This is a genomic window from Nocardiopsis synnemataformans (assembly GCF_965343085.1).
Lineage (GTDB): Bacteria > Actinomycetota > Actinomycetes > Streptosporangiales > Streptosporangiaceae > Nocardiopsis > Nocardiopsis alborubida.
In genome coordinates, this window is sequence record NZ_CBDRFA010000071.1 from 1 (window position 1) to 43365 (window position 43365).

The 43365-nt window shown below is 73.7% G+C and carries 36 protein-coding genes, 1 other RNA gene and 1 pseudogene; 16 read left to right on the plus strand and 22 right to left on the minus strand.

Annotated features, from left to right (window positions below):
* Positions 1-103: 103 nt before the first annotated feature.
* Positions 104-3388 carry an AfsR/SARP family transcriptional regulator gene (locus tag ACSIH6_RS30530; RefSeq protein ID WP_435111796.1) on the minus strand — a complete coding sequence of 1095 codons (3285 nt, stop codon included), beginning with the start codon at positions 3386-3388 and terminating at the stop codon, positions 104-106.
* Positions 3389-3710: 322 nt separating this feature from the next.
* On the opposite strand from ACSIH6_RS30530, the gene ACSIH6_RS30535 reads away from it, so the two are divergent.
* The 3 genes from ACSIH6_RS30535 to ACSIH6_RS30545 all read left to right on the plus strand — a co-directional run bounded on the left by ACSIH6_RS30535 (position 3711) and on the right by ACSIH6_RS30545 (position 9720).
* The gene (locus ACSIH6_RS30535; protein ID WP_435111797.1) at positions 3711-4367 is read left to right on the plus strand and encodes a YbhB/YbcL family Raf kinase inhibitor-like protein; all 657 of its coding nucleotides are present in this window, start codon (positions 3711-3713) and stop codon (positions 4365-4367) included.
* Positions 4368-4719: 352 nt separating this feature from the next.
* Positions 4720-7017 carry a hypothetical protein gene (locus ACSIH6_RS30540; RefSeq protein ID WP_435111798.1) on the plus strand — a complete coding sequence of 766 codons (2298 nt, stop codon included), beginning with the start codon at positions 4720-4722 and terminating at the stop codon, positions 7015-7017.
* 339 nt (positions 7018-7356) lie between these two features.
* Entirely contained in the window at positions 7357-9720 is a 2364-nt protein-coding gene (locus ACSIH6_RS30545; RefSeq protein WP_435111799.1) for a SulP family inorganic anion transporter, read from the plus strand.
* On the opposite strand, the gene ACSIH6_RS30550 is transcribed toward ACSIH6_RS30545, so the two are convergent.
* The 6 genes from ACSIH6_RS30550 to ACSIH6_RS30575 all read right to left on the minus strand — a co-directional run bounded on the left by ACSIH6_RS30550 (position 9669) and on the right by ACSIH6_RS30575 (position 14060).
* A complete protein-coding gene (locus ACSIH6_RS30550; protein WP_017567933.1) occupies positions 9669-9818 on the minus strand; it encodes a hypothetical protein in 150 nt (49 codons plus the stop codon). The two genes, ACSIH6_RS30545 and ACSIH6_RS30550, sit on opposite strands and share 52 nt — an antisense overlap.
* A 409-nt stretch (positions 9819-10227) precedes the next feature.
* Positions 10228-10613, minus strand: an RNA gene (gene rnpB, locus ACSIH6_RS30555) — RNase P RNA component class A.
* Between the two features lie 52 nt (positions 10614-10665).
* The gene (locus ACSIH6_RS30560) at positions 10666-11307 is read right to left on the minus strand and encodes a histidine phosphatase family protein (protein ID WP_435111800.1); all 642 of its coding nucleotides are present in this window, start codon (positions 11305-11307) and stop codon (positions 10666-10668) included.
* Entirely contained in the window at positions 11304-12065 is a 762-nt protein-coding gene (locus tag ACSIH6_RS30565) for a zinc ribbon domain-containing protein (RefSeq protein WP_435111801.1), read from the minus strand. Before ACSIH6_RS30565 ends, ACSIH6_RS30560 begins: the two co-directional genes overlap by 4 nt.
* Before the next feature lie 98 nt (positions 12066-12163).
* Entirely contained in the window at positions 12164-13027 is an 864-nt protein-coding gene (locus ACSIH6_RS30570; RefSeq protein ID WP_435111802.1) for a Nif3-like dinuclear metal center hexameric protein, read from the minus strand.
* A 70-nt stretch (positions 13028-13097) separates the two neighbouring features.
* Positions 13098-14060, minus strand: coding sequence for a helix-turn-helix transcriptional regulator (locus ACSIH6_RS30575; RefSeq protein WP_435111803.1), 963 nt, complete (start codon positions 14058-14060; stop codon positions 13098-13100).
* A 62-nt stretch (positions 14061-14122) separates the two neighbouring features.
* On the opposite strand from ACSIH6_RS30575, the gene ACSIH6_RS30580 reads away from it, so the two are divergent.
* Positions 14123-15535, plus strand: coding sequence for an FAD-binding oxidoreductase (locus ACSIH6_RS30580; RefSeq protein ID WP_435111804.1), 1413 nt, complete (start codon positions 14123-14125; stop codon positions 15533-15535).
* 230 nt (positions 15536-15765) lie between these two features.
* A complete protein-coding gene (locus ACSIH6_RS30585; protein WP_435111805.1) occupies positions 15766-16629 on the plus strand; it encodes a deoxyribonuclease IV in 864 nt (287 codons plus the stop codon).
* A gap of 15 nt (positions 16630-16644) precedes the next feature.
* On the opposite strand, the gene ACSIH6_RS30590 is transcribed toward ACSIH6_RS30585, so the two are convergent.
* Entirely contained in the window at positions 16645-17304 is a 660-nt protein-coding gene (locus ACSIH6_RS30590) for a helix-turn-helix domain-containing protein (protein WP_435111806.1), read from the minus strand.
* A gap of 95 nt (positions 17305-17399) precedes the next feature.
* Positions 17400-18707: an MFS transporter gene (locus ACSIH6_RS30595; RefSeq protein WP_435111807.1), complete on the minus strand. Its 1308-nt coding sequence runs from the start codon at positions 18705-18707 to the stop codon at positions 17400-17402.
* A gap of 228 nt (positions 18708-18935) precedes the next feature.
* Here ACSIH6_RS30595 and ACSIH6_RS30600 point away from each other — a divergent pair, with 228 nt between their 5' ends.
* Together ACSIH6_RS30600 and ACSIH6_RS30605 are read left to right on the plus strand one after the other, a co-directional pair.
* Positions 18936-19286: a hypothetical protein gene (locus tag ACSIH6_RS30600; RefSeq protein WP_017567946.1), complete on the plus strand. Its 351-nt coding sequence runs from the start codon at positions 18936-18938 to the stop codon at positions 19284-19286.
* Between the two features lie 413 nt (positions 19287-19699).
* Entirely contained in the window at positions 19700-22108 is a 2409-nt protein-coding gene (locus ACSIH6_RS30605; RefSeq protein ID WP_435111808.1) for a Tex family protein, read from the plus strand.
* 74 nt (positions 22109-22182) lie between these two features.
* On the opposite strand, the gene ACSIH6_RS30610 is transcribed toward ACSIH6_RS30605, so the two are convergent.
* The 3 genes from ACSIH6_RS30610 to ACSIH6_RS30620 form a co-directional block, all read right to left on the minus strand.
* Positions 22183-24213 carry a CocE/NonD family hydrolase gene (locus ACSIH6_RS30610; RefSeq protein WP_435111809.1) on the minus strand — a complete coding sequence of 677 codons (2031 nt, stop codon included), beginning with the start codon at positions 24211-24213 and terminating at the stop codon, positions 22183-22185.
* Positions 24213-25514 (minus strand): ATP-grasp domain-containing protein, encoded by a 1302-nt coding sequence (locus tag ACSIH6_RS30615; RefSeq protein WP_435111810.1) that lies wholly within the window; start codon positions 25512-25514, stop codon positions 24213-24215. Before ACSIH6_RS30615 ends, ACSIH6_RS30610 begins: the two co-directional genes overlap by 1 nt.
* A 199-nt stretch (positions 25515-25713) precedes the next feature.
* Positions 25714-27219 carry a carboxylesterase/lipase family protein gene (locus ACSIH6_RS30620; protein ID WP_435111811.1) on the minus strand — a complete coding sequence of 502 codons (1506 nt, stop codon included), beginning with the start codon at positions 27217-27219 and terminating at the stop codon, positions 25714-25716.
* 199 nt (positions 27220-27418) lie between these two features.
* Between ACSIH6_RS30620 and ACSIH6_RS30625 the strand changes: the two genes are divergently transcribed.
* Entirely contained in the window at positions 27419-28399 is a 981-nt protein-coding gene (locus ACSIH6_RS30625; RefSeq protein ID WP_435111812.1) for a quinone oxidoreductase family protein, read from the plus strand.
* Positions 28400-28539: 140 nt separating this feature from the next.
* Here the strand turns inward: ACSIH6_RS30625 and ACSIH6_RS30630 are convergent, their stop codons facing one another.
* A complete protein-coding gene (locus ACSIH6_RS30630; RefSeq protein WP_435111813.1) occupies positions 28540-28833 on the minus strand; it encodes a GNAT family N-acetyltransferase in 294 nt (97 codons plus the stop codon).
* 150 nt (positions 28834-28983) lie between these two features.
* Between ACSIH6_RS30630 and ACSIH6_RS30635 the strand changes: the two genes are divergently transcribed.
* From ACSIH6_RS30635 to ACSIH6_RS30650, 4 genes are read left to right on the plus strand one after another with little or no spacing between them, the layout of a single operon-like run.
* Positions 28984-29739, plus strand: a complete 756-nt coding sequence (locus ACSIH6_RS30635) for an SDR family oxidoreductase (protein ID WP_435111814.1) — start codon at positions 28984-28986, stop codon at positions 29737-29739.
* Position 29740: 1 nt separating this feature from the next.
* On the plus strand, positions 29741-30517 hold the full coding sequence (locus ACSIH6_RS30640) for an SDR family oxidoreductase (RefSeq protein ID WP_435111815.1): 777 nt from the start codon (positions 29741-29743) through the stop codon (positions 30515-30517).
* Positions 30514-31539 carry a phosphotransferase family protein gene (locus tag ACSIH6_RS30645; protein ID WP_435111816.1) on the plus strand — a complete coding sequence of 342 codons (1026 nt, stop codon included), beginning with the start codon at positions 30514-30516 and terminating at the stop codon, positions 31537-31539. The genes ACSIH6_RS30640 and ACSIH6_RS30645 overlap by 4 nt, the downstream gene beginning before the upstream one ends.
* Before the next feature lies 1 nt (position 31540).
* On the plus strand, positions 31541-32755 hold the full coding sequence (locus tag ACSIH6_RS30650; protein WP_435111817.1) for an acyl-CoA dehydrogenase family protein: 1215 nt from the start codon (positions 31541-31543) through the stop codon (positions 32753-32755).
* A 91-nt stretch (positions 32756-32846) separates the two neighbouring features.
* On the opposite strand, the gene ACSIH6_RS30655 is transcribed toward ACSIH6_RS30650, so the two are convergent.
* The 4 genes and pseudogenes from ACSIH6_RS30655 to ACSIH6_RS30670 all read right to left on the minus strand — a co-directional run bounded on the left by ACSIH6_RS30655 (position 32847) and on the right by ACSIH6_RS30670 (position 34797).
* A complete protein-coding gene (locus tag ACSIH6_RS30655) occupies positions 32847-33461 on the minus strand; it encodes a TetR/AcrR family transcriptional regulator (protein ID WP_435111818.1) in 615 nt (204 codons plus the stop codon).
* A 98-nt stretch (positions 33462-33559) separates the two neighbouring features.
* Positions 33560-33901, minus strand: a complete 342-nt coding sequence (locus ACSIH6_RS30660) for a glyoxalase/bleomycin resistance/dioxygenase family protein (RefSeq protein ID WP_435111828.1) — start codon at positions 33899-33901, stop codon at positions 33560-33562.
* 165 nt (positions 33902-34066) lie between these two features.
* Positions 34067-34315, minus strand: a pseudogene (locus ACSIH6_RS30665) (HD domain-containing protein); the annotation flags it as partial.
* A 65-nt stretch (positions 34316-34380) separates the two neighbouring features.
* Positions 34381-34797: a VOC family protein gene (locus ACSIH6_RS30670; RefSeq protein ID WP_435111819.1), complete on the minus strand. Its 417-nt coding sequence runs from the start codon at positions 34795-34797 to the stop codon at positions 34381-34383.
* Positions 34798-34880: 83 nt separating this feature from the next.
* Here ACSIH6_RS30670 and ACSIH6_RS30675 point away from each other — a divergent pair, with 83 nt between their 5' ends.
* Both ACSIH6_RS30675 and ACSIH6_RS30680 read left to right on the plus strand, forming a co-directional pair.
* Positions 34881-35477 (plus strand): TetR/AcrR family transcriptional regulator, encoded by a 597-nt coding sequence (locus ACSIH6_RS30675; protein WP_435111820.1) that lies wholly within the window; start codon positions 34881-34883, stop codon positions 35475-35477.
* 103 nt (positions 35478-35580) lie between these two features.
* Positions 35581-36072 carry a GbsR/MarR family transcriptional regulator gene (locus ACSIH6_RS30680; RefSeq protein WP_435111821.1) on the plus strand — a complete coding sequence of 164 codons (492 nt, stop codon included), beginning with the start codon at positions 35581-35583 and terminating at the stop codon, positions 36070-36072.
* A gap of 53 nt (positions 36073-36125) precedes the next feature.
* Here the strand turns inward: ACSIH6_RS30680 and ACSIH6_RS30685 are convergent, their stop codons facing one another.
* The 4 genes from ACSIH6_RS30685 to ACSIH6_RS30700 all read right to left on the minus strand — a co-directional run bounded on the left by ACSIH6_RS30685 (position 36126) and on the right by ACSIH6_RS30700 (position 40093).
* The gene (locus ACSIH6_RS30685; protein WP_435111822.1) at positions 36126-36929 is read right to left on the minus strand and encodes an ABC transporter ATP-binding protein; all 804 of its coding nucleotides are present in this window, start codon (positions 36927-36929) and stop codon (positions 36126-36128) included.
* Entirely contained in the window at positions 36926-37942 is a 1017-nt protein-coding gene (locus tag ACSIH6_RS30690) for a FecCD family ABC transporter permease (protein ID WP_435111829.1), read from the minus strand. The genes ACSIH6_RS30685 and ACSIH6_RS30690 overlap by 4 nt, the downstream gene beginning before the upstream one ends.
* An 86-nt stretch (positions 37943-38028) precedes the next feature.
* Positions 38029-39054, minus strand: a complete 1026-nt coding sequence (locus ACSIH6_RS30695) for a FecCD family ABC transporter permease (protein ID WP_435111823.1) — start codon at positions 39052-39054, stop codon at positions 38029-38031.
* A 7-nt stretch (positions 39055-39061) separates the two neighbouring features.
* On the minus strand, positions 39062-40093 hold the full coding sequence (locus tag ACSIH6_RS30700) for an iron-siderophore ABC transporter substrate-binding protein (protein ID WP_435111824.1): 1032 nt from the start codon (positions 40091-40093) through the stop codon (positions 39062-39064).
* Between the two features lie 291 nt (positions 40094-40384).
* Between ACSIH6_RS30700 and ACSIH6_RS30705 the strand changes: the two genes are divergently transcribed.
* Both ACSIH6_RS30705 and ACSIH6_RS30710 read left to right on the plus strand, forming a co-directional pair.
* Positions 40385-40609 carry a hypothetical protein gene (locus ACSIH6_RS30705; RefSeq protein WP_435111825.1) on the plus strand — a complete coding sequence of 75 codons (225 nt, stop codon included), beginning with the start codon at positions 40385-40387 and terminating at the stop codon, positions 40607-40609.
* Between the two features lie 555 nt (positions 40610-41164).
* Positions 41165-41971, plus strand: coding sequence for a cyclase family protein (locus ACSIH6_RS30710; RefSeq protein ID WP_435111826.1), 807 nt, complete (start codon positions 41165-41167; stop codon positions 41969-41971).
* A gap of 26 nt (positions 41972-41997) precedes the next feature.
* On the opposite strand, the gene ACSIH6_RS30715 is transcribed toward ACSIH6_RS30710, so the two are convergent.
* Positions 41998-43218, minus strand: a complete 1221-nt coding sequence (locus ACSIH6_RS30715) for a PP2C family protein-serine/threonine phosphatase (protein ID WP_435111827.1) — start codon at positions 43216-43218, stop codon at positions 41998-42000.
* Between the last annotated feature and the right edge of the window lie 147 nt (positions 43219-43365).

Consider the following 43365-nt stretch of genomic DNA (forward strand, 5'->3'; position numbering starts at 1 on the left):
CCCCCCCCCCCCCCCCCCCCCCCCCCCCCCCCCCCCCCCCCCCCCCCCCCCCCCGCCGTTCGGGAACGCCTCCCCGGGCGGCTCCGGACACGGCGGGCAGGGATCAGGGGCGCTCCGCGCCGCCGGGCGCGTCCGCGGCCAGCCACGCGTCCACGAGCCCGTGGATCAGGTCGGCGCGGGTGTCCCGGACCCCGGCGACGACGAGGGCGTACTCCCGCCCGCCCAGCTCCCGGCGCGCGCTCTCGCGGGCCCGCACCACGAGGGGCGTTGCGGTGTCGGCCATGCCGCGCAGCGCCTCGGCGCAGGCCAGCAGCCAGGCGCCGCGCCGCGGTTCCCGCCCGACGACCATCACCGCGAGGGTGTCCAGGACCTCCGCGCACACCGGGCCCAGGCCGTGGTCGGCCAGCCGCCACGCACGCCGGGCGTGCTCCCAGGCCTCCCCGGTGTCACCGGCCTTCCAGGCGACGGTGGTGTACAGGGTCCGCCAGCCCGCCTCCACGTAGACGGGGGAGAACCCGCCCAGGCCCTTGAGGTCCTCACCCGCCCTGTCCAGGACCTCGCGGGCCGCGTCCGGCTCCCCCGCGTCCCGCAGCCACTGGCCCTCGGCCAGGCGCAGCAGCACCATGTGCTCCTTCTCCACGGGCCGCTCGGAGCCGAGGAGCTCCCACAGGTCCTCGCGCGCGGCCTCCAGGTCGCCGAGGTCGGTGAGGACCTGGGCCCGGCGGACGCGGAACACCCAGGCCAGCGCTTCCAGCCCCGAGTCCTCGGCCCTGCGCACGCCGAGGGAGAGCAGGTCACGGCAGCGGTCGAGGTCCTCGAACCGGTACACGTCCACGACCTGGACGAGCGCCTGGCACTCGCCCCAGGTGTCGCCGCACGCGCGGAACTGCTCCAGAGCGGCGTTCGCGCGCTCCGTGGACCGTCCGACGCGCCCGTTGACCGCGTCGAACAGGGACAGCAGCAGTCCCACGAGGGCCCGCATCCACGGGTCGGGCTGGTCGGCCGCGGCGGCGAGGCGTTCGTGGGCGGCGCCGGTGGTTCCCTCCAGCAGCGCCCTGTACACCAGGCCGTAGACGAGCATGTGGTGCTCCTCGGCCCGCTGCCCGGCCTGTTCCAGGACGGCCTCGGCCTCGCGTATACGCTCCAGCACCGCCTCGTGGTCGATGGTCGTGTCGGCCCGCTGGAACAGGCAGCTGGCGTAGGCGGCGGCGCGTCCCTCGGGCACCCGGTCGCCGACCATGTCCAGGACGTCCACGGCCCACTGGTGGAGCTGGCGCCAGGAGCCGCACAGGGTCCAGTACCACTGGGTGCACTCGACCAGGTCCAGGGCCAGTCCGGCGTCGCGCCGCTCGACGGCCCAGCGTACGGCGGCGCCGCAGTTGTCGGCCTCGGCTGCCAGGCGGGCGAGCAGCTCCCCCTGGCGCGGGCCGCGCAGCAGCGGGTCGGCCCAGCGCCACAGGTCGCGGACGTGGCGGGCGTGGGCGTCACGGACGCGCTCCTCCTCCCCGCTGCGCGCCAGGCGTTCGACGGCGTAGGCGCGCACGGTCTCCAGCTGCCGGTAGCGGGGCGGGGTGTCGTCCCGGTCGGGGCTGTCGGCGACCACCAGGGACTTGTCGACCAGGGCGAACAGGACGGTCCACGCGTCGTGGCCGCCGATCTCCCCCTCGGTGCCGGGGTCGGCGCAGACCCGTTCGACGGCCTCCAGGGTGGCTCCCCCGGCGAAGATCGACAGGCGGCGCAGCAGGCGGCGCTCGGGTTCGTCGAGGAGGTCCCAGCTCCAGTCGACGACGGCGCGCAGGGTGCGGTGGCGCGGTAGCGCGGACCGGGCGCCCCCGGTGAGGAGCCGGAAGCGGTCGCGGAGCCGGTCGGCGAGCTGGGCGGTGCTCATGGAGCGCAGGCGCGCGGCGGCCAGCTCCAGGGCCAGCGGCAGGCCGTCCAGCTCCCGGACGACGCGGACGACGTGGGCGACGTTGTCGGGGGTGACGCGAAAGCCCGGGCTCGCGGCGGCGGCGCGTTCGGCGAACAGGATGACCGAGGAGCAGGCGGCGGCCCGGTCCGCGTTGGCGCCCTCGGGCGGCAGGTCCAGGGAGGGGACGGGCAGGAGCTGTTCGCCGGGCACGCCCAGGGGTTCGCGGGAGGTGGCCAGGATCCGCAGGCCGGGGCACCGGGCCAGCAGCGTCGCCACGGTGGGGGCGACCTCCTCGACGACGTGCTCGCAGTTGTCCAGGACGAGGAGGACGGGGCGGTCGCCGACGAAGGAGACCACCCGTTCCAGGAGCGGAACGAGCGCGGCGGGGGCCGTGGGAGCGGCGGAGCGCGCCTGGAGCACGGCGTGCTCGCGCAACTCCAGCGCGGAGGCCAGGGCCTGGGGGATGTCCACCGCCGTCCTGGAGGCGAGTTCGACGAACCAGCCGCCGCGGGAGAGCAGGGAGGGCGCCCGCACGGCCAGCGCGGAGGCGCTCTCGATCGCCAGGCGGGTCTTGCCCGCGCCGCCGGGGCCCAGCAGGGTGACCAGGCGCTCGCGGGTGAGCAGGTCGACGGCGGTGTCCACCTCGGTGTCGCGCGGCACGAAGCTGGTCAGGGTGGCGGGCAGGCGCAGGGGTGGGGGCGGAGCCGGGGGCGGGGCGGAGGGCTCGGCGGAGCGGGGCGCGTCGAGTTCGCCGCGCAGCAGCCTCAGGTGCAGGTCGCGCAGTTGGGGTGAGGGGTCCAGGCCCAGTTCGTCGGCCAGGTGGGAGCGGAAGCGCTCGTAGGCGGCCAGGGCGTCGGCGGTGCGGCCGGTGGCGGCCAGCGCGCGCACCAGGAGCGCGAGGGGACCCTCGCGGTGCGGTTCGCGTCGGCACAGGGCCTCCGCCTCGGGCAGGACCTCGGTGTACAGCCCCAGGTCGGCCAGGGCCCTCAGGCGGTCCTCCAGGGCCGCGCGGCGGGTCTCGGCCAGGCGCAGCGCGGTGTCCTCGGCCAGGCCGTGCGCGGTCAGGTCCGACAGGGCCGGTCCGCGCCATAAGGCGAGGGCCTCACCCAGGTCGCGGGCGGCGTCGGCGGCCCTCCCCCCGGCGAGCCCGGCCCGCCCCCGCCTGACCAGGGACTCGAACTCGGCCAGGTCCACCTGGCCGGGCTCGACCGCCAGCCGGTAGCCCGAGGCGTCCCCGTCGATGCGCGCGCCCTCCCCCAGCACGCGGCGCAGGCGGGAGACCAGGGCCTGGAGGGCGTTGCCCGCCGACGCGGGCGGACTCCCCGCCCAGACGGCGTCGGTGAGCTCGTCGTTGGCGATCCGCTGGCCGGGCCGGAGCAGGAGGAGGGTGAGCAGCGTGCGCAGGCGCGCGCCGCCGATGGCGACGGGCCGCCCGGACGCGTCGTGGACCGTCAGGGGCCCGAGGATGGAGAATCGCACCGACCCATGATCACCGATCGCACGGACGAACGCTCTCCGTTACGGCACCGCCCGCGTCCCGTTCTCGCCGGGCTGAAACCGGCGGGGCGCGGACGGGGGCGCGGGGGCGCGGTCGCGGGTGTCCGCGGCCCGTGGGGGACCGCACGGGCGTGGACGGGAGACCGAACGCCCGCCTGACCGCAGTAAGGTTCGCTGGGGAACGTGTCGTCGGCGCCCGCCCGCGGAGCCGCCCGTTCCCCGCCGGTCCGGCGCCGGGTCTCCTCAGCGCCGCGCCCGCGTCACCGAGATGCTCGCCTCCACGGCCCGAAAAGCAGGAGTCCCATTGTTCCCGGCCCTCCCCTTCCCCCGGACCACCGGTGCACCGCGTACGGCCCGCCCGTCCCCCGGTACGCGCGCGGGCGCGGTGGCGGCCGGGGCCGTCGTGGCCCTGACCACGGGCTGCGGGATCCTCTCCCCCGCGCAGAACGGCGACATGCCCGACGACATCAACGTCACCAGCCCGCTGATGCAGGAGGGCGAACCGCTTCCCGCGGCCTACTCCTGCGAGGGCGCGGCCGAGACCACCGCGGAGGATGAGGGCGACACGGGCGGCTCCGAGGACCCCGAGGAGGCCCAGCAGGCGTACTCGCCGCCGCTGAGCTGGTCGGGGCTTCCCGACGAGGCCGGGTCGATCGCGCTGGTGATGGACGACCCGCAGGTGGCGCAGGTGTTCTGGGTGGTCTACGACCTGGACCCGGAACTGGTCGAGCTGCGCCAGAACACCGTGCCGGCCGACGCCAAGCAGGGCCAGAACAGCATCGGCGGGTCCGCCTACGACCCGCCCTGCCCCGAGCCCGACGAGGCCTACGAGTACCGGTTCACCGTGTACGCCCTCCAGAGCCCGCTGGACCTGCCCGAGGGCGCGACGCTGAGCGCCTCCCTGGAGGCGATCGCGGAGCAGGCCGTCGCCCGCGGTTCGCTGGTCACACGCAGCGAGTGACATAGTTCACCGCGGGCGTTCCCTCCGGATCGGCCCCGGATGACCCGACGGATCCGGGGTCACGGTGATTCCTGGAGGAAGCTCCCGTCGCCCTCTGCACACGGAGCACGACAGCGCATACAGTGGGTCTGTGCCCCCGCCCCATTTCAGATGACCGATACTCGTCCACTCGCCGCGCGGCGCCCTGACCCGAAACCGCACCGGACCGCCTGCGTCCCCCCGCAAGCGCAGGTCGAACCCACCGGATCACCGCGGTCCCCGGAGGTCACCGCCTCCCCTCGACCGGCCTTCTCCTGGCCGGTCACCGGTGCGACCCGGGCGCGGCCGACCTCCCCAAGGTAGTGCGTACACCATGACCGTCACCGTCATCATCATCATCGCCGTCATCGTCGTGCTCGCCGTGCTCGTGCTCCTGCTGCTGGGCATGCGCGCGCTGAGCTCCGGCTCCCGCGAGGACGACTACGACGACGAGTACGAGAACGAGGACGCCGAGGGCGACGACCGCGACGAGGAGCGGCCGCGCGGCCGCGGCCGGGAGCGGGCCCGCGACCGGAGCCGGGGCCGCGACTCCGACCAGGACGAGGACGAGGACGACGGGGAACCTGAGCCGCGCGGACGCGGCCGCCGGTCCCGCCAGGGCGGCGGCGCCAGGGCGGAGCGGCGTCCCCGGGGCAGGCGCAAGCTCGACGCGGACTGGGACGACGATGACGACTCCCTCTCCGACAACGACTTCTGGTCGAGCCTGGGCGAGGACGGCCCGGCCCAGCGGCCCTCCGGGGCACGTGACGGGCGCGGGGACCGGGACTCCGCCGTCACCGTGACCGCGCACGAGTACGAGGACGACGACTACGACGACGGGTACGGGGACTACGAGGACGAGGAGGCGTCCGGGCCTCCCGGAGCCACCACGGTCCTGCCCGCCGCCGGAGGCCGCAGGAGCAGCGACCCCTCCGCGGACCTGGCCATGCTGGCCAGCCTGGGCCAGGGCAGCGCGCCCCAGCCGGTGGAGGACGAGGAGGAGCCGTCGCGGAGCCGGGGCCGCAGGCGGCGCGGGGCCGAACCGCCCGGTGAGGACGAGCGCGCCCTGCCGCCGGGGGCTCCGCCGCTTTCCGCGCTTCCCCCGGCGCGGGATGCCACACCCCCGCAGGGGGTTCCCCAGCCCTCCCAGCCCGCCGCACCGGCGGCCTCGGCCGCCGACGATCCCCTGGGCACCGGTTCGTGGTCGCCCCGCGCCTCCTCCTACTCACCCTCCCCGACCGATCCGCTGGGGTCCTCCGCCGGTGCGCGCGACCCGCTGGGCTCCTCGTCCGGTAACCGCGATCCGCTCGGGTCCTCCTCGGGACGCGACCCGCTCGGCGGGTCCGGCCCCGTCCCGTCCGTGGGAGACCCGTTCCAGGGCCGCTCTTCCTACGACAGCGGGTCGATGAGCCGCTCGGACTACCCGGGGACCGCCGGTGCGCGGGGCACGTCCCCCGGCGACCCGCTCGACCCGACGTTTCGGCCCCCGGCTCCGGCTCCGGCTCCGGCTCCGGCTCCGGACACCAGCACGAGTTCGCCGATATGGTCCAGCATGGACACCGGCGCGCACCAGCGCTCCGAGCTCGGCTTCGGCGGCGGGCAGGGCGGCGCGAGCGACCCCGCCGACCCCCTGACCGGCGGCTACCGGTCGCGGTCGGAGACGTCCCACGACACCGGAACCCACCACCGCTCCCCCTACGACACCGGAGCGCACCAGCGGTCCTCCTACGACACCGGCGCCCACAGCCACGCGGACTACGGCATGCCCGGCACCGGACGACCCGAGTTCGACACCGGCAACCACACCCGCCCCTCCTACGACACCGACTCCTTCAACCGCAACGACTACGACACCGGAACCCACCACCGCTCCCCCTACGACAGCGGGACGCACCAACGCTCCCCCTACGACACCGGCGCCCACAGCCACGCGGACTACGGCATGCCCGGCACCGGACGACCCGAGTTCGACACCGGCAACCACACCCGCCCCTCCTACGACACCGACTCCTTCAACCGCAACGACTACGACACCGGAACCCACCACCGCTCCCCCTACGACACCGGCGGCCACAGCCGTCCGGCCCAGCCGGACCCCAACCCCCCGCTGTGGGGCGGCCAGGAGGACGGCGGCGCCTTCGGGACCCCGGGCGTCCACGGCGTTCCCGGTATGACGGGCCTCCCTGGCGGAACCGGCGGTTCCGGAACCCCGGAGCCGCCGACGCCGTTCGGCCAGGGACCGGTCGGCCAGCCCGGCTACCCGTCCGCGTTCCCCGGTGAGGCTCCCGGGTACCCGCAGGGCCGCTACCCGACGGGCGGCTACCAGGTGGACCAGGTGCGCGGGGACGCCGTCGCGGGCTACGGCGAACAGCCCCCGTTCGGCTACCCGGCCGCGGGCACCGGCGGCTACCCCGGGAACCCGGGCGGCTACCCGCCCGGCGGCCAGCCCCAGCAACCGCGGCAGCCCGGCTACGGCGGTTTCCCGCCCGCGCGGGACTGGCAGTCCGGCGAGGAGGAGCGGCACCCCGGCGGACCGCAGGCACCGGGACCGTACCCGGCCGACTCCCGCGACCCGCATGGCCACGACCGCAACCGTTACGAGGGCGGGTACGAGGACGGCCGCTTCATCTGACCTTCCGGACACCCGCAACACGCGGTAACGACCCTTTCCGGGCCTCAGGCCGCACGAGAGGTACATCACTTCACACCCCGAGGCAGTGGGAGAGCCCACCACCTCGGGGTTTTCTCTGTCCGGATTTGTTCCCAGGCCATGTGAAGACAGGAAAATGGTTACCAAGCGAACAACAGACCGTAACACTCCGTGGCGGAAACTGGCTACAGTTGGTGATGACGAGGGCACCCTCAGGAACGCCCTCTCATCCCGCGTATCCACGCAGACCCCCCGATCCGGACACCGCAGTCCCCGTGCGCCCACGCATCACTTGCCTGGTCCAACCCGAACGGAGTAACCATGCGCAACGACGCCCAGGGAGTCACGCCCGAGAGGCCGCCCACGGCCTCACCCGGGCACCGTCCCGACCGCCACAGGGGGATCGCCGCCGACGTCGGCGCCTCACTGGTGGTCTTCCTGGTCGCCGTCCCCCTGTCCCTGGGGATCGCCGTCGCCTCCGGCGCCCCTCTCATCGCCGGGATCATCGCCGCCGTGGTCGGCGGGATCGTCGCCGGACTCGTCGGCGGGTCCGTGGTCCAGGTCAGCGGCCCCGCCGCCGGTCTGACCATCATCGTCGCCGACCTGATCATGACCTACGGCTGGCGGGTGACCTGCCTGATCACCCTGCTGGCCGGGCTGGTCCAGCTCGCCCTCGGCGCCTTCCGCATCGCCCGGGCGGCCCTGGCCGTCTCCCCCGCCGTGGTGCACGGCATGCTCGCCGGGGTCGGCGTCACCATCGCCCTGGCCCAGCTGCACGTGGTCCTGGGCGGCGAACCGCAGAGCTCGGCGATGGCCAACATCGCCGACCTGCCCCACCAGATCGCCAACAACCACACCCCGGCCGTCGCGGTCGGCGTCATCACCATCGCGATCATGTTCACCTGGAACAGGCTGCCCTCCCTCGGGCGGCTGCGGCCCGCCGTGGTGCCCGCCGCGCTGGTCGCCGTGGCCACCGCGACCCTCATCTCCACCACGAGCGGCTGGCAGGTGCAGACCGTCGCCCTGCCCGACTCCCTCGCCGACGCCTGGAACGGCCCGATGCTGCCCGAGGCCGGACAGTGGGACGGCATCGCCCTGAGCGTGGCCGCCGTGGCCATGGTCGCCAGCGTCGAGTCCCTGCTCGCCGCGATCGCCGTGGACCGCATGCACAGCGGCCGCCGGGTGATACTCAACCGCGAGCTGTGCGGCCAGGGCGCGGCCAACACCCTCAGCGGCGCCCTGGGCGGGCTGCCGGTGGCCGGTGTGATCGTGCGCAGCACCACCAACGTACGCGCCGGGGCGCGCAGCCCGCTCTCGACCATCCTGCACGGCGTGTGGATCCTGCTGTTCGTCGCCCTGTTCGCGCACGTGGTCGAGCTGATCCCGATGCCCGCGCTCGCGGCGCTGCTGGTGTTCATCGGCGTGCAGATGGTCTCGGTCGCCCACCTGCGCGACCTGCGCCGCCACCACGAGGCCAGCGTCTACCTGGTGACCCTGTTCGGCGTGGTGTTCCTGGGACTCCTGGAGGGCGTGTTCATCGGCTTCGGGCTGGCCATGATCGTCTCCCTGCGCAGGCTCACCAAGCTGACCGTGACCACCGAGGAGCGCGACGACCGGGTGCACATCACCGTGCACGGCTCGCTCACCTTCCTGGGCGTGCCCCGGCTGGCGCACGTGCTGCGCACCGTCCCCTCGGGATCCCGGGTCGACCTGGACCTGCACGTGGACTTCATGGACCACGCCGCCTTCGAGGCCATCCACGCCTGGCGGGTGGACCACGAGCGCACCGGCGGCAACGTCGACATCGACGAGGTGCACGAGAAGTGGTACACGCGCAGCTCCACGCGGTCGGCGCCGGCCGCCAAGACCGCGCCCGGCGGCCTGGCCCGCGGGTGGGCCCCCTGGGGGATGCGCGGTGACGGCGACCGCGGGGTGAACGCGCTGGGCCTGCTGGCGGCCGGTGCCCGCGAGTACCACGCCAGCACCACCGACCGGATGCGGTCGGTGATGAGCCGTCTGTCGCACGGCCAGAACCCGACCGCGCTGTTCGTCACCTGCGCCGACTCACGCGTGGTGCCCAACCTCATCACCGCGAGCGGACCCGGCGATCTGTTCACCGTGCGCAACCTCGGCAACCTGGTGCCGCCGCGCGACGCCCCCGACAACGGGTCGGTGGGAGCGGCGATCGAGTACGCGGTGAACGTGCTGCGGGTGCCCTCGATCGTGGTGTGCGGCCACTCCCACTGCGGCGCGATGCAGGCCCTGCTGGAGAAGGCCCACCTGGAGGCGGACGAGGCGGCGTCGCACATGCGCCGCTGGCTGTCCAACGGCTCGGAGAGCCTGGTGCGGGTGGGCGAGGAGTCGGGCGCCCTGGCGGGCCTGCCCACGTCGGAGGCGCTGCGCCGCCTGGCGCAGGCCAACGTGGAGGCGCAGATCGGCAACCTCATGAGCTACCCGGTGGTGCGCGAACGGGCGGAGGCGGGCGAGCTGACACTGACGGGGATGTACTACGACCTGGAGACGGCGAGGGTGCACCTTCTGGACGCCGAGACGGGGGAGTTCGCCCCCGTGCGGGGCGTCCAGGACGTGAACGACCCCGTGCCCCACACGAGGCCGGATGCGGACCACGGGGATCAGCTGGTGGAGGAGTCCTCGTCGGGCGCGTCGTCGCGTCCGTCCTGCTGAACGCCTGAGGCCTGGTAGGAGGCGAGCAGGACGATCACCACGATGGCCAGGACCGGCAGACCGAAGAGAGCCACCCAGAAGGCGGTGGAGTCGAACAAGAGTCACCCATTCCCGTGAACGCGGATGCCCGCTGGGCCCGACCCCGGATGTCGGCCCACGGGCGTACGCGCTCCGGAGCTCGCCCGGGATAGGGAGCGCAGGGGCCAATCTATCGGTGTGCACGGGCACGGGGCCATCACCGGCGGGCTGTAGGACTGTACCCGTGCGCCGGGAGCGGTCCCCGGTCCTGTCCGAGGAGGGCCGTGTCCGGACGGGCGCGGCCCCCGGCACGCCGCTCGGGGCCCCCACCCGCCGGAACGCCACGGGTGGGACCGCACCGTCCCGGCTCATACGGGGGCCGGGCACGGGGAACCAACCTGCTCCTGCGGTCCGGTTGACCTCTGGGAGCAAACGGAGAGCGAACACGGCCGTCTCCCCCGCGCGGAGCGCCTGCTCAGGGAGGTGTGTGAGGGGAGTCGGCCGGTAAGCCGGATTCTGTCGGTTCCGAGGAACCGGGCGGCCATCCATCTGGGACCGCCGTTGCCGACGGCCTCGGTGCGGTCTACCCGCGGACTCGGGCGGGCCGCCCTCGAACATCCGCGCGGGAACCCGGAGGTTCCCTTTTTGACCTTGCTCCGGGTGGGGTTTACCGAGCCGACCGGATCACTCCGGCCGCTGGTGGTCTCTTACACCACCGTTTCACCCTTACCACCGCGAGCGGTGGCGGTCTGCTTTCTGTGGCACTGTCCCGCGGGTCACCCCGGGTCGGTGTTACCGACCACCCTGCCCTGTGGAGTCCGGACTTTCCTCGAACACGCGCACCAGGCGCGGTCCGCGGCCGCCTGGCCGACTCCCCTCGCCGCCCATTCTACGCCCGCCGCAGCGACCCCGTTCCTCCTCGAACCCTCACACCAGATGGGCGGTGTCGTTGAGGGAGCGCACCACCATGGGACCGTCGGCGAACACGTCCACCTCGGTCAGGCACGCGGTGTCCAGGTGCATCCGGTACAGCGCCTCCACCGGGGCGAGCAGGGCCTGCTGCACCACCGCCTTGATGGGGGTCACGTGGGTGACCACCAGGACGGTGCGCCCCCGGTGCCGCTCGACCAGGGCCCGGCGGGCGGCGGCCACCCTGCGGGAGGCCGCGGCGAAGCTCTCCCCGCCGGGCGGCGCCGTCTCCGGATCGGCCAGCCACCGGTCCACCTCGGCCGGGGCCTGCGCCCGCGCCTCGGCGAACGTCATCCCCTCCCAGGCCCCGAAGTCGGTCTCGACGAACCCCTCGTCGATCTCCACCGGCAGCCCGAGCGCCTCGGCGGCGTGGGCCGCGGTGTCCCTGGTGCGCCGCAGCGGCGAGGACACCACCGCGCCGAACGGCCGCGGGGCCAGGCGGCACGCGGCCGCCTTGGCCTGCGCGTGCCCGTCCTCGGTCAGCGGGATGTCGCCCCGGCCCGCGAAACGGCGCTCCACCGACAGCGGCGTCTGCCCGTGCCGCAGCAGGACGAGCCGGGTCGGTGCGGTGTCGGGCGGCGCCCCCCAGCCGGTGCTCACCGCTCGGTCCGGCCGCCCAGACCCGACTCCTCGGTGCGGACCAGGATGCGGCGGCAGTCCTCGCAGCGCACGACCTCGTCGGCGGCCTGGGCGCGGATCTCGTTGAGTTCGACGGTGCTCAGCGCGAGCTTGCAGCCTCCGCAGCGGCCGTAGCGCAGCGGCGCCGCGCCCACGCCGTCGTACTGGGCGCGCATCTTGTCGTAGAGGGCGAGCAGGTCGGCGGGGATCTCCTCGGCCACGCGCTCACGGTCCTGGGTGGCCCGGGTGCGGTCCCACTGGATTCCGGCGGCGGCGGTGTCTCGGCGGGCCACCATCTCGGTGTACTCGGCCACGACGCGCTCGCGCTCGGCGGTCAGGCGGGCCACCTCGGCGTTGAGCTCCTCGGCGCGCTCCATCACCTCCAGGACGATCTCCTCCAGCTCGGCCTGGCGGCGGCCCAGAGAGGTGATCTCCGACTGGAGGTTCTGTAGTTCCTTGGCGTTGGTGATCTGCCCGGACTCCAGGCGCGTGGCGTCCCGGTCGGCGCGCGTGCGCACCTGGTCGACGTCGCTCTCGGCCTTGCGCTGCTGGCGTTCGACGTCGGATACCCCGGTCTGGGCGGTGATCAGCTCGCTGTCGATCTGGTCCACCCGCTCCTTGAGCCGGGCCGCCTCGGCGACCTCGGGCAGGGTACGCGCGCGGTGGTCCAGGCGCTGGAGGTCGGTGTCCAGGTCCTGGAGGGTGAGGAGTCTGGCCTGTGCGGCGGGTTCGGCTTTCACGTGTGACGTCTCCTGTGATGGCTGGGGAAGGCGAGTACGCCGCCCGCGCTCTACTCTGTCCAGTTTGGTCGGCGACCCTGCGGGGCCTGTGGGCTCTCTCAGACGTGTGAGACGGCCTGTGACCAGGCGTCCGTGACCGTCGTCGAGACACGGACCTCCACGTTAGCCCCATCCGGGCCACCCGCGCGCCCGAGTGCGTCGACCAGGTGGCGCGCACCGTCGGCCAGCCAGGGCCACTCGCTGGCGAAGTGGGCGGTGTCGACCAGGGCGGGACCGCCCGGGTTCTCCACGAACTCCGAGGCGGGGTGGTGGCGCAGATCGGAGGTGACGAACACGTCCACGTCGGCGGCCCGGGCCGCGCCGAGCAGGGAGTCCCCGGCTCCCCCGGACACCGCGACCGTGCTCACGAGGCGGTCCACGTCCCCCGCCACACGGATCCCGGCGGCGGTGGCGGGCAGCCCGCGGGCCACCTGCTCGGCGAACTCGCGCAGGAGCACCGGCCGTTCCAGGGCACCGATCCGGCCGATGCCGCGGCGCCCCTCGGGGTCGGTGGCGTCGGGGTCCAGGGGCCGCAGCGGCCCGGTGAGACCGACCGCGCGGGCCAGCGCGTCGGACACCCCGGGTGAGGCGGTGTCGGCGTTGGTGTGCGCGGTGTACAGGGCGGTCCCCGACCGGATGAGCCGGTGCACGATCCGTCCCTTGGGGGTGTTGGCGGCCACGCTGGTGACACCGCGCAGCATCAGCGGGTGGTGGGTGATGACCAGGTCGGCGCCCCAGTTCAGAGCCTCGTCAACGACCGCGTCGACCGGGTCGACGGCGAACAGGACCCGCGCGACCGGCTGCGCGGGATCGCCCGCCACCAGCCCGACCGCGTCCCAGGAGGCGGCCCACGCGGGCGGATAGACCCGCTCGAAGGCGGCGGTCACGTCGGACAGGGTCAGGTGCGCGGAATCGGTGTTCACGGCCCCGACCCTAGCGCTCCTCCGGCCGGTCGTGGTTCACAGCCGACCGTGGTTCACAGCCGGTCGTGGTTCACGGAAGGGCCAGGCGCGCGCCGATCCCCCGCAGGCGTTCGACGACCTCGGGCGGGGCCTCCAGGGCGCAGGGGACGCCGAGGGCCAAGGCCGCCGCCGTGTACTGGCACACCAGGTCGAGGGAGTCGGCGCTGATCCGGATCCGGCAGCGGTGACCGTCCAGCGGCTCGACCCGGCCGGGCAGGGGGCCGTGGAAGCGGGTGTGGAAGGCCTCGGCGGGCATCTCCAGGGTGAGGTGCGCGGTGTGGCTGTAGACGCCCGCGGCGAAGAGGCGGGTGAGGAAGGCCGCAGGGTCGGGCGCGGGCAGCGGCCTCGGCTCGAACCGCCGGTGGGTGGGCCGCGGGCCGCTGACGCGGTCCACCCGGAAGGTGCGCCAGTCGGCGCGGTCGGTGTCGTGCGCGATCAGGTACCAGTGCCCGCCGTGGGAGACCAGGTGGTGCGGCTCGACCCGGCGTTCGCGGGCGTTGCCCTCCCGGTCGCGGTAGTCGAAGTCGGTGACGGCGAGGTCGCGGCAGGAGGAGGCCAGCACCCCCAGGACGGAGGGGTCCACACCGGGGACGTCGGGGTGGGGCACCGCGCTGGTGGCGCCGCCCACGGCGGCCAGCCGCGGGCGCAGGCGGGCGGGCAGGACGCGTTCGAGCTTGGCCAGGGCGCGCAGCGCGCTGTCCTGGACCCCGGTGACGGTGACCAGGCCCAGGGCGATCGCGACGGCCTCCTCGTCGTCCAGCAGCAGCGGGGGCAGGTCCCTTCCGGAGGCCAGGCGGTAGCCGCCCGCCACTCCGGGCCTGCCCTCCACCTGGTAGTCGAGCCCGCGCAGCCGTTCGACGTCGCGGCGCAGGGTGCGGGCGCTGACGCCGAGCCGCTCGGTGAGCTCCGCGCCGCTCCACTCGCGCCGGACCTGGAGCAGCGACAGCAGCCGCAGCAGCCGCTGTGGCATCTCCCCGCGTACGGATTCGCCCATGGACGCAGACTGCCAGAGATCGCGGCCATGTTGTGACCGCATGGGTTCCTACGGTGGCCGACATGGACGAGACCACGAGCGCCAAGAGCGCCAAGAGCACGACGAGCGACACGGACACGCTGGGGGACCTGGCCGGACGGGTGAGCGGGCCGGTGCACGCGCCCGGGACCGACGCCTACGACGAGGCCCGCACCGGAATGCAGCTGCTGGACCGACACCGGCCCGACGCCGTGGTGGAGGCGGTCGACGCCCAGGACGTGCGCGCCGCCGTGGCCTGGGCCTCGGAGCGGGGACTGCGGGTGTCGGCACAGCTCACCGGGCACGGACTCGGCGCGGGCATGGTGGGTGGCGTCCTCGTCGTCACCCGCCGCCTGAACGGAGTGCGGGTGGACCCCGGCCGGAGCACGGCGTGGGTGGAGGCCGGGGCCACCTGGCGGACGGTGACCGACGCGGCAGCCGAGCACGGACTGGCGCCCCTGTCGGGCAGCTCACCGGGGGTGGGCGCGGTCTCCTACACGCTCGGCGGCGGCGTGGGGCTGCTGGCCCGCCGGTACGGGTTCGCCGCCGACCACGTGCGGCGCGTGGACCTGGTCACCGCTGGCGGCCGCCTGCGGCAGATCACCAAGGACAGCGACCCGGACCTGTTCTGGGCGGTGCGCGGCGGCGGCGCGGGCGCGTTCGGCGTGGTCACCGGCATGGAGATCGACCTGTTCCCGGTCGCGCGGATCTACGGCGGAAGCCTGCTCCTGGACGCCGGAACCGAACCGGGCGCACTGGAGGCCTGGCGGCGGTGGGCCGAGACGGTGCCCGAGGAGATGACCTCGGGGACCTCCGTGATGGTCTACCCGGATGTGGAGGGCGTGCCCGAGCCGATGCGCGGGCGCCAGGTGGCCCAGGTGTCGGTGGCCTGGTCGGGCCCCGTGGAAGAGGGAGCGAAGGCGGTGGAGCCGCTGCGCTCGGCCGCCCCTGTGCTGGCGGACACCCTGCGCGAACTGCCCTACGGCGAGTCGGGCGCGGTCTTCGACGAGCACCACGACCAGGCGGGTTTCCGCGGCCGCAGCGTGCTGGTGGACCGGCTGGACGGGGAGGCGCTGGCCGAGCTGGCCCGGATGACGGGCGAGGCGCCGTTCTTCTGCGTGGTCTGGCTGCGCCACCTGGGCGGGGCGCTGGCCCGGGAGCCACGGGTGGCCAACGCGGTCGGGCACCGAGGCGCCGCCTACGCGCTGACGGTCCTGACCTTCGCCGAGGCCGAGGACACCGAGGGGATGCGCGACCTGCGCGAGCGGGCCGCGGCGCTGTTCGAGCCGCACGCGGTGGGCCGCTCGTTCACACTGGGCTTCGGGCCGATGGACGAGGCCGAGGTCCGCGAGACCTTCGACGAGCGCGACCACGCGCGGCTCGCCCGGGTCAAGGCCGAATACGACCCGCACGCGATGTTCCACTCCAACCGCCCGATCCCGCCCGGGGGCTGGTGACCGGGGCGGAACCCGCACCGGACCCGCCGTCGGGAGCGGTGAGCGCTCCCGACGGCTCCGGCCGCGCGGTGCCGCGGACCCGCGGAGCGGAGACGGACGGCTCCGGTACGCCCAGCCGTCGCGGCCGGACGGGGCGGCGACCGCCCTCGCCGCCCCGTCCCGAGTGGGCGGACCGGTGTGAGCACCGGCACGGACCCGCTGCTCCGACCGGCCCCTAAGCTTGTTGGGCTATGGAGAAGAGTGAGCAGCAGCGGCCCCCGTCCCCGGTCGGCGCACACGTCCCGGTCGCGGGCGGCATGGCCGACAAGGGCCTGGCCTACGCCGAGGAGATCGGTGCCGAGACCGTCCAGGTCTTCGTGTCCAACCCGCGCGGGTGGGCTACCAACGGGGGCGACCCCGCGCAGGACGCGCGGATGCGCGAGCGCACCGACCTGCCCGTGTTCGTGCACGCCCCGTACCTGATCAACCTGGGCACCCCCAGCGAGGAGACCGCCGAGAAGTCGGTGCGCTCCCTGGAGCACGCGCTGCGCCGGTCGTCCCAGATCGACGCGCTGGGCGTGGTCGTGCACACCGGCTCGGCCGTCTCCGGCGGACGCGAGGTCGGCCTGTCGCGCACCCGCGAACGGCTGATGCCGCTGCTGGAGAGGCTGGGCGAGGACGTGCCGCCGGTGCTGCTGGAGCCGATGGCCGGCCAGGGCCAGGTACTGTGCGCGACCATCGACGACCTGGCCGCCTACCTGGAGGTGCTGGAGTGGCACCCGCGCGTGGGCGTGTGCCTGGACACCGCGCACATGTTCGCCGCCGGACACGACATCTCCACGGTGGAGGGCATGCGCGCGGCCCTGGACCGCTTCGGCGAGGCGGTCGGCGCCGACCGGCTGAAGATCGTGCACTGCAACGACTCCAAGGCCGCCTGCGGCAGCTGCAAGGACCGGCACGAGAACATCGGCGCCGGGCACATCGGCGCGGAGCCGTTCGGTGAGCTGTTCCGCCACCCGGTGAGCGCCGGGGTGCCGCTGATCCTGGAGACCCCCGGCCCGGCCGGCCCGCACACCGCCGACGTGGCCGCGCTCAAGAAGCTGCGTGAGGCCTGACCACCGCCGGAGCGGTCAGGCCTCCTCGGCGGTCCTGTCCGACCTGCCCTCGGCCTCGGGCAGGATCGGGAAGACGGCGGTGTCCACCTGGACGGAGTCGGTGTCGGGGTGGCTCTCGGGGGTCCGCCCCTGGAAGCGCCTCCCCCAGGAGCGGAGGAAGTCGTTGAGCGCGTCGGCGAACTCGGCCGCCTCCTCCGGGGTCATCCGGGCGTGGCTCGTGGAGTCGTTGGCGGCGTCCTTCCAGCGCCGTACCGCGGGCAGGTCCGGGCTGTCACGGACCAGCGCGGTCCAGTCCGCGAACCGTTTCTGCTTCTGCTGGTAGAGACGGCCGAGGACGGTTCGGGCAGCGACCCGGGTCTCGGGGTTGCTGAGGAACTCGTGCCCCGACATGCTCCAGCCGCCGGGCCGCAACCGCCACCAGCGCTCGCGTCCGCCCGTGCGCCCGGGTTCGTTGTCGATGAACCCGTAACGCGACAGCTGGCGCAGGTGGTAGCTGGTGGCGCCGCTGCTCTCCCCCAGGCGCTGGCCCAGGATGGTGGCGGTGGCCGGGCCGTTGAGCCTGAGCTCGTCCAGCAGGCGGGCGCGCAGGGGGTGGGCCAGGCCCCGCAGGGCCTGGGCGCTGACCCGCATCTGCTCATGGGAGTCGGAGGGGACGTCGGCGTCGTCGTCGGTCATGGACCTCACCGTACTGGGAGAACCTCTTCGCAAACAGTGCGCTGCAAAGGTCTCTTTGCGGCATGGACGGAGGTGCGACGGAACCCGGGACGGGATCAGCGGCCGCCAGCGGCGGACGCGGTGGCCTCGTCGGACAGTCGCGCGCACTCGGCGACGGCCCTGCGGAAGACCAGCGGCGTGACCACCATGATCAGCCCGCCGACCAGGAAGGGCAGGGCGAGGTCGACCCGGCCCAGCAGACCGCCGAGCAGCGCGCCGACCGGTGACAGTCCCCAGCCGACCATGCGGAAGGCGGCGGCCGCCCGACCGCGCAGGTGGGAGGGGACCACGGCCTGGAAGAACAGGGAACCGGACACGTTGGTCACCGTCATGCACAGACCCAGCACGCCCCAGGCGAGGGCGGCGCCCCAGACGTTGGGCACCAGGCCCACCGCCAACAGGCACGCCCCCATCCCCAGGTAGCCGCCCATCATGGCCGTCCTGCGGCCGAGGCCAGCGACGAGCCGGGAGGCCAGCACCGCCCCCAGGACGCCTCCGACCGCGATCGACGCCAGGAAGAGCCCGTACAGGGCCGCGGGAACGCCCAGCACGTCCTGGGCGTAGAGGACCAGCACCGAGGTGGCCATCTGGATGCCGATCATCATTCCGGCGTTGTTGAACGCCAGGCCCCGTGTCAGTGGCTGTCCGAAGACGTAGGCGAAGCCCTCCCGCAAGGAGCGCAGCACGTCCCGGCCGGACTCCGCGCCCTCACCGCTCTCCGTGGCGTCGGTGGGCTCGGCCGGGTCGGGAACGCGCCGCAGCATGAGGGCGACGGTCACCACGAGCACGGCGCACAGGGCGTAGGACAGAGCCGTCCCGGCCACGGGCAGGGCGGCGGCGACCGCGAAGAGCACACCGGCGACGGGGGTGGCCACACAGTCCTGGGCGACCAGGCGACCGCCCTCCAGCCTGCTGTTGGCGCGGTCCAGCAGGCGGCCGGGCACGATCCGCGACACGGTGATCCGGGTGACGGGGTCGGTGACCGTCTCGCAGCAGACCACCACGAAGATCGTGACGTACAGGGCCCAGAGGGTGGCGCCTCCGGTGGCGATCAGCACGGCCAGGGCGGTGACGGCGACCGCGGCGACCGTACTGGAGACCGTCATGGCACGGAGGCGGTCGACCCGGTCCAGCAGCACGCCCGAGAACGGCGCGACGAGCAGCCAGGGCAGGAACCGCGCCGCCACCAGGCCGGAGACGGCGAGCGGGTCGTGGGTCAGGGTGGCGGCGATGAGCGGCAGCGCGGTGGCGAGCATGCCGTCGCCGAGGTTGGTGAGGGCGCCGGCCGCCCAGAAGCGGTGGAAGGTCCCGCCGAGGCGGTCGGTGCTCGGCGGTGGGGCGGGACGGGGGACAGCGGCTGTCATGCGGTTCCTCCAGGGCTCGGAATACCCCCCACCGTAAGCCAAAGGTTTCTTTGCAAAGATAAGCATGCAAACTTTTCTTTGTCATACTTTCCGGGGCCGTCCGCTCACGCAGAGGAGCCCGGAGGAAGGCCGCCGTCCCCCCGCGTCCACAGGCGCGTCATAGGCGACAATGGGGAGGACGCCCCAGGAACGGGGCGGGCCCCGGCTCAAGGAATGAGGTGTCGCCGGATGGATCCGGTCTCCATGGTCTTCGGAGCCACCATCGCTCTCGGCGGGTTCCTGTTCGGCCGCCTACTGACCAAACGCCAGACGCGGGAGGCGCTCGACCAGCAGCGCAGGCAGGAACAGGCCAGAGCCCTGGGCTCACCGCAGAACCCCCAGCCCCTCTGCGGCTGCGGCCACCACCTGGTCTTCCACGACCAGCAGACCAAGAGGTGCCAGACCCAGGTGGTCATCCCCGGCCGCTGGACCGGACAGGCCAGCTCCACCTACCGCCAGTGCATGTGCCAGGGCTACCGGGGTCCCCTCCCCCTCGACGAGTACTACGCCCCCGACTACCTCAACGAGACCGACGGCTGACCCGGCACGGGCGCGTCCCGTGCCCGTCGGCGGGAGTCACGGCGCGGTTGTCCACAGGCGGTGACGGGGGCTGGCGCCGACCGGCCCCTTCCGCTTTCCTGGAAGCGGGGAACCCGGGCGCCGCCACCCCCGGGTTCCCTCACCCCGACCGTCTCCGACCGCCTCCCCTCGCCTCCGACCGCAGAGACCGGCCCCGCGCACGGGGACCGCTCCGCCCCGTTCTTTGCGAAGCCGCCCCGCCGAAGACCCCGCGTCGCGTCCGCCGCTCCCCGCGCGGGAGCCAGCGTGAGAGCGCGTGCGAGAGCACCGCCACAGTGCGCGAACCTGGGACACGGGGCCAACGGGATGACAATGTCCTTCCCCGCCACCAGAATGTCCCCGCACCGAACAGCCAGAGAGTGGACGTTTAACCAGTGACGACGCCTGTGACACCCACGATCGACCAGCGCATCGCCGAGGAACTCGGAGTGGGCGCGCACCAGGTCACCGCCACCGTCGGCCTGCTTGACAGCGGATCGACCGTGCCCTTCATCGCCCGCTACCGCAAGGAGGTCACCGGCGCGCTGGACGACGCCCAGCTGCGCGCCCTGGAGGAGCGCCTGCGCTACCTGCGTGAACTGGCCGAACGCCGGACCGCGATCCTGGAGTCGATCCGCTCCCAGGGCAAGCTGGACGAGGCGCTGGAGGCCAGCATCCACGCGGCCGACTCCAAGGCCCGCCTGGAGGACATCTACCTTCCCTACAAGCCCAAACGGCGCACCAAGGCCCAGATCGCCCGCGAGGCGGGGCTCGAACCGCTGGCCGAGGGACTGCTGGCCGACCCCACCCAGGACCCCCAGGAGGTGGCCGCGGCCTACGTCGACCCCGACAGGGAGGTGGCCGACGTCAAGGCAGCCCTGGACGGGGCCCGCGCCATCCTGGTGGAGCGCTTCGTCGAGGACGCCGACCTCACCGGCGTCCTGCGCGAGCGGCTGTGGGAGAGGGGCCGCCTGGGCTCGACCGTGCGCGAGGGCAAGGAGGAGGCGGGCGCCAAGTTCGCCGACTACTTCGCGTTCTCCGAGCCGCTCACCGAGCTGCCCTCCCACCGCGTGCTGGCCATGTACCGGGGCGAGAAGGAGGAGGTCCTCACCCTCACCCTGGAGCCGGAGGACGCCCCGGCCGAGAACCCCGACGGCACCACGCCCCGCAGCACCTACGAGAACGCCATCGCCCACCACTTCGGGATCGTGGACCGCGGCCGCCCCGCCGACCGCTGGCTCCAGGACACCGTGCGCTGGGGCTGGCGCACCCGCATCCTGGTGCGGCTGGACATCGACGTGCGCATGCGGCTGTGGCAGCGGGCCGAGGACGACGGCGTGAACGTGTTCGCCGCCAACCTGCGCGACCTGCTGCTGGCGGCCCCCGCCGGAAGCCGCGCCACCCTGGGCCTGGACCCGGGCCTGCGCACCGGCGTCAAGGTCGCGGTCACCGACGCCACCGGCAAGGTCGTGGCCACCGACACGGTGTTCCCGCACGCGCCCCGCCGCGACTGGGACGGCGCCATCCACGGCCTGGCCAGGCTGTGCGCCGCCCACGGCGTGGAACTGGTCGCGATCGGCAACGGCACCGCCTCCCGCGAGACCGACAAGCTCGCCGCCGACCTGATCAAGCTCCACCCCGAGCTCAAGCTCACCAAGGTGATGGTGTCGGAGGCGGGCGCGTCGGTGTACTCGGCCTCGGCCTACGCCTCCGAGGAGCTGCCGGACCTGGACGTGTCGCTGCGCGGCGCCGCCTCCATCGCCCGCCGCCTCCAGGACCCGCTGGCCGAGCTGGTCAAGATCGACCCCAAGTCGATCGGGGTCGGCCAGTACCAGCACGACCTGGCCGAGACCAAGCTGTCGCGCTCCCTGGACGCGGTCGTCGAGGACTGCGTGAACGGCGTGGGCGTGGACGTCAACACCGCGTCGGTGCCGCTGCTGACCCGGGTGTCGGGCGTGACCTCCACCCTGGCGCGCAACATCGTCGCGCACCGCGACGCCAACGGCCCCTTCCGCACCCGCGAGGCGCTGCGCTCGGTGCCGCGCCTGGGCCCGAAGGCCTTCGAACAGTGCGCGGGCTTCCTGCGCGTGCCCGGCGGCGACGACCCGCTGGACGCCTCGGCGGTGCACCCGGAGGCCTACCCGGTGGTACGGCGCATCCTGGACCGGGTGGGGGCCGACCTGCCGTCGCTGATCGGCAACAAGGACCTGCTGTCGCGGGTGCGCCCCCAGGAGTTCGTGGACGACACCTTCGGCCTGCCCACGGTCACCGACATCCTCGCCGAGCTGGACAAGCCCGGCCGGGACCCGCGCCCCGCCTTCACCACCGCCACCTTCAAGGAGGGCGTGGAGAAGCTCCAGGACCTGGCCCCGGGCATGCTCCTGGAGGGCGTGGTCACCAACGTGGCGGCGTTCGGCGCGTTCGTGGACGTGGGCGTGCACCAGGACGGCCTGGTGCACGTGTCGGCGCTGTCGTACAAGTTCGTGGAGGACCCGCGCGACGTGGTCAAGCCGGGCGACATCGTGAAGGTCAAGGTCCAGGACGTCGACATCCCGCGCAAGCGCATCTCCCTGACCATGCGCCTGGACGACGAGGCCCCCGCACGGGGCGGCCGCGAGGAGCGCGGCGGCAACGGCGACCGCGGCGGCAACGACCGCCGCCGGGGCAACGGCGGCGGTGGCGGCGGCGGTCGTCGGAGCAACGGCAACGGCGGCGGTAACGGACGCGGCCGGGACAACCGTGAGGGCGCCACCCCGCAGGGCGCGATGGCCGAGGCGCTGCGCCGCGCCGGTCTGGGCAAGTAGCCCCCCGCGGACCCGGGTCCCGGCGGTGACGCACCGCCGGGACCCTCAAAGCCGCAGGCCGGTCCCCGCCCGGCTCAGACGCAGTCCCGCGGGATCACCGAGGTGTAGATCTTCGTGGCCACGCGCCTCGTGCCCTCGTAGGCGTCGAGCGTCGCGTGCAGGTGGAAGTCGGTCGCCGTGGACGTGAGCACCGTGTGGGTCCTGGTCCGCACGGACCAGTCGCCGCGGGCGAAGCCCATCGTCCACACCGCCTCGCCCCGGACCGAGCCGGGGTCGTCGCCGACCCGGCTGTAGCACTCCTGCGCGCGGCGGGTCACCTCCAGGCCGATGCCGTCGAAGCGCACCGTCCCCAGGTCCTTGACCACGTCCAGCGCGGCCCCGTAGCGCACGAGGTCCTGGGTCAGGTCCCACCGCTCCTCGCCCGGAACGATCCGGGTCGTCTCGATCGGGGCGGTGCCCTCGGGCTCGCCGAAGGACGCCACCTCCCGCCCGTCGCCGCCTTCGACCGGACGCACCGGAAGCAGTACGCGGGTGTGCTCCCCCTGGAACAGGGAGAGGGTCACCGGCTCGGGCGAGGGCCACACGAGCGGCCAGTAGGAGGTGGAGACCGAGATCCGCACCCGGTGCCCGGCCGGGAAGGCCTGGGCCACACCGTTGAGGGGGACCGACACGCGGTACCTGCGCCCGGGCACGAGCTTGCGCGGCCTCTCGTGGCCGCTGGCGTGGGTGAGGTTGAGCAGCCCGTAGGTCACCCGCGTGGCCTGCCCCTTGGGCGTGACGTCGCACAGCCGCACCGCGACCATCGCGTCGGGCCGGTCCACGGCCAGTTCGAGCTCGACCACCGCGGAGCCCAGGATCTCCAACCGCTGGGGAAGCGGCACACTGTCGAAGACGATCGACCCGCCGTCGTCCTCGCGCTGGTCGTAGGGCAGGTCCGGAGGAGCGTTGTACGAACACCACTTGCCCGCGTGCTGTCCGGTGGACAGCGGGGAGGACAGGGTCAGGACGTCCTCCCTCCCCGAGGGCTCCCCCTCCGCGAGCACGCGGCCCGCACCCAGGTCGCGCGGTACCAACACGACGTCGGGCGAGGGCCACTCCCGCTCACCGACCCAGCGCCCCGGCCGCGCCTCGTAGGCGGTGGAGGGCGCCACGCTCTCCTGCATCCAGGCCCGCAGGACGGGTGCGTCCATCACGTCGTTGTCCACGCCCTTGAGCCAGCGGTCCCACCAGCGCACCATCTCCTGGAGGAAGCCGATGGCGGGGCCGGGCTGGCCCAGGTGCGGGTACTTGTGCGACCAGGGGCCCAGCAGCCCCAAACGGGGAACGCTCAGCCCCGCCAGCAGCCGGAAGACCGAGTTGGAGTAACCGTCCGCCCAGCCGCTGACGGCCATGACGGGCACCTCGATCGCGTCCAGGTCCTCGGCCACCGAACCGTGCCTCCAGTACGCGTCCCGGTGCTGGTGGCGCAGCCAGGTGTCGAGCCACAGGCCGCTGTGCTCCAGCCGCTCGTGCCACATGTCGCGCCAGCGCTCACCGACCAGGGCCGGGTCGGGCGGGCAGGAGTTGTAGGCGAACATCGTGGAGGCCCAGGACAGGTTGTCCCCCAGCAGGCACCCGCCCATGTAGTGCACGTCGTCGGAGTAGCGGTCGTCGGTGGAGCAGGCCGTCACGATCGCCCGCAGGCTCTCCGGCCGCCGCGCGGCGACCTGGAGGGCGTTGAACCCGCCCCAGGAGATGCCCATCATGCCGGTGCGGCCGTCACACCAGGGCTGGTCGGCGAGCCAGGCGAGCACCTCCTCGGCGTCCAGGAGCTCGCGTTCCAGGTACTCGTCGGTGAGCACCCCCTCGGAGTCGCCGCTGCCGCGCAGGTCCACGCGGACGCACGCGTACCCGTGCCCGGCCATGTAGGGGTGGTGCACCGAGTCGCGCTGCGCGGTCAGGTCGCGCCTGCGGTACGGGATGAACTCCAGGACCGCCGGCACCGGGGCCCCCTCGCTCCCCGCCGGACGCCAGATCCGCGCGGCGAGCCGGACTCCGTCACTGATCGGGATCAGGACGTACTCGTCCTCGCGGATCTCGTGGGGCAGGTCACTGACGGTCCTCATCACCGGATCCCCTCGTGTCGGGCCTCGTCGTCGGTGTCACGGATCGTGAAGGGCAGCTCCGCCACGCAGGCCCGGTACCTGCGCTCGCACTCCGCGCTGTCCCCGGCGCCCACGAACACGTGGGCCAGCTCGAAACTGTAGCTGTCCTGGATGGGCAGGTCGGAGAGCCGCTGGCCCTGGCGCGCGACGATCTCCACCTTCGTCCCCGGCGCCGTCTTCTCCGCGCGCGCGACGTCCTCGGCGGTGGGCACCGCCGCGACGAAGCCGTCGCGGAAGCGGCGTATGAACCACTTGGCGGCCACCGCGTACCGCCCGTCGCGTTCCAGCTCGGGCTCCTCCCCCAACGCGACCCTCAGGCAGATCTCGTGGTTGGACACCCCCCGCACGAGCTCGAACAGCCGGGCGTGCGACTGGGAGTGGCGCGGATTGATCTCCAGGAGCCTGACGGCGCCGCTCCGCGGGTCGTGGAAGTACTCGATGTTGAAGGTGACGTCGTCCAGGCCGACCCGGGAGACCACGCGCTCGGACAGCTCGGTCAGGCGGGCGCCGACCGCTTCGGACACCGTGGACGGGTACTCGTAGCGCAGGAAGCTCGACGTGCCCGGATAGCGGTGGGAGTCGACGATCCCGTAGACGTGGGGAACACCGTCACGGACGTAGCCCTCGACGGTCAGCTGGTCACCCGTGGCCTCCTCCTCGGCCAGCGCGGCCGTGCCCCCGCACCCGGCGACCTCCGGAGGGAGTCTCAGCAGGTCCATCACCCACTGGAAGGACGCGCCGAGGCGTCCGGCGCCCGCCCTGATCCTGTCCATCGCCGCACGGAACTCGTCGTCGTCGGCTGCGCGGAAGGCCAGTTCGGAGGAGAACGACTTCACCGGCTTGACCCACAGCGGATAGGACAGCCCCTCCGGTTTGACCGTGGCGTCGAGGCCGACCTCGGCGAACCGGGGGACGGCCTCGGGGATGACGGCGCGCTGTTCCAGACGGCTCCAGTACTTGTGCTCGCACCGGATGACGGCCTCCAGGGGCGCGCACGACAGCCCTCGCTCCCGGCAGAGCAGCGGCACCAGTGAGCTGACCGGGAAGTCCCAGAACCCGATGACCGCGTCGACCCTGCCCTCGAAGGAGTCCAGCCTCTCGGCCGCCAGGGCGAGGACTCCAGGCACGTCCACCTCCCGGTGCTGGCCGATCTCGTCGAGGTCGAGCAGCTGGAGGAAACGGTAGCCGCGGTCGGCGGGCAGCGAGAGCAGGACCTCCCGGTTCTGGTCGTCGAGTCCCAGGACGAAGACGTTCGTGGTCATCGCGCACCTCCGGCGGGGTGGTGTCAGCCGACGGCCACGCCCCCGCACCGGAAAGGTCGTCTGCCCGATACGCCCCGGACACCGGCGCCACCCACTCCTACCTGTGAGGATGCCCCTCTCCCCCACCGGCCCCGGTCAGACGGCGGGGGGTTTTGCGAACCTTTACCGGCCGCGGGTCGAACCGGGACGGCGCGCGGCCCTACCGGGGGACCAGGGACACCCCGGCCCACAGTTCGCGCACCGGCGAGGCGTCGCTGGCGTGCAGCAGGTCGTCGGTGTCCCACACCTTGACCGCGGTGGCCTCGGCCGTCACCGCGGGCCAGCCCGGGTCCCCCGTGGCGGCGAAGTCGCGCCAGGCCGCGACCATCCGCCCCGACAGCGCCCGGTGGGCCTCCGTGGGCTCGCCGCCGAGCAGGAACCGCCCGAAGTCGGTGTCCAGGTTGCCGAAGGCGAACGGCAGGTCGAAGGCGTGGCAGGCCCCCAGGCGCCCCTCCATGGCGGGGCTCTCCGCGGCCAGCCGGAAGAAGTGGGCGCGGCCCCCGGCCGCGGCGTGCGCCTCGGCGAAGCGCACCGTGTACTCGCAGAACAGCGCGTCGCCCTGGATCGCGGCGAACAGCTCGCGCAGCGTGGCCCCGGGGTACACGGACCGGTAGGCGGCCACCGCGTCCTCCCCCAGTCCCAGACGGGAGGCGGTCACCGCCAGGGAGGACTCGTCGTCGATCTCCACGCTCTGCCCCAGCTCGGTGAACAGCCGGTACTCGTGGGCGTTGTGGCCGACCAGCAGGTCCACCCCCGAGGCGGCGCCGCGCGCGACCGCCTCCAGCGGGGCCTCGGGCAACTCGGGCCCGCCGACCACGGGCGCGAAGCAGGTGAAGGGCTTGGTACGCACGCCCCCCGAACCCCTGGCCGGGGCGGAGGCGAGCACCGCGTCGGTGGCCTCCAGCAGCTTCTCCGGTGCCAGCGCGGCCAGGGCGTCGGCCTCCGGCGGCACGCCCGCGGCCGCGGCGATCCGCTCCGAGACCAGCCGAGCGGTGTCCGCGGTGAGCATGTCCCCCGGAACGCTGTGCGCGATCGCGCGTCGGAAGAGCCCGCGGGCCCGCGGCGAGGCCATCAGGCACGCGACCGAACCGGCACCGGCGGACTCCCCCGCCACCGTCACGTTGTCGGGGTCTCCCCCGAAGGCGGAGACGTTCTCCCGCACCCACCGCAGGGCGGCGGCCTGGTCGAGCAGGCCGCGGTTGTCGGGGCGCCCGGGTACGTGGCCGAAACCCTCGAAGCCCAGCCGGTAGTTGATCCCCACCACGACCAGTCCGCTCTCGGCGAGCCGGGTGCCGTCGTAGGTGACCTCGGAGGCCGCTCCGACGATGTAGGCGCCCCCGTGGATCCACACGAGCACGGGGGCGCGGTCGCCCTCGCGGGCGGCGGTCCACACGTTGAGCGACAGGCAGTCCAGGGACGTCTGCGGGGTCCAGGGCGCCGCGCCCAGGAGCTGGTTCCCCTGCGGGGGCGGTGGACCGAAGGAGGCGCAGTCGCGGACACCGTCCCAGGGGGCCGGGGGCGCGGGGGCGGCGAAGCGCTCTTCCCGGAAGGGTGCGGCGGCGTAGGGCACACCCCGGTAGACGGCGACCCCGCCGCTCTCGGAGCGCGGCGAGGTGGTGCCCCGGACCCGTCCGGCTGCTGTCGTCACTGTGTGCTCGGCGTCCACGTGCGTCCTCCCCATCGGTGCGCGGCACCCCACACCTAACAACGTTAGGCAGACGGGCGCAAGACCCCGGCGGCGGCCGCGCGGCGACGCACCCGCCCGCGACACCCGTCCGATCAGCCGGGACGCCGCGGGCCTCGGAGTCCGACCGACCGGTAACATACCACCTGGTCGGTATGAACAGACGAAGGAGAGGTCGCCCATGCGCGCCATCCAGATCACCGAGTTCGGCGGACCCGAGGTCCTGAACCTCACCGAACTGCCCGATCCCGAGGCGGGGCCCGGCGAGGTCCTCGTCGACGTCACCCGCGCCGGGGTCAACTTCGCCGACACCCACCAGGCCGAGAACAGCTACCTGGCCCCCGCCACGCTTCCGCTGGTCCCGGGCATGGAGATCGCCGGACGCACCCCCGACGGCCGCCGCGTGGTCGCCCTGACCACCAGCGGCGGCTACGCCGAGAAGGCCACCGCCGCCGCCGACATGGCCTTCGACATCCCCGACGGGGTCTCGGACGAGGACGCGCTCGCCCTGATCGTGCAGGGCGCCACCGCCTGGGTGCTGCTGCGCAGGTCCGTGCGGATGGACCCGGGCGAGTCGGTCGTGGTGCACGCGGCGGCCGGCGGCGTGGGCACGCTCGCCGTCCAGCTGGCCAAGCGGTTCGGCGCCGGACGGGTCGTCGCCGTGGCCAGCAGCGAGGACAAGCGCGCACTGGCCACGGAGCTGGGCGCGGACGCCGTCGTGGACTCCGCCGCCCCCGACATGACCGAGGCGCTGATCGAGGCCAACGGCGGTCAGCGCGTGGACGCCGTCCTGGACATGGTGGGCGGCCGGGTCACCGACCAGAGTGTGCGGGCGCTGGCCCCGTTCGGGCGCCTGGCCTTCTACGGAATGGCCTCGCGCGAGCTGCCCAGCCCGGTGCAGCCCGCCAACCTCATGCGTTTCTCCACCAGTGTGAGCGGCATGTGGCTGCCGCACGTGTGGACGCTGCCGGGCGACGTGATGAGCCGGGCGATGGCCGAGCTGTTCACCCTGGTGGCCGAGGGGCACCTGAGGCCTGTTCTGGGCGGCGCCTACCCCCTGGGGGAGGCCGCGCGGGCGCACGAGGCGCTGCGTTCCCGGGGAACCATCGGCAAACTCACCCTCGACACAACCGCAGAGAAAAGCGCCACCTTTACCTCGTAGATCACTAAATGTCCGACGTGTCGGATTTCGGCGGTCTCCATGCGGACCGGCGCGGCGCCCACCGCGCCCGCGCCGGTCCGCCGCGGCGGACGCCGCGGCCCCTCCGCGAGGACCCCGGGGGGAGCTCCGCGCGGGCGGCCCTACTCGTCGGCGGTGCGGTAGACCAGGTCGGCGTAGTCGGGGTGGCGCTGGATCCACCCCTTGACGAAGGGGCACAGGGGCAGCACCGCCAGTCCCCGCGGACGCACGTCGTCCAGGGCCTCCCTGACCAGGGTTCCGCCCAGGCCGCGCCCCTCGTAGGCGGGGTCGATCTCGGTGTGGGTGAAGGTCACCAGCTCGTCGGTGAGGATGTACTCGGCGAATCCGGCCACCTCCCCCTCGACCCTGATCTCGTAGCGTTTCCGTTCCCGTACGTCGACCACGTCGGTCGCCATGGAAGCCCTCACTTTCCGGTCCGCGGGGGGACGTCGTCGGCCCGCGCCGCCATTGTCGCGCCTCGGCGTCCCTTTCGCCCCTTGCGGCACGCACCTCCCCCGGCATAGAGTCGCCATGGCATACCGACCAGTCGGTCTAAGGAGAGCGGAATGACATCCCGGTTCGGCGGGCGGACCGCCATCGTCACCGGTGCGAGCCGGGGCATCGGCCTGGCCATCGCCCAGCGGCTCGTCGACGAGGGCGCGCGCGTGTGCGTCACGGCGCGCAAGCCCGAGCCCCTCGAGGAGGCCGTCAAGGCCCTGGGCGGACCCGAGCACGCCATCGGGGTCCCCGGCCGGGCCGACGACCCCGAGCACCAGGACGCGGCCGTGGCCGCCACCCTGGAGGCCTTCGGCAGCGTCGACATGTTCGTCAACAACACCGGCATCAACCCGGTCTACGGGCGGATGGTCGACCTGGACCTGGACGCGGCCCGCAAGATCTTCGAGGTCAACGTGCTTTCCGCGATCTCGTGGACGCAGAAGGCCTACCACGCCTGGATGGCCGAGCACGGCGGCACCGTCGTCAACGTCTCCTCCGTCGCCGGGACCAGGCCCGCCCCCGGCATCGGCTTCTACGGCGCCACCAAGGCGACGCTCATCCACGTCACCGAGGAGCTGGCCGTCGAACTGGGCCCGGGGGTCCGCGTGAACGGCGTCGCCCCGGCCGTGGTCAAGACCAGGTTCGCCGCCGCCCTCTACGAGGGCCGCGAGGAGAAGGTCGCCGCCCAGTACCCCCTGGGGCGCCTGGGCGAACCCGGGGACGTGGCGGGCGCGGTGGCCTTCCTGCTCTCCGACGACGCCTCCTGGATCACCGGCCGCACCCTCGTCCTCGACGGCGGCGTGACCCTCACCGGAGGTGTGTGACATGGAGCTGAACGACACCGGAGCCGTGGTCACCGGCGCGGGCAACGGCATCGGCGCCGCGATCGCGCGCAGGCTCGCCGGAGCCGGGGCGCGCGTGGTGGTCAACGACCTGGACGCCGGCGCGGCCGAGGCCGTGGCCGCCGAGATCGGCGGGGTGGCCGTCCCCGGCGACGCCGCCGGCGAGGCGGGCGTCACCGCGCTCGTGGCCGAGGCCGGGGCACACCTGGGCGGCATCGACCTGTACGTGGCCAACGCGGGCGTGGGCGTGGGCGGAGGCCCCGAGGCCCCCGAGGCCGACTGGGACCTGGCCTGGCAGGTCAACGTGATGGCCCACGTACGCGCCGCCCGCGAGCTGGTGCCCGGCTGGCTGGAGCGCGGGCGGGGCCGCTTCCTGACCACCGTGTCGGCGGCGGGCCTGCTCACGATGCTGGGCAGCGCGCCGTACTCGGTGACCAAGCACGCCGCACTGGCCTTCGGCGAGTGGATGTCGGCCACCTACGGCGACCGCGGGATCACCGTGCAGTGCGTGTGCCCGATGGGCGTGCGCACCAACCTGCTGGAGAGCAGCGGCGACACCGGCCGGGCCATCCTGTCCCCGGAGGCGATCACCCCCGAGGAGGTCGCCGACGCGGTGATGGTCGGCCTGGCCGACGGGCGCTTCCTGATCCTGCCGCACCCCCAGGTCGCCGACCACTACGCGGCCCGTGCCGACGACACCGACCGCTGGCTCGCGGGGATGCGCCGTCTCCAGGCCAGGGTCTTCGAGGGACAGGCGTGAGCGGCGAACACACGGACGAGCTCCCGGGCCTGGATCTCACCAGCCTGCGCGCCTACCTGGACGCGGCCGTGCCCGGCCTGGTCGCGGGCCCGCTGGAGGGCCGGGTGGTCGCGGGCGGCAAGTCCAACCTGACCTACGTGGTCACCGACGGCACCGGCAGCTGGGTGGTGCGCCGTCCGCCGCTGGGCCACGTGCTGGCCACCGCGCACGACATGCCCCGCGAGTACCGGGTGATGAGCGCGCTGCGCGACACCGCCGTGCCCGTCCCCCGCACACACGTGCTGTGCGAGGACACCGGGGTGCTGGGCGCGCCGTTCTACGTCATGGAACACGTGGCGGGCACCCCCTTCCGCACCCGCGACGAGATCGCCCCGCTGGGCGCCGGGGCCATACGCGGCGTGGCCGAGGCGCTGATCGCCACCCTGGGCGAGCTGCACGCGGTGGCGCCCGAGGAGGTGGGGCTGGGCGACTTCGGCCGCCCGCAGGGGTTCCTGGAGCGCCAGGTGCGCCGCTGGGGCAAGCAGCTGGAGGCCTCCCGCAGCCGGGACATCCCCGGCATCGACGAGCTGCGCGGGAGGCTCGCCGCGACGCTGCCCGAGCAGTCGGCGCCCGCGATCGTGCACGGCGACTACCGCCTGGACAACGTGCTGGTCACCTCCGGGGGCCGCGTCAACGCGGTCCTGGACTGGGAGATGGCCACGCTCGGCGACCCGCTCGTGGACCTGGGCCTGATGCTCGTCTACCAGGCGCAGCCCGTGGGCGTGGGCGCCGCGCCCGCCACCTCCGCCGAGGGCTACCCCTCCCCCGAGGAGCTGGTGGGCATGTACGCCGCAGCGACCGGCCGCGACGTGTCCCGGCTGGGCTGGTACGTGGCCCTGGGCTGCTTCAAGCTCGCGGTGATCGCCGAGGGCATCCACTTCCGCCACGGCCAGGGGCTGACCGTCGGGGCGGGCTTCGACCGGGTCGGCGAGATGGTCGCACCCCTGGTGGAGCGCGCGCACACCATGCTCGAGGAGGACTGATATGGACTTCGCCCACGACGAGGAGACAGAGGAGCTGCGCGAGCGGCTGCTCGCCTTCATGGACGAGCGCGTCTACCCGGCCGAGGCGGTGCTGGAGGAGCAGCTGGCCGCGCGCGGGGACCGCTGGTCGACCGCGCCGGTGGTGCGCGAGCTCCAGACCGAGGCGCGCGGGCGCGGGCTGTGGAACCTGTTCCTGGCGGGCCACCCCGAGCACGGCGGCCTGCCCAACCTGCGGTACGCGCCGCTGGCGGAGATCACCGGGCGCAGTCCGCGCCTGGCCCCGATCGCGCTCAACTGCGCCGCGCCCGACACCGGGAACATGGAGGTGCTGACGATGTTCGGCACCCCGGAGCAGCGCGAGCGCTGGTTGGAGCCCCTGCTCGACGCCCGGATCCGGTCGGCGTTCGCGATGACCGAGCCCGCGGTGGCCTCCTCCGACGCCACCAACATCACCACCAGCATCGTCCGCGACGGCGACGAGTACGTGGTCAACGGGCGCAAGTGGTATATCACCGGGGCCCTCAACCCCGAGTGCGCCGTGTTCATCGTGATGGGCAAGACCGACCCCGACGCCGAGCGGCACAGGCAGCAGAGCATGGTGCTGGTGCCGCGCGACACCCCCGGGCTGACGGTCAGGCGGGGCATGACGGTGTACGGCTACGACGACAGCGACCACGGCGGCCACGCCGAGGTGGTGTTCGAGGACGTGCGGGTGCCCGTCTCGAACCTCGTCGGCGGCGAGGGCGAGGGGTTCGCCATCGCCCAGGCCCGGCTGGGGCCGGGCCGCATCCACCACTGCATGCGCGGCATCGGCATGGCCGAGCGGGCCCTGGAGCTCACCTGCCGCCGGGTGCTGGACCGCGTGGCCTTCGGGCGGCCGCTGGCCGACCAGGGCGTGGTCCGCGAGTGGATCGCCGAGGCGCGCGTGGCCATCGAGCAGCTGCGGCTGCTGGTGCTCAAGACCGCCTACCTGATGGACACGGTGGGCAACAGGGGCGCGCACACCGAGATCCAGGCGATCAAGATCGCCACCCCGCGCACGGTGGAGTGGATCCTGGACAAGGCGATCCAGGCGCACGGCGCGGCCGGGGTCAGCCAGGACCTGCCCCTGGCCGGATGGCTGGCGGGGGTGCGGTCGCTGCGGCTGGCCGACGGGCCCGACGAGGTGCACCTGCGCTCGCTGGGCCGCGCGGAGCTGCGCAAGTACCGCCGGTAGCGCCTCTCTTCCGGGGCTCCGCTCCCGGGAGCGCGCGAGGGGGCCGGACGCGGGCTACGCGTCCGGCCCCCTCGCCGTCGGGTTCCCGCGCTCAGGCCCCGGGGCGCAGCCCCGCCACGAGCAGGTCGGCGAAGTGGCGCCCCACGTCCTCGCCGCTGAGCGTTCCGCCCGGGTGGTACCAGGTGCTCAGGTGGTGCACCGAGCCGAAGAAGTAGTTCACCACCAGGTCGGCGGAGACGTCGGTGCGAAAGACCCCCTCGTCCTGCCCCTGGGCGACCATGTCCCGGAAGATCTCGTGGTAGCGGCGGCGCTCGGCGCGCACGGCGCGCTGCTTGTCCTCGCTCAGCTGGTGCATGGAGCGGAAGAAGATGACGGTGTCGTCGAGGTTGGCGACGCTGGTGACGATGACGTCGGCCGCGGCGGCGTGCACGCGGTCGGCCACCGACTCGTCCCGGGAGGCGATCCGCACCAGGTGCTCGGTCTGCATGCGCAGCACGCGCGCGTAGACCTCGTAGAGCAGGTCGTCCTTGGAGCCGAAGTAGTGGTACATGGCGCCCTTGGTGACGCCTGCGGCGGCCACGACCTCCTGCACGGAGGTGCCCTCGTAGCCGTTGGAGGCGAACAGGCGCGTCGCCGCCCCAAGAAGGCGCTCGGGCACCGACCTGGTCGGTGTGTCGGCCTCGGCCGTCTGCTGTCCTCGCGCCATGTGTTGCCCCACCTCGTGCCCCGTCAGTCCCGGAAATACCGGCCGGAACAGCATACCGACCGGCTGGTACCCGACGCCACGCGCACGCGTGCCGCTGCTCACACCACCCGCAGGTCGACCTTGCGCCCGTCGGGGTCGGTGAGCACGCGGCGACCCGGCTCCAGGGGCGGGACGGCGCGATCTCCGTGCACGGTGAACCCGAGGCGTACCGCGCCCGTGGAGCGCTCGGCCGTGGCCGGGTAGATCTCGACGACCATGCCGTCGGCCAGCTCGGCCGCATGGTGCTCGGGCCCCGAGCCGTGCCGCTCGCGGACGAAGCGCAGACCGAGCCCGGCGTAGAAGGCGCGGCACTCCTCGACGCGGTCGGTGTAGAGGACCAGGAGCGTGGCGCGCGGGAGCGCCGCCCCGGAGAGCCCGTCCTCCTCCGCGCCCTCCTCCAGGATCCGCCGGGCGCGGGCGTACTTGGCGCGCAGCCTCCGCGCCTGCTCGGCGGGCAGCAGGGCCAGGCGGCGCTCGTCGGAGTTGTGGGCGTTGTCGGCGAGCTTGACCAGCCTGCCCAGCGGGTCGGCGGCGGCGCGGCGCACCATCTCCTCGTAGGGCTCCCCCGCGCGCCGGGTCACCGACTCCACCGCGCGCACGACCTCCTCCGGACAGCCCCTGGCGCGCAGGTCGTCGGCGGTGAGCGGGGTGTCCTCCAGCACGTCGTGCAGCACCCCGGCCGCCTGGGCGCGTTCCCCGTGCCCGGCGAGCAGGTCGCGCACCGCGAACACGTGCTCGATGTAGGGCCGACCGGCCCGGTCGACCTGCCCGGCGTGGGCCTCCTCCGCCAGGCGCGAGGCCTGTTCCAGCGTCATCGCCACCGCCTTCGCCCCTCCCCACGTCACGCCGACCGTATCGGGCGCGCGGGGCGGGGCGGCCCTCAACCCCGCACGAAGTTGTCCCCGTACTCCGGCGAGGGCGCGACGGGCGTGATGACGTCGACCAGGACCCCGCCGGGGTCGGCGACGATGAAGTGCCGCTGGCCGAAGTCCTCGGTGCGGATCCCCAGTTCGGGGCGCAGGCCGCCGCGCACCACCAGGCGCTCCCACTCGGCGTCCACGTCCTCCACCTCGAAGTTGAGCAGCAGGCCCTGGACGGGCCTGCGGTAGCCCTCGGGGACGGTGGGGTGCCCGGGGTCGAGCAGGGCCAGTTCGTACTCGGGCGGGCCGGGCCTGCGCAGACTCACGTACCAGTCGGCGGCGAAGGTCTCCTCGAAGCCGAACAGACCGACGTAGAAGTCCCGGGACTCGGCCAGCCGGGGCGTGCCGACCACCGGGTAGAAGCTGTTGAGCCGCATGAACCCCACCTTTCACGTACTTTTGGTATGTGAAGGTACGCTATTGGCATACCTTCGGTATGTCAACAAGGGGGGATCAGGACATGGCCGCGGAACCGGGAAGCCGCGCCCGGCAGCGGGAGCGCACCAGGCGGGTCCTGCTGCGCGAGGCCCGCAGGCTGTTCGCCGCGCACGGGTACGGCGGGGTGGGGCTGGCCCGGATCGTGGCGGACTCCGCGGTCACCAAGGGCGCCCTGTACCACCACTTCGAGGGCAAGCCGGATCTGTTCCGCGCGGTCCTGGAGGAGGTGCAGTCCGAGGTCGGCGACGCCGTGGCGCGGGCGGCGGACGCGCACCCCGACCCGTGGGACCGGCTGACCGCCGGGTGCCGGGCCTTCCTCACCGCCAGCACCGCGCCGGACGTGCGGCGGATCATGCTGGTGGACGGGCCCGCCGTCCTGGGCTGGAGCACCTGGCGCACCCTGGACGAGGCCGCGTCGGCCCGCCACCTGGCCGAGGCGCTCTCCGCGCTGGTCGAGGCGGGCGTCCTGGAGCCGCGGCCGGTCGCGCCCGTGGCCCACCTGCTCTCGGGGGCGATGAACGAGGCCGCGCTGTGGCTGGCCGACAGCGACGACCCCGGGGACCTGGAGCAGGTGTGGGCGGCGCTGTCGCCCATGCTGGAGTCCCTGCGCCGTCCCTGAACCGCAAGCGCCCCCGCCCGCCCCTGGGCGGCGCCGGACGGGGGCGGGCCAAGCCCCCGGGCGAGGCCCGGAACGCCCCGTCTCAGGCGCTATCGTGGCCCCCATGGCGGAGAGCGCGCGGACGGACGAGGACACGCGGTTCCGCGACGACTTCGTCGGGCGCTTCTCCGAGTACTGGCAGTCTCAGGGCCGTCCCCGCGCCGAGGGCCGCATCGTGGGCTACCTGCTCGTCGCCGACCGCGAGGCGGTGAGCGCCGAGGAGATCGCCGACGGCGCCCGGGTCAGCCGGGGGTCGGTGTCGCAGTCGGTGCGCCGCCTGCGCGAGATGGGCTTCGTGGAGCTGGTCGCCTCCCCCGGGCGCCGCTCGCGGCTGGTCGCCATGGACGAGGACGTCTGGGGCGGGTTCCTGCGCAACGAGCGTTCCTACCTGCGGAGGCAGAGGGAGCTCGCGGCTTCGGCCCTGGAGCGCCTGCCCGGCCTGAGCCCGACCGCGCGCACCCGGCTGCGCAACATGCACGACTACATGACCTGGCTGGACGACTACCACGACACCCTGCTCTCCTCCTGGGAGGAGTACAAGGCCCGGCGGGCCTGAGGGGGTCAGGCCCGCCGTCGCCCGGGAGCCGCTTCGCGGAGGGTGGGACACCCTCAACCGACGCCTCCGGCGCGACACCCCCTCTCGTGCGGGATGACCAGCGGCGTGCGGGTGCGCGGGTCGGGCACCACGTCGCAGGGCAGCCCGAACACCTCCTCCACCAGGCGGGCGGTCACGACCTCCTCCGGAGGGCCGTCGGCGACCACCCTGCCCGCCTCCATCAGCACCAGGCGGGTGGCGAACCGGGCGGCCTGGGCCAGGTCGTGCAGGACCGCGACCACCGTGCGCCCCCGGCGGTGCAGGTCGGCGAACAGCTCCAGCAGGTCGTACTGGTGGGCGATGTCCAGGTAGGTGGTGGGCTCGTCCAGCAGGAGGACGCCGGTGTCCTGCGCCAGGACCATCGCCACCCAGGCGCGCTGGCGCTGGCCGCCCGAGAGCGAGCCCACCAGGGTGTCGGCCAGGTCGGCCAGCCCGGTCAGCTCCAGCGCACGCCCGATCGCCGTCTCGTCCTGGGGGCTCCACTGGCGCACCAGCGTGTGGTGCGGGAAGCGGCCGCGGGCGGCCAGGGCCCGCACCGTGATGCCCTCGGGAGCGGTCGGGCTCTGCGGCAGCAGCGCCATCTGACGCGCGACCGCCTTGGCGCGCTGGCCGCGCACGTCCCTGCCGTGCAGCAGCACCCGCCCCGAGATCGGCTTGTTCACCCGGCCCAGGGCCTTGAGCAGCGTGGACTTACCGCAGCCGTTGGGGCCGACGATGACGGTGAACTCGCCCTCGGCCACCCCCAGGTCGAGGTCGCGCACGACCGGTTCGGCCCCGTACCCCAGGGTCAGGCCCTCCGCGGACAGCACCAGACTCACAGCACACCCTTTCGCCATTCACGAACCAGCAGATAGCCCAGGTAGACGCCGCCGAGCCCCATGGTGAAGACGCCGACCGGCAGCCCGTCGCCGACCGGGGACTGCTGGACCGCCAGGTCCGCCGCCACCAGCAGCAGGGCCCCGACCAGGGCCGACAGCACCATGTTGGGACCCGGCGCGGCGGAGAGCCGGCGCGCGATCTGCGGCGCGGTCAGGGACACGAACGCGATCGGACCGGCCACGCTCACCGCGGCCGCGGACAGCACCACCGACAGGCAGACGGCGGCGGTGCGGGTGGGGGCGGCCCGCGCGCCGAGGGCGTCGGCGAGTTCGTCGCCCATCTCGTTGACGGAGACCGGTCCGGCCAGCGCCGCCACGAAGGGCAGCGCCAGCAGCAGGACCGCCCAGATGGTGGTGGCGTGCTCCCAGGAGCGGGCGCCCAGGCTGCCGTTGACGTAGGCGGACAGGACGCTGGCCTGGTCGCGGGCCATCACGGACACGACGAAGTGGGTGAAGGCCTGCGCCATGGCGGCCACCCCGATGCCCGCCACGATCAGGCGGCCGGGGTGGCGCAGCCCGGTCCCGGTCACCGTGGCCACGACGGCCATGGCCAGGGCGGCGCCCGCCAGGGCGCCCAGCGGCACGGGGAGCACCCCGGGCAGGACGAGGGCGGCGAAGGCCGCGCCCGCCCCCGCACCGGCGCCGAGGCCGATGACGTCGGGGCTGCCCAGGGGGTTGCGGGTGACGGACTGGAAGAGCGTGCCCGCCAGGCCCAGGGCGACGCCCGTGCCCGCGGCCACGGCCAGGCGGGGGCCGCGCAGTCGTTCGAGCACGAAGGTCTCGGTGGCCTCGCCCCCGCCCGTCAGGACGGTGGGCAGGCGGGTGAGGGGCACGCCGAGCCGCCCGAGGGCGAGCGTGGCGGCCGCGGCGGCGACCAGCAGGAGCAGCAGCCCGACCGCCCACAGCAGCGAGCGCGGGTGGACGGGCAGCGCGACCGGGCCCAGCCTCAGCACGGGCTGGGAGGGGGCCGGGGTCCGTGGCTCCCCGTACTCGCGCCGGGCCGGGGCCGTCGGGGCCAGGGGCGTGCGGGTGGTTCGGGTCATGGGGTACTCCGCATCCTGCGGACCGCGTACAACAGGACGGGCGCACCGACGAACGCGGTGACGACGCCGACCATGAGTTCGGTGGGGCGCACGATGGTACGGCCGACGACGTCGGCGAGCAGCAGCAGGGTGGGGCCCACCAGCAGCGCGAAGGGCACCTGCGCACGGAAGTCGACGCCGACCAGGGCGCGCACCACGTGCGGCACGGCCAGGCCGACGAAGGCGATGGGCCCGGCGGCCGCGGTGGCCCCGGCTGCGAGCAGGGTTCCCGCGACGAGCCCCGCCGAGCGGGTCCACACCGTGTTGGCGCCGGTGGCGATCGCGGCCTCCTCACCCAGGGCCAGGGCGTTGAGGCCGCCGCAGACCACGAGCGCGAGCAGGACGCCGACGCCGATGACCGGCAGCACGGACAGGATGACGTCGTAGCCGCGCCCGGCCAGGGAGCCGACCACCCAGTAGCGGTAGCTGTCGAAGGTCTCGGGCAGGCTCAGGGCCACCGCCTGGACGTAGGCGGTGAGCACGGCGGAGACCACCGCGCCCGCCAGGACCAGGCGGACCATGCCACCGTCGCCGCCGCGGCTGCCCACCGTGTAGGCGGCCAGCCCCGCGACCAGGGCCCCGGGCAGCGCCCACCAGACCGTTCCGGTGACCGAGGTGGGACCGAACAGCGCGGTGGCCGTGACCACCGCCGCGGCGGCCCCGGCGTTGACGCCCAGCAGGCCGGGGTCGGCGAGGGGGTTGCGGGTGACGCCCTGCATGAGGGTGCCCGCCAGGGCCAGGGCGGCCCCGGCCACCACCCCCAGGACGGTGCGCGGGTAGCGGCTCTCCACCACCGTGGTGGTGAAGGGGTCCGCCCCGCCGGTGAGCGCCGCCCACACGTCGGCGACCGGTGTGGGCCTGCTGCCCATGACGAGGCTGAGCAGGACCGCCCCCGCCAGGGCCGCGACGCCCGCACCGAGCATGAGCGCGGTGCGGGCGGGACGCGTGCGTGGCGCGGCCGCGGATGTCTTCGCCCTGACCATGGAGGGACTAGTTCCCGATGTTCTGGGCGGCCTCTTCGATCATGGGCACGTAGCGGTCGATGACCCAGGGAACGGTCAGCGGGTTGATGATCGAGGAGGCGGTGACGAAGGAGTTGTCCTCGGAGGCGACCACGGCGCCGCTCTCGACGGCGGGGATGGCCGCGTACAGCTCCTGGGCCTCGATCTCGGCGCGGGTCTCGGGGTCGGTGTAGAACGTGAAGAGCAGGTCGCTCTCGGAGAGCTGGTCGGCGTTCTCCAGGCCGATGATGGCCGAGTCGGTGCCCTCGGTCTCGGGGAAGGTCTCCACGACCGGGTCGACGGTCAGGCCCAGGCCGCGGACCATGGCCACGCGCTGCTCGTCGGGCAGGAACACGCCGAGGGTGCCGGGGCCGTCGGTGTAGACGTAGGAGAAGGACAGGTCGGCGAACTGCTCGTTGGCCGCCGCGGCCTCCTCGAACTGCGTCTCGATGTCCTGGATGAGGCCCTGGGCCTCCTCGGGCTGGCCGAGCGCCTCGCCGATGATCTCGATCTGCTGGTCCCAGTCGGTGCTCCAGGGCAGCTCGGGGTAGGCGACCGTGGGGGCGATGTCGCTCAGGATGTCGTACTGCTCCTGGGTGACGCCGGACCAGGGGGCGAGGATGACGTCGGGCTCCAGCTCGATGATCGCCTCGAAGTCGATGTCGTCGGCGCCGGCGAACTGGGCGGGCAGTTCCTCGCCCGCCTCGGTGACCGCCTCGTGGATCCACGGCAGGTAGCCGGTGTCGTCGCTGCCCCACTCGTAGCTCTCGACGCCGACGGGCACGACGCCGAGGGCGATGGCGGTCTCGGCGGAGCCCTGGCCGAGGGTGACCACGCGCTCGGGCTGCTCGGGGATCTCGGCGGTGCCCAGGGCGTTGTCGATGCTGAGCGGGAACTGGCCGCCGGCGGTGCCGCCGCCGCTCTCACCGGTGTCCTCCTCCGCGCTGCCGCACGAGGTGAGGCCGACGGCGAGGAGGGCGGTGAAGGCGATGCCGCTGACACGGCGAAGGGTGGAGGCCATGCTCACACTGCTTTCTTCGTCATGGGGAGTGGCCGCGCCGTGTTCGGGCGGGCCGTTTCCGCGCATGGGGCGTCCCGAGGGGGAAACACGGAGGACAGAATGGGAGGATCCCGGCAAAACCAAGGTTAGTCTAACCTCACTCGGTTCGGATTTCAAAAGTTCTGAACTCCGGACGCGGACCCCGACCGCCTCTCCCCGCCCCCACCTGACACAGCCTTGACCTGCCATGGAGCTTGTCCGGCACCTCCTCGGGAAGTGCCTCTAGAGGCAACCACCAACGCGAGGAGCACCATGATCGCCAAACTGTCCGAGATGGGCGTCACGTCCGAGATGGCCTACGGGGCCGGAGTCGCCTCCATCGGTCTCAGCTTCGTGAGCTGGCTGGCCTCCCTGAAGAAGGAGGAGGACACCGGGCTGGACCGCGCCGACCGGTGGGGGATCTTCATCGGCGAGTGGGCGCCCACCTTCTTCGCGGTCGGCGTCGCGCTTCGGCTGGAGGAGTCCAGGAAGAAGTAGGTCCGCGCCGCGGCGTCCGGTGACCCGGGCGCGACGCGGGCGGACGGGTCGCGCGCCCGGTCGGAGCTGCTCCGGCCGGGCGCGACGTGTGTCCTGTACCGGCGGGACCGGGGTTCCGCCCGCCTCGCACCGGTGAGGACGACCCGCGTACCGTTTCCCCGCCCCTCGCACTCCCCCGCACCGCGGCCGGGCCCGGCTCCTCCGTCCCCGAGGAGTACGTTCGGCGGCCCTGCGCACCGCCGAGGTCCTGGGCGGGCTCCTGGCGATGCGGGTCCGGCCGCGTTTCCCCCTGCGCGCGGGGACGTTCGCCCTCTTCGGAGGCGATGATGCCGGTCGGTCAGGTCCTGGCCGGTCCGGCTGCGCAGGTGTTCGGCGCACGTCCCCTGCTGCTCGTGGGAGGGGCCGCGGCCGTGGCGGTGGGGCTGGCGCTGCTGTCGGTAGGGCCGGTGTGCGACCTGTCCGCGGCGCGGAGTTGTCCACAGGAGGTCGGGGACAGGTTGGCGGGCTCCGCTGGCCGGGCATACGGGAAGCGACGCATACGACGAGGGAGATCCCATGTGCCTGAACGGAACCGGTGAGACCGTCCGCTCGCGGAGCGGCGAGGCCGGGTCGGGACCCGCCGGGCCGCCCGGTTCGCCGGGCCAGCCGCGCCCGTGGCCCACGGGCTTTCGCAGGGTGGCCGACCTCAGCCACGTCCTGTCGCCGACGATGCCCTCCTGGGGGGAGGACAAGCCCCGGCGCGAGAACCGGGGCGAGCCGGTGCCCGAGGGCGAGTTCGGCTTCTACCTACAGCAGTGGACGCTCAGCGAGCACTCGGGCACGCACCTGGACGCGCCGGGGCACGTGATCGGCGGCGGGCGGCTGGTCCCCGACATCCGGCCGGACGAACTCCTCGCCCCGGCGGCGGTGATCGACATCCGCGCCCGGGCGGCCGAGGACCCCGACACCACGGTGACGGTGGACGACGTGCTGGCCTTCGAGCGCGCGCACGGACGGATCCCGGCGGGGGCGGCGGTGCTGATGCACTCGGGGTGGAGCGCCCGGTGGGCGCGGGGCGACGACGCGGTGCGCGGGGTGGCCGCGGACGGCTCCTGGCACTTCCCGGGCTTCGGCCCCGAGGCCTGCGAGTTCCTGATCGAGCGGCGCGGAGTGGTCGGGGTGGGTGTGGACACGCTGAGCACCGACCCGGGCGACTCCACCGACTTCCCCGCGCACGAGGTGGTGGGCAGAGCCGACCGCTGGGGGCTGGAGTCGCTGACCGGGCTGGAGCAGCTGCCGCCGAGCGGGGCGCTGATCAGCGTCGGGGTCATGCCCGGTCTGGACGCCTCCGGCGGGCCCAGCCGGGTCCTGGCCATGTGGTGAACCAGTCCCGGCCCGCGTCAGGGAGGTCAGCAGCCCTCGACCCGGGGCATCGCCCCGCCGTCGGGGCGCCACTCCAGCAGCATGATGGTGGCGTCGTCGGTGAAGCTGCCGCGCTGGTGGTCGTGGATGGCGTGGATCAGGCGCCGCAACGTCTCCGGGGCGGGTTCCTCGGCGGCGGTGGCGCGGATGATGGAGTCGGCGAACCGTTCGAGACCGAACATCCGCCCCTGGCTGTCGTGCGCCTCGGTCACCCCGTCGGTGTAGAGCAGGATCCGGTCACCGGGTTCGAGCAGGGTCCGGTGCACGGTGCGCGGTTCGGCCTCGCCGAGCACACCGCCGAGCCCGAGCGGTACCTCGGGGGGCCGCTCCAGGGCGTCCTCCAGCAGGCGGCCGCGCCGCAGGAGCAGGGGCGTGGGGTGGGCGCAGTTGACCCAGGTGAACTCCCCGGTGGACAGGTTCAGGGAGGTGAAGACGGCCGTGCAGAAGCGGTCGGGGAGCCAGGAGGTGAGTGCCCTCTCCACGCTGTCGGTCAGCTCGGCGAGGTCGGCGCCGTTGCGCCGGGCGTTGCGGACCCCGGCCATGGCCACCGACGCGGTCAGCCCGGAGGCCAGGTCGTGCCCCATCGCGTCGAGGATGGCGGCGTGCAGGGTCTCCTTGGTGATCGAGTGGTCGAAGGCGTCGCCGCCCAGCTGGTAGGCGGGTTCGAGGACGGCGGTGGACACGCCCCGCGAGGTGCCCAGGGTGCGGGGCGGCAGGAAGGCCCGCAGCATCTCGGTGCGCAGGTCCATCGACTGGGTTCGGATGTGGCGGACGTAGGTGTCGCTGTAGGCGCGTTTGGAGGTGACGACCAGGGCCAGCAGTGAGGCGAGCGCGTGGCAGCGGCGCAGCGTGGACTCGTCGAGCACGGGGGCGCTGATGTGCACGACCCCCATGCGGTCGGCGCCGTCGCGCAGGGGCAGCCACAGGCTCAGCTCACCGTCGCCGCCCTCGACCAGCCGCAGCGTCTCGGAGCGGTAGGCCTCCCCGGCCACGCTGGAGTCGACCTTGAGCGTCGGGCCGCCGAGCAGCGGGACGAGGAGGCGCTGTTGCAGGTCGACCAGGTGCACGGAGATGCTGCTGAGTCCGATCCGCTCGCCGTAGCGACCGGCGGCTTCGAGGACCTCGATCGGGGCGCACCCGTGCACGGATCTGACCAGCTCCTCGAACAGCTGCTCGGCCCCGGCGACCGGGGTCGTCGTGTCGTCCATGTGCTCACCTCCCCCAGCAGTCTCACACCACGGGCGCGGGCGAGGGGGTTGCGGCGGGCCGCGTGTCCCGCGGCGGGGGCGGTCTTTACCCGGGATCAGGCAGAGCGGTCGCGGCGCTCGCCGTCCCGGTCGGAGCGGATGCGGGGA

Bases quoted from the DNA above. Each gene is read 5' to 3' on its own strand.
- ACSIH6_RS30630 (WP_435111813.1), bottom strand. From the start codon at position 28,833: ATGGCGACCGACGTGGTCGACGTACGGGAACGGAAACGCTACGAGATC.
- ACSIH6_RS30680 (WP_435111821.1), top strand. From the start codon at position 35,581: ATGGCGGAGAGCGCGCGGACGGACGAGGACACGCGGTTCCGCGACGAC.
- ACSIH6_RS30600 (WP_017567946.1), top strand. From the start codon at position 18,936: ATGGATCCGGTCTCCATGGTCTTCGGAGCCACCATCGCTCTCGGCGGG.
- ACSIH6_RS30695 (WP_435111823.1), bottom strand. From the start codon at position 39,054: ATGGTCAGGGCGAAGACATCCGCGGCCGCGCCACGCACGCGTCCCGCC.
- ACSIH6_RS30670 (WP_435111819.1), bottom strand. From the start codon at position 34,797: ATGCGGCTCAACAGCTTCTACCCGGTGGTCGGCACGCCCCGGCTGGCC.
- ACSIH6_RS30590 (WP_435111806.1), bottom strand. From the start codon at position 17,304: ATGACCGACGACGACGCCGACGTCCCCTCCGACTCCCATGAGCAGATG.
- ACSIH6_RS30655 (WP_435111818.1), bottom strand. From the start codon at position 33,461: ATGGCGCGAGGACAGCAGACGGCCGAGGCCGACACACCGACCAGGTCG.
- ACSIH6_RS30575 (WP_435111803.1), bottom strand. From the start codon at position 14,060: ATGGGCGAATCCGTACGCGGGGAGATGCCACAGCGGCTGCTGCGGCTG.
- ACSIH6_RS30705 (WP_435111825.1), top strand. From the start codon at position 40,385: ATGATCGCCAAACTGTCCGAGATGGGCGTCACGTCCGAGATGGCCTAC.
- ACSIH6_RS30540 (WP_435111798.1), top strand. From the start codon at position 4,720: ATGACCGTCACCGTCATCATCATCATCGCCGTCATCGTCGTGCTCGCC.
- ACSIH6_RS30640 (WP_435111815.1), top strand. From the start codon at position 29,741: ATGGAGCTGAACGACACCGGAGCCGTGGTCACCGGCGCGGGCAACGGC.
- ACSIH6_RS30545 (WP_435111799.1), top strand. From the start codon at position 7,357: ATGCGCAACGACGCCCAGGGAGTCACGCCCGAGAGGCCGCCCACGGCC.
- ACSIH6_RS30625 (WP_435111812.1), top strand. From the start codon at position 27,419: ATGCGCGCCATCCAGATCACCGAGTTCGGCGGACCCGAGGTCCTGAAC.
- ACSIH6_RS30650 (WP_435111817.1), top strand. From the start codon at position 31,541: ATGGACTTCGCCCACGACGAGGAGACAGAGGAGCTGCGCGAGCGGCTG.
- ACSIH6_RS30610 (WP_435111809.1), bottom strand. From the start codon at position 24,213: ATGAGGACCGTCAGTGACCTGCCCCACGAGATCCGCGAGGACGAGTAC.
- ACSIH6_RS30585 (WP_435111805.1), top strand. From the start codon at position 15,766: ATGGAGAAGAGTGAGCAGCAGCGGCCCCCGTCCCCGGTCGGCGCACAC.
- ACSIH6_RS30675 (WP_435111820.1), top strand. From the start codon at position 34,881: ATGGCCGCGGAACCGGGAAGCCGCGCCCGGCAGCGGGAGCGCACCAGG.
- ACSIH6_RS30710 (WP_435111826.1), top strand. From the start codon at position 41,165: ATGTGCCTGAACGGAACCGGTGAGACCGTCCGCTCGCGGAGCGGCGAG.
- ACSIH6_RS30580 (WP_435111804.1), top strand. From the start codon at position 14,123: ATGGACGAGACCACGAGCGCCAAGAGCGCCAAGAGCACGACGAGCGAC.
- ACSIH6_RS30595 (WP_435111807.1), bottom strand. From the start codon at position 18,707: ATGACAGCCGCTGTCCCCCGTCCCGCCCCACCGCCGAGCACCGACCGC.
- ACSIH6_RS30715 (WP_435111827.1), bottom strand. From the start codon at position 43,218: ATGGACGACACGACGACCCCGGTCGCCGGGGCCGAGCAGCTGTTCGAG.
- ACSIH6_RS30700 (WP_435111824.1), bottom strand. From the start codon at position 40,093: ATGGCCTCCACCCTTCGCCGTGTCAGCGGCATCGCCTTCACCGCCCTC.
- ACSIH6_RS30635 (WP_435111814.1), top strand. From the start codon at position 28,984: ATGACATCCCGGTTCGGCGGGCGGACCGCCATCGTCACCGGTGCGAGC.
- ACSIH6_RS30615 (WP_435111810.1), bottom strand. From the start codon at position 25,514: ATGACCACGAACGTCTTCGTCCTGGGACTCGACGACCAGAACCGGGAG.